This window comes from Azoarcus sp. L1K30 (assembly GCF_018122735.1).
Lineage (GTDB): Bacteria > Pseudomonadota > Gammaproteobacteria > Burkholderiales > Rhodocyclaceae > Parazoarcus.
On the sequence record NZ_JAGRRD010000001.1, the window covers coordinates 3,934,281 to 3,991,951 of the forward strand.

At 61.8% G+C, this 57,671-nt stretch carries 50 protein-coding genes, 4 tRNA genes, 1 pseudogene and 1 riboswitch (1 of these 56 only partly in view); of the genes and pseudogenes, 25 read left to right on the plus strand and 30 right to left on the minus strand.

The window, feature by feature from the left end:
• The coding region (locus J5J83_RS17955) for a surface-adhesin E family protein (protein ID WP_349251919.1) at positions 1-571 on the minus strand (571 nt) is incomplete at its 3' end.
• Positions 572-840: 269 nt separating this feature from the next.
• Here J5J83_RS17955 and J5J83_RS17960 point away from each other — a divergent pair.
• From J5J83_RS17960 to J5J83_RS17985, 6 genes are all read left to right on the plus strand, one after another.
• Positions 841-1,335, plus strand: coding sequence for a DUF2919 family protein (locus J5J83_RS17960; protein WP_212351316.1), 495 nt, complete (start codon positions 841-843; stop codon positions 1,333-1,335).
• Between the two features lie 5 nt (positions 1,336-1,340).
• On the plus strand, positions 1,341-2,009 hold the full coding sequence (locus J5J83_RS17965; protein WP_212351317.1) for a hypothetical protein: 669 nt from the start codon (positions 1,341-1,343) through the stop codon (positions 2,007-2,009).
• Positions 2,010-2,078: 69 nt separating this feature from the next.
• The gene (locus J5J83_RS17970; protein WP_212351318.1) at positions 2,079-3,773 is read left to right on the plus strand and encodes a methyltransferase domain-containing protein; all 1,695 of its coding nucleotides are present in this window, start codon (positions 2,079-2,081) and stop codon (positions 3,771-3,773) included.
• An 11-nt stretch (positions 3,774-3,784) separates the two neighbouring features.
• Positions 3,785-5,473, plus strand: coding sequence for a glycosyltransferase 61 family protein (locus J5J83_RS17975; protein WP_212351319.1), 1,689 nt, complete (start codon positions 3,785-3,787; stop codon positions 5,471-5,473).
• Positions 5,467-6,408 (plus strand): UDP-glucuronic acid decarboxylase family protein, encoded by a 942-nt coding sequence (locus J5J83_RS17980; RefSeq protein WP_212351320.1) that lies wholly within the window; start codon positions 5,467-5,469, stop codon positions 6,406-6,408. The genes J5J83_RS17975 and J5J83_RS17980 overlap by 7 nt, the downstream gene beginning before the upstream one ends.
• A 224-nt stretch (positions 6,409-6,632) precedes the next feature.
• Positions 6,633-7,613, plus strand: a complete 981-nt coding sequence (locus tag J5J83_RS17985; protein ID WP_212351321.1) for a class I SAM-dependent methyltransferase — start codon at positions 6,633-6,635, stop codon at positions 7,611-7,613.
• Positions 7,614-8,033: 420 nt separating this feature from the next.
• Here the strand turns inward: J5J83_RS17985 and J5J83_RS17990 are convergent, their stop codons facing one another.
• From J5J83_RS17990 to J5J83_RS18065, 16 genes are all read right to left on the minus strand, one after another.
• Positions 8,034-8,435 carry a pilin gene (locus J5J83_RS17990; RefSeq protein WP_212351322.1) on the minus strand — a complete coding sequence of 134 codons (402 nt, stop codon included), beginning with the start codon at positions 8,433-8,435 and terminating at the stop codon, positions 8,034-8,036.
• Positions 8,436-8,495: 60 nt separating this feature from the next.
• Positions 8,496-10,739, minus strand: a complete 2,244-nt coding sequence (locus J5J83_RS17995) for a tetratricopeptide repeat protein (protein ID WP_212351323.1) — start codon at positions 10,737-10,739, stop codon at positions 8,496-8,498.
• A gap of 175 nt (positions 10,740-10,914) precedes the next feature.
• Positions 10,915-11,784, minus strand: a complete 870-nt coding sequence (locus J5J83_RS18000) for a radical SAM/SPASM domain-containing protein (RefSeq protein ID WP_212351324.1) — start codon at positions 11,782-11,784, stop codon at positions 10,915-10,917.
• 254 nt (positions 11,785-12,038) lie between these two features.
• Positions 12,039-12,761 (minus strand): PEP-CTERM sorting domain-containing protein, encoded by a 723-nt coding sequence (locus tag J5J83_RS18005; RefSeq protein ID WP_212351325.1) that lies wholly within the window; start codon positions 12,759-12,761, stop codon positions 12,039-12,041.
• A 227-nt stretch (positions 12,762-12,988) separates the two neighbouring features.
• Entirely contained in the window at positions 12,989-14,284 is a 1,296-nt protein-coding gene (locus J5J83_RS18010) for an acetyl-CoA hydrolase/transferase family protein (protein ID WP_212351326.1), read from the minus strand.
• Positions 14,285-14,372: 88 nt separating this feature from the next.
• Positions 14,373-14,753, minus strand: coding sequence for a ferredoxin (locus tag J5J83_RS18015; RefSeq protein ID WP_212351327.1), 381 nt, complete (start codon positions 14,751-14,753; stop codon positions 14,373-14,375).
• Entirely contained in the window at positions 14,750-15,727 is a 978-nt protein-coding gene (gene cobJ / locus J5J83_RS18020) for a precorrin-3B C(17)-methyltransferase (protein WP_212351328.1), read from the minus strand. Before cobJ ends, J5J83_RS18015 begins: the two co-directional genes overlap by 4 nt.
• A complete protein-coding gene (locus tag J5J83_RS18025) occupies positions 15,724-16,119 on the minus strand; it encodes a cobalamin biosynthesis protein (RefSeq protein WP_212351329.1) in 396 nt (131 codons plus the stop codon). Before J5J83_RS18025 ends, cobJ begins: the two co-directional genes overlap by 4 nt.
• Positions 16,116-16,892: a cobalamin biosynthesis central domain-containing protein gene (locus J5J83_RS18030; RefSeq protein WP_212351330.1), complete on the minus strand. Its 777-nt coding sequence runs from the start codon at positions 16,890-16,892 to the stop codon at positions 16,116-16,118. Before J5J83_RS18030 ends, J5J83_RS18025 begins: the two co-directional genes overlap by 4 nt.
• A 308-nt stretch (positions 16,893-17,200) precedes the next feature.
• Positions 17,201-18,040, minus strand: coding sequence for a precorrin-2 C(20)-methyltransferase (gene cobI / locus J5J83_RS18035; protein WP_212351331.1), 840 nt, complete (start codon positions 18,038-18,040; stop codon positions 17,201-17,203).
• Positions 18,033-19,442, minus strand: a complete 1,410-nt coding sequence (cbiE, locus tag J5J83_RS18040; RefSeq protein ID WP_212351332.1) for a precorrin-6y C5,15-methyltransferase (decarboxylating) subunit CbiE — start codon at positions 19,440-19,442, stop codon at positions 18,033-18,035. Before cbiE ends, cobI begins: the two co-directional genes overlap by 8 nt.
• Positions 19,435-20,613: a cobalt-precorrin-5B (C(1))-methyltransferase gene (locus J5J83_RS18045; RefSeq protein WP_212351333.1), complete on the minus strand. Its 1,179-nt coding sequence runs from the start codon at positions 20,611-20,613 to the stop codon at positions 19,435-19,437. The genes cbiE and J5J83_RS18045 overlap by 8 nt, the downstream gene beginning before the upstream one ends.
• A 7-nt stretch (positions 20,614-20,620) precedes the next feature.
• Complete coding sequence (locus tag J5J83_RS18050; RefSeq protein WP_212351334.1) at positions 20,621-21,301, minus strand: precorrin-8X methylmutase; 681 nt, start codon at positions 21,299-21,301, stop codon at positions 20,621-20,623.
• 22 nt (positions 21,302-21,323) lie between these two features.
• Positions 21,324-22,223 (minus strand): sirohydrochlorin chelatase, encoded by a 900-nt coding sequence (locus J5J83_RS18055; protein ID WP_212351335.1) that lies wholly within the window; start codon positions 22,221-22,223, stop codon positions 21,324-21,326.
• Positions 22,220-23,041, minus strand: coding sequence for a precorrin-4 C(11)-methyltransferase (cobM, locus tag J5J83_RS18060; protein WP_212351336.1), 822 nt, complete (start codon positions 23,039-23,041; stop codon positions 22,220-22,222). Before cobM ends, J5J83_RS18055 begins: the two co-directional genes overlap by 4 nt.
• A gap of 4 nt (positions 23,042-23,045) precedes the next feature.
• On the minus strand, positions 23,046-23,672 hold the full coding sequence (locus tag J5J83_RS18065) for an energy-coupling factor ABC transporter permease (RefSeq protein WP_212351337.1): 627 nt from the start codon (positions 23,670-23,672) through the stop codon (positions 23,046-23,048).
• A 189-nt stretch (positions 23,673-23,861) separates the two neighbouring features.
• Positions 23,862-24,088, minus strand: a riboswitch (cobalamin riboswitch).
• Positions 24,089-24,204: 116 nt separating this feature from the next.
• On the opposite strand from J5J83_RS18065, the gene bluB reads away from it, so the two are divergent.
• Positions 24,205-24,870, plus strand: a complete 666-nt coding sequence (gene bluB / locus J5J83_RS18070; protein WP_212351338.1) for a 5,6-dimethylbenzimidazole synthase — start codon at positions 24,205-24,207, stop codon at positions 24,868-24,870.
• Between the two features lie 74 nt (positions 24,871-24,944).
• On the opposite strand, the gene J5J83_RS18075 is transcribed toward bluB, so the two are convergent.
• Positions 24,945-26,504: a DEAD/DEAH box helicase gene (locus J5J83_RS18075; RefSeq protein WP_212351339.1), complete on the minus strand. Its 1,560-nt coding sequence runs from the start codon at positions 26,502-26,504 to the stop codon at positions 24,945-24,947.
• Between the two features lie 310 nt (positions 26,505-26,814).
• Between J5J83_RS18075 and J5J83_RS18080 the strand changes: the two genes are divergently transcribed.
• Positions 26,815-27,939, plus strand: coding sequence for a M48 family metallopeptidase (locus J5J83_RS18080; protein WP_212351340.1), 1,125 nt, complete (start codon positions 26,815-26,817; stop codon positions 27,937-27,939).
• Between the two features lie 143 nt (positions 27,940-28,082).
• A complete protein-coding gene (locus J5J83_RS18085) occupies positions 28,083-29,378 on the plus strand; it encodes a hypothetical protein (RefSeq protein ID WP_212351341.1) in 1,296 nt (431 codons plus the stop codon).
• Here the strand turns inward: J5J83_RS18085 and J5J83_RS18090 are convergent.
• The 8 genes from J5J83_RS18090 to J5J83_RS18125 all read right to left on the minus strand — a co-directional run bounded on the left by J5J83_RS18090 (position 29,371) and on the right by J5J83_RS18125 (position 37,960).
• A complete protein-coding gene (locus tag J5J83_RS18090; protein WP_212351342.1) occupies positions 29,371-30,276 on the minus strand; it encodes a cobalamin-binding protein in 906 nt (301 codons plus the stop codon). The two genes, J5J83_RS18085 and J5J83_RS18090, sit on opposite strands and share 8 nt — an antisense overlap.
• Positions 30,273-31,271 (minus strand): threonine-phosphate decarboxylase CobD, encoded by a 999-nt coding sequence (gene cobD / locus J5J83_RS18095; protein ID WP_212351343.1) that lies wholly within the window; start codon positions 31,269-31,271, stop codon positions 30,273-30,275. The genes J5J83_RS18090 and cobD overlap by 4 nt, the downstream gene beginning before the upstream one ends.
• Positions 31,264-32,196 (minus strand): adenosylcobinamide-phosphate synthase CbiB, encoded by a 933-nt coding sequence (gene cbiB / locus J5J83_RS18100; protein ID WP_212351344.1) that lies wholly within the window; start codon positions 32,194-32,196, stop codon positions 31,264-31,266. The genes cobD and cbiB overlap by 8 nt, the downstream gene beginning before the upstream one ends.
• 196 nt (positions 32,197-32,392) lie before the next feature.
• Entirely contained in the window at positions 32,393-33,673 is a 1,281-nt protein-coding gene (gene cysN / locus J5J83_RS18105; RefSeq protein ID WP_212351345.1) for a sulfate adenylyltransferase subunit CysN, read from the minus strand.
• A 271-nt stretch (positions 33,674-33,944) separates the two neighbouring features.
• A complete protein-coding gene (cysD, locus tag J5J83_RS18110; protein ID WP_212351346.1) occupies positions 33,945-34,859 on the minus strand; it encodes a sulfate adenylyltransferase subunit CysD in 915 nt (304 codons plus the stop codon).
• A gap of 116 nt (positions 34,860-34,975) precedes the next feature.
• Complete coding sequence (locus tag J5J83_RS18115) at positions 34,976-35,752, minus strand: phosphoadenylyl-sulfate reductase (RefSeq protein ID WP_212351347.1); 777 nt, start codon at positions 35,750-35,752, stop codon at positions 34,976-34,978.
• Entirely contained in the window at positions 35,749-36,288 is a 540-nt protein-coding gene (locus tag J5J83_RS18120; RefSeq protein ID WP_212351348.1) for a DUF934 domain-containing protein, read from the minus strand. Before J5J83_RS18120 ends, J5J83_RS18115 begins: the two co-directional genes overlap by 4 nt.
• Positions 36,281-37,960 carry a nitrite/sulfite reductase gene (locus tag J5J83_RS18125; RefSeq protein WP_212351349.1) on the minus strand — a complete coding sequence of 560 codons (1,680 nt, stop codon included), beginning with the start codon at positions 37,958-37,960 and terminating at the stop codon, positions 36,281-36,283. The genes J5J83_RS18120 and J5J83_RS18125 overlap by 8 nt, the downstream gene beginning before the upstream one ends.
• A 184-nt stretch (positions 37,961-38,144) precedes the next feature.
• On the opposite strand from J5J83_RS18125, the gene cysB reads away from it, so the two are divergent.
• Complete coding sequence (gene cysB, locus J5J83_RS18130; protein WP_212351350.1) at positions 38,145-39,086, plus strand: HTH-type transcriptional regulator CysB; 942 nt, start codon at positions 38,145-38,147, stop codon at positions 39,084-39,086.
• On the opposite strand, the gene J5J83_RS18135 is transcribed toward cysB, so the two are convergent.
• The 3 genes from J5J83_RS18135 to J5J83_RS18145 form a co-directional block, all read right to left on the minus strand.
• A complete protein-coding gene (locus J5J83_RS18135) occupies positions 39,077-40,057 on the minus strand; it encodes an asparaginase (RefSeq protein WP_212351351.1) in 981 nt (326 codons plus the stop codon). The two genes, cysB and J5J83_RS18135, sit on opposite strands and share 10 nt — an antisense overlap.
• Positions 40,054-40,944: a transporter substrate-binding domain-containing protein gene (locus J5J83_RS18140; protein ID WP_212351352.1), complete on the minus strand. Its 891-nt coding sequence runs from the start codon at positions 40,942-40,944 to the stop codon at positions 40,054-40,056. The genes J5J83_RS18135 and J5J83_RS18140 overlap by 4 nt, the downstream gene beginning before the upstream one ends.
• A 118-nt stretch (positions 40,945-41,062) precedes the next feature.
• Entirely contained in the window at positions 41,063-42,802 is a 1,740-nt protein-coding gene (locus J5J83_RS18145; protein WP_212351353.1) for a cation:proton antiporter, read from the minus strand.
• Between the two features lie 73 nt (positions 42,803-42,875).
• On the opposite strand from J5J83_RS18145, the gene J5J83_RS18150 reads away from it, so the two are divergent.
• From J5J83_RS18150 to xdp1, 3 genes are all read left to right on the plus strand, one after another.
• On the plus strand, positions 42,876-44,366 hold the full coding sequence (locus tag J5J83_RS18150; RefSeq protein WP_212351354.1) for a diguanylate cyclase: 1,491 nt from the start codon (positions 42,876-42,878) through the stop codon (positions 44,364-44,366).
• Between the two features lie 69 nt (positions 44,367-44,435).
• Positions 44,436-47,240, plus strand: a complete 2,805-nt coding sequence (gene prsT / locus J5J83_RS18155; protein WP_212351355.1) for an XrtA/PEP-CTERM system TPR-repeat protein PrsT — start codon at positions 44,436-44,438, stop codon at positions 47,238-47,240.
• Positions 47,241-47,352: 112 nt separating this feature from the next.
• Positions 47,353-48,141, plus strand: a complete 789-nt coding sequence (gene xdp1, locus J5J83_RS18160) for an exosortase-dependent surface protein XDP1 (protein ID WP_249115776.1) — start codon at positions 47,353-47,355, stop codon at positions 48,139-48,141.
• Between the two features lie 63 nt (positions 48,142-48,204).
• Here xdp1 and J5J83_RS18165 read toward each other — a convergent pair whose 3' ends face one another.
• Positions 48,205-50,019, minus strand: coding sequence for an ABC transporter ATP-binding protein/permease (locus tag J5J83_RS18165; protein WP_212351356.1), 1,815 nt, complete (start codon positions 50,017-50,019; stop codon positions 48,205-48,207).
• Between the two features lie 270 nt (positions 50,020-50,289).
• Here J5J83_RS18165 and J5J83_RS18170 point away from each other — a divergent pair.
• From J5J83_RS18170 to rpoB, 12 genes and pseudogenes are all read left to right on the plus strand, one after another.
• Positions 50,290-50,374: transfer RNA gene (locus J5J83_RS18170), tRNA-Tyr, on the plus strand.
• A 74-nt stretch (positions 50,375-50,448) separates the two neighbouring features.
• Positions 50,449-50,522: transfer RNA gene (locus tag J5J83_RS18175), tRNA-Gly, on the plus strand.
• Between the two features lie 22 nt (positions 50,523-50,544).
• A tRNA-Thr gene (locus J5J83_RS18180) sits at positions 50,545-50,619 on the plus strand.
• A 78-nt stretch (positions 50,620-50,697) separates the two neighbouring features.
• Positions 50,698-50,892, plus strand: a pseudogene (locus tag J5J83_RS18185) (GTP-binding protein); the annotation flags it as partial.
• Positions 50,893-51,005: 113 nt separating this feature from the next.
• Positions 51,006-51,081: transfer RNA gene (locus J5J83_RS18190), tRNA-Trp, on the plus strand.
• Between the two features lie 26 nt (positions 51,082-51,107).
• A complete protein-coding gene (gene secE / locus J5J83_RS18195; RefSeq protein WP_212351357.1) occupies positions 51,108-51,455 on the plus strand; it encodes a preprotein translocase subunit SecE in 348 nt (115 codons plus the stop codon).
• 2 nt (positions 51,456-51,457) lie between these two features.
• Positions 51,458-51,991, plus strand: coding sequence for a transcription termination/antitermination protein NusG (gene nusG / locus J5J83_RS18200; RefSeq protein ID WP_108949546.1), 534 nt, complete (start codon positions 51,458-51,460; stop codon positions 51,989-51,991).
• 109 nt (positions 51,992-52,100) lie between these two features.
• Complete coding sequence (gene rplK / locus J5J83_RS18205) at positions 52,101-52,532, plus strand: 50S ribosomal protein L11 (protein WP_212351358.1); 432 nt, start codon at positions 52,101-52,103, stop codon at positions 52,530-52,532.
• A 2-nt stretch (positions 52,533-52,534) separates the two neighbouring features.
• Entirely contained in the window at positions 52,535-53,230 is a 696-nt protein-coding gene (gene rplA, locus J5J83_RS18210; protein WP_212351359.1) for a 50S ribosomal protein L1, read from the plus strand.
• Positions 53,231-53,465: 235 nt separating this feature from the next.
• Entirely contained in the window at positions 53,466-53,966 is a 501-nt protein-coding gene (gene rplJ / locus J5J83_RS18215; protein ID WP_212351360.1) for a 50S ribosomal protein L10, read from the plus strand.
• Between the two features lie 43 nt (positions 53,967-54,009).
• Positions 54,010-54,378 carry a 50S ribosomal protein L7/L12 gene (gene rplL / locus J5J83_RS18220; protein ID WP_349251953.1) on the plus strand — a complete coding sequence of 123 codons (369 nt, stop codon included), beginning with the start codon at positions 54,010-54,012 and terminating at the stop codon, positions 54,376-54,378.
• Positions 54,379-54,558: 180 nt separating this feature from the next.
• Positions 54,559-57,671, plus strand: partial view of a DNA-directed RNA polymerase subunit beta gene (rpoB, locus tag J5J83_RS18225; RefSeq protein WP_212351362.1) — the 5' portion only. The gene runs 1,021 nt beyond the window's last position; the window shows 3,113 of its 4,134 coding nt (coding positions 1-3,113); its start codon is at positions 54,559-54,561; its stop codon lies beyond the right edge, outside the window.

Consider the following 57,671-nt stretch of genomic DNA (forward strand, 5'->3'; position numbering starts at 1 on the left):
CGGCAGCGTACGAGGTGTATAAGAGACAGGCCTTGGTGAGCGGCGCCGGTGTTCTGGCCGGCTGGGCCATGGGGGCGGGCATTGTCGGCGCCGGCTTGGCTTTCGCCACCGCGGCGGCAGCCAACTCGCTGGCGCTGTCCGCGATCTTCGCCAGATCGGCAGGTCCGGGTGGTTTGCAGACTTCGCGCCACATGCGCTCATCGACCGAATTCCTGGCCACCACCACCGGCGTCTGGTCTGCCACTGACTCTTCCCGCAACACGCGTTCGGCGGCATCCAGGTACACGCGCTTGATGGTAAAGAAGCTGCTGTTGCGGCAGTCGTAACGGTTGAGTGCCTTCACCGTGCGGTAGCCCGCCTTGCCTGCCTCCGCGTCGCCCAGTACCACACGCCCCCACGACACCTTGGTGCCGCGGTCCGAGTCGAAAATGCTCGCGCGGTCGATCTCGATCTTGCGCCCGGCATCGCTCAGCACGACCTGCCAGTCGGCGGCGAAGACGGGCGTGCCAAGACAGGCCGCGAGCGCGGCGCATAGATAGCGCAGGAATGGGCGAGACCAAGCGGGCTTCATTGCTGTGGGTCCGTGAGGGGTATGGAGTATTTCGGCAGGTGAAGGGGAATCTTTAGGTTAGGGACAGTATGAATTCAGTTGCTTGTGCGTTCTTCCGCGTCAACGCCGGTTTCCCGTCTTGTCGGTTCAGGTAAACGTCTTGTTGCAGGTATGACTTTTGCTCGGGAACTTGGAGAGTCCGAGAGTAGAGACGCGGTGTAAGATGGCGGCCGCGGCGCGTTGCTGCACTCAGATATTCGTCATGGTTTAGAAGATGGCTGGCAGCGAATATGCGCGATATTTTATCGGTGTTGAATAGATATGGAGTGCTCAAGGTGCCATGGTCCCTCTGGGCGATTGTTGCACTTCAAGCGCGTCACTGGATCCTGCTGGTATTGGTCGTCTTGTCCGCAAGACGCTCACCCGATACCGTGAGATTGCTTGGGGACGACTTTTCGTGGTTTCAGCTAGGGTTGGAAACACCGATCCTGTTTCTCGTGCTGGCGATCATGCAGCGCCACCCCGAGGCCGGGCGTTTCATTCGAGCACTTTGGCGCCGTGGTCGAGAAATCGTGTCCATCGCTGCGCTATTGAATCTGGGCTGGGTCGTATGGTTCCTCGCATCGTCCTACTACTGGCGCCCGTGGCCGGAACGGGTGGTATTGCTCCTCGGACTGGTTGATTTGCTTATCCTCGTATCGGTATGGCGATCAGAGCATTATCGTCAACTCTTCTCCGAGTTTCCCGAGTCTTCATCATCGTCAAAACAAGAGGCACTAAAGTGATACGTGTGTTCATCGGATTTGATCCGAGAGAGACTGTTGCGTGGCATGTTCTGGTGCACAGCATTCTCAGTCGTTCCTCGGCACCAGTAAGTTTTGTGCCCCTCGCCCTGAATAATCTGGAGGGGCTCATGTGGCGCGAGCGAAACAATCTCCAGTCGACCGATTTCTCATTCTCCAGATTTCTGACGCCCTACCTGTCGGGGTATGAGGGGTGGTCCATTTTCATGGACTGCGACATGCTGGTTCTGGACGATATAGCCAAGCTCTGGAACATGCGGGATGAGAAATATTCAGTGATGTGCGTGAAGCACGATCACAAACCCCGCGAGAGTATCAAGTTCCTGAATGCACCGCAGACTGCTTACGGAAAGAAGAACTGGTCGAGCGTGATGCTGTTCAATAATGCACGCTGCAAGTCCCTGACTCCCGAGTATGTCAATGCTGCAACGGGACTTGAATTGCATCAATTCAAGTGGTTGGAGGGCGATGATCAAATTGGCGAATTACCGCCTGAATGGAATCATCTCGTTGGATATGACGAGCCGGCAAAGTCGGTTTCGAACGTTCATTACACCATCGGGGGCCCGTATTTCAGGGAATATGTCGATTGCGAGTATGCCGCGGAGTGGTTGAGCGATCGTGACCGCATGTTGAGAGTGGACCAGCGCGACTGAGGTTGATCTCTCGATGTACGGAGAATCAATGAGTTTCGGAACCAGTACCGCACGTTCGGTGAGAGCCTGATGCGTATTCAGTGGATAGTTGATGGAATTGAATTTCAGCATGGTGAATACGTATCCGCGTTAGCCACGAACAGGTACAGGGTGCTGATTCCGGCTGATGAACTCAGGCGCTTAGGGCATGACGTCACGCTCACGAATGTGACCGACTCGCCTGCCAACTTGAAGCGCGAATCCGGTGTGGCAGACGTCCTGATTCTGGGGAAGCTCCTTGCCGGGGCGGATGGAGTGCGTTTCAGGCAACTGAGCGAAAAAATGATCGATGTGGCCCGTTGGGCAAGGACGCAAGGTGCAGTCGTCGTCGCCGATATCAATGATGACCACTTCGCCCATCCCTTGCTCGGCCCGCATTGGAAGGCTGTATGTGAGGTCGCCGATCTGGTGACTGCCGGTTCCCGAACGATGGCCGATCGCATCAGGGAGATTGCCGGGACTGCAGTAACAGTCATTGGGGATCCAGTGGCATCGCCCAAAGGCGGCGCACGTGTATTTCGGATGCCTTCAGCTTCTGTTCGATTCTTGCAGGGGTTTTCGCGGATACTGGGGTTCGTGGCGCCGTCACGGGTTCGATTGGCGTGGTTCGGAAGCCCCACGAACTGGGCCGAGATGGCAAGGTTTTCCGAGAAGATTCCCGTTGCCTTGTCCGGCAAGCGCGGGCTGGTTTCGGTCGTGAGTTCGCCGAATTGCGGGCTGGAGGAGTTTGCCGATCGATTCAATGCTCGATATGCGCCATCCGTACTGATGGAGTTCGTGCCATGGAGCGAACAAGCGACCTGGGATGTCCTTGAGCAATCCCACATCGTGCTGATTCCGGCTGATGTCGGTGACGCGAAGAAGACGGTCAAGTCGGCAAATCGACTGGTGGATGCCATCAATACAGGGCGGTTCGTCGTTGCCTCTCCTGTGCCCGCCTATGCGCCATTCAGTGAAGGCGCATGGATCGGTGAGTCACTTGAGGAAGGCGTGCGTTGGGCGCTCTCGAATCCTGACGCCGCACTTGAGCGCATCAGAAATGGGCAGCGCCTCGTCGAGGAAGCCAGTGACAGGCGTCTCGTCGGCAAGCAGTGGGAATTCGTCCTAGATCAATACAGGCAGATCTCCCGGCGGGAATTACCGCCAAGGGGCGACGAGAACGCTCAGATCACCCATGATCAGGTACCGAGTCCGGCACCTCTCCGCCTCAATCTTGGCTGTGGCGACAAGGTGCTCGATGGTTATGTGAATGTTGACGTGGTCGAGAGCAGGAGCGGCAAGCGCCCGGATGTCCTGTGTGACCTCCATCGTCTGGAGCCCTTTCAGGACAATTCAGTCGATGAGATCCTTTCCGTTCACGTGATCGAGCATTTCTGGCGTTGGGAGGTCGTGGATATCCTGCGGGAATGGATTCGGGTATTGAAGCCGGGCGGACGCATGATTCTCGAGTGTCCGAATCTGATCTCCGCCTGTGAAGAATTCCTGAGCGATCCTGAGCGGCAGGCGGGTGGTGGGCCGGAGGGGCAGCGCAGCATGTGGGTATTCTACGGCGACCCCCGCTGGAAGGATCCGTACATGGTGCACCGATGGGGGTATACGCCGAAGAGCCTGGCAGCGGTGATGAGCAAGGCCGGGCTGGTCGATGCGCGTCAGGAGCCCGCGCAGTACAAACTTAGGGAGCCGCGCGACATGCGGATTGTGGCCTTCAAACCTTCGAACAGTTGAGTTGGTGACAGATGGATCGACTTGAAGCTTTGCGGATTGCGCGCGAGCAAGGTAATACCGATGAAGCATTGTCGGCCTTGCGCGCGGTGATACGAGAGGATCCTGATGATGAAGAGTGCGTGCTGACAGCTGCATTCATGATCATGCAGATGGGGCGCTACGCGGAGGCGTCTGAACTTCTCGCACTTGTCTCGGTTTCCGCGATTGATCCCGCAACGCCTACACTTCTGGGCCAGGCATTGATGGCCCAGGGTCGCATGGACGAGGCGATGAAGGTGCTCACCGACGGGATTGCGCGATTCTCGACCTATCCCAAGATTTATGAGGTCAGAGGGGACATCAACTTCTACAAGCACCGATTCAAGGAGGCTCTGGAAGATCGGCGCAAGGCTGTTTATCTGCAGAAGTCTCCTCAGATCCGGCTATATACGGCGCTGGTGAACTCGATACTTTCCGCGAGCAGTGGATACGGTTACTCGCCAAGTGAGATTGAGTACGCCTGCAAAATGGTCAAAGCCGAGGCAGATGGTGCTCGCGAGGGCGAACTCTTTGAGTTTGCGGAGAGTATTTTCCAGATCAAGGACAGAATGGATCTGGCCGCTGAGCTTGTCGAACGGGTGATGCCCTGCCCGGATGGATTCAAAGACGAGACATTTAGATGGCGTACGGTGGAGGACTATTGCGCGGCATCATCCAGTGTTGTCCTGCCTGTCAATGCAGGGGAGCAGTTGCCAGGTCTCCCGACCTATCTGCTTGAACTGAGCCACGCGTCGGTTGCGCCAAGTTTGCAGTGGATTCCCATCCTGCGCGATTCGGGCGCGATTCTTTCCGGTTTTGCTTCTCTGCGTTTGCGGACAGCGCGTGAAAATGGCACATCGCCATTGCTCCTGAACAACAGTTTCGCAGCACGTTTGAGACTGCCGAGCACCGCTTCTGCTTACTATGAACAGGCAATCGTCCTGGGGGGAATGCCGCAGTATTACCACAACACGATCGACTATTTTTCTCGCCTCGCGCTAGTGGCAGGAAGGCCCGAATACGAGGCATTTCCCATCCTGGTCAATAGCGATCTCGCAGAGTTTCAGCGCGCATTCTTTGCCGCAGCGGGCGTATCCGCAGACCGACTAGTCCTAGTGGCGCCTGATGAGGTTGTCGAGGTTCGCAGGGCGATCGTGCCGGCAATGCTGGCGCGGGGAGGCAGGCAAGTGCATCCGTACTTGCCTGCCTGGTATCGGTCCGTGTTCGTAAAGGATTCGGCGCGTCCAGATGAGCGAAAGCTCAAGCTCTATGTCTCTCGTGGGGAGGGGCTCAAGCGACGCTTAAGCAACGAGCGCGAACTGGTGAAGTCACTTCAGGAAAGAGGATTCGAAATGATCGATCCCGCGCAACTGACCGTACCCGAGCAGGTTGACCTGTTTTCGCGTGCAGAGGTCGTTGTAGCGCCGACGGGCGCGTCCTTGTCAAATATGGTCTTCATGCCGTCAGGTGGATTGATCGTTTCCCTGATCGGGGGGTATCTGAGCCATAGTCCAGGTTCGCGCTGGTTTGACGTACTGGCGCTTGCATGTGGTCATCGTTACACGGAGGTCAGTGGGGTTTCCAACGAGTTTGTTGGCGGAAGGCTCATCGATGCCGATTTCGAGGTCGACGTCTCCAAGGTTCTGTCGGCAATTGACGAAATGGAGTCGCGGGCATGTTGAACACGGGAACGGTGCTCGTGTCCGGAGGTGCCGGCTTCATCGGTTCCCATCTGTGCGAAAGGCTGCTCGGAGACGGCTACGATGTGTTGTGCCTGGACAATTTCTATACGGGCACGAAGAAGAACATCCGGCACCTGATCGGAGATCCCCGGTTTGAGCTCGTTCGGCACAATATCTGGATGCCGATCTTTGTCGAAGTCGACCGGATATTCAATCTGGCCTGTCCTGCGAGCCCTGTTCACTATCAGAATGATCCCGTCGCCACGGTGAAGACGTCGGTGCTCGGCTCAATCAACATGCTCGGCCTTGCCAAGAGGCGGAGTGCCAGAATCCTGCAGGCCTCGACCTCCGAAGTGTATGGGGATCCGCAAAGACATCCCCAGAGCGAGGAGTATTGGGGACATGTCAATCCGATAGGGTTCAGGGCATGCTATGACGAGGGGAAGCGCTGCGCTGAAACCTTGTTTTTCGACTATCACCGTCAGCATGCGGTAGATATCCGCTTGGTGCGGATATTCAATACCTACGGGCCGAGGATGCACCCGAATGATGGCAGGGTGGTTTCGAATTTCGTCGTGAGTGCCTTAACCGGAAAGCCGCTGACACTTTACGGCGACGGCAGCCAGACTCGCTCGTTCTGCTATGTGGATGACATGGTCGAGGGCTTGGTGAGGATGATGGACCAGAGCTCGAGTATCGGCCCGGTGAATCTGGGCAATCCGGAAGAGATAAGCATCAGGGAGCTGGCGGAGCGAGTTGTAAGGATGACCAACTCCGCCAGTCCCATTGTGTTCAAACCTTTGCCAAATGACGATCCTCACCGCCGCCAGCCCGATATCAGCAGGGCAACGGAGTTGCTCGACTGGCGACCGAGAGTATGCCTTGAGGACGGCTTGAAGGAGACAATTGCGTACTTCAGGAGCGTGTTCAAGTGAGTCCGCAGCCAGTACCTTGCCATTGTCCGGTTTGTGGCGGGGCAGTCGGTTTTTCCGTGCTTCCACCGGTGGCGCATCCCCTTGCGATACTGGCATGGCCGGATACCGAGCGGGACGCCCGTTCGCTGCCTCGACTACCGCTGTCTTTCGTGCAATGCACGCGATGTTCGCATGTGTTCAACCATGAGTTTGTTTACCCGGGGGAGGAGTACGCGGACAACTCGATGCGGATGTACAACAGCGGAGTCTCCTGGCGAGGTCATCTGTCGGATCTCCGTGAGCAATTGCTGGCTCACCTTCCTTCGAATCCAACGGTTGTGGAGATCGGCTGTGGTTCGGGTGAGTTTCTGCAAGGGTTGTGCGAGCATCGGCCAGGTCGATATATCGGGTTTGATCCGCAGGCTCGCGAAGAGGGGGCCATCGGAACCGTCGAGATTCGGCAATGCCTCTTCTCCCCGCTCGAGCATATTTCTGAGCTGAAACCGAATCTCATTGTCATAAGGCATGTGCTCGAACATCTTCTTGACCCGTTCGTGTTGCTCGAACGCATGGCGTGGGCTGCATCGCTAGAAGGGCTTGATTGCAAGCTTTTTGCCGAAGTGCCGTGCATCGACGTCGCGTTGCGTCATGGCCGTCTCGCCGACTTCTATTACGAGCATTACTCCCAGTTCACTACGCGCTCTTTCGAGTACCTCATTCGCCGTGCCGGCAAGTTGATGTCCGTTGCGCATGGTTACGGCGATGAGGTTGTGTTCGGCCTCGCAACGCTTGGAGTTCCCGCAGAACAGTTAGAATCGGCAGTCTGGACCGATGTGTCGTTGGCTCGCGTGTCCGGCTTCCGCATCAAGGTCGCCGCGCAACTCGATGCGATGGTGGATGCTCGAAAGCGTGTCGTGATCTGGGGCGGGGTTGGAAAAGCCGCATCGTTCATGAACTACTACGGGCTGGATGCGGAGCGATTTCCGCTGGTCGTCGACTCGGACATGCGCAAGGTTGGCAGCCACGTGCCGGGGACGGGGCAGCTGATTCAGAGCATCGGTGCGCTCAAGGATGAGTGTTTCGATGTGCTGCTGATACCGGCAAACTGGAGGGTAAGGGATGTGATGCAGGAAGCGGAGCGTCTTGGTGTCCGCTTTGCCGTCGCCCTGATCGAACACGAGGGGGAGCTTGTCGATCCCCTGAACGTCAGGACGCCGTACCTGTAGGTTTGCGAGTGCCGAGGGTGAAGCGCGGGGCGTGTTTATTGGCGAGGCTTGCGACTCATGCTTACTACGAGAGCCTCGACGGCCAAGGCGACAAACTCCTTCGTGTAACCGAGGTCCGTCAGTTCCCATCGAAAGGCATTGCTCAGACGTGCTTTACCGATGATGCCTAGGCTGTTCTCTGACTTGAAGGTGACGGCCTGTTCGCACGCTTCCTCCAATATGCGGGTCAGGCGGTTAACCGACGGGCGCTTACCGGGTTGTTGATCGAGAGCAGGCGGGTATCTTTTTGCAATGTCCTTAGCCAGTTTTCGCGAAAATGTTGTTGTATCAACAGGCTTAAATAGGCTTAGAAGACCCATGGGAAGTGACTGTATGTAGTGTTGGGGGGCTTATCAATGGGCGAAAAGCCCCCCGATAAAATTAGCTGCGGCAGGAGGCCGGCGCGTACTTGGCCATGTTGCTGGTGCAAGTCCAGTTGACGGTCTGGCCAGTCCAGGACGGAGCAAGCGTAGCAATGAATCCGCTCGTACCGACTTCGGACTTCGCATTTACGACAATCACCCCGGCTGAAGAGACGGTGCCGTTTTGAACGAACTGGGAGCTTGCAATGGTGATCCCGGTAACGTTGGTACAACCATTGTTTACCTGACACGACTCGGTGACGCCGGTGCGAGCTGAAGAAGCTGCGAGAAGGACCTCCGATACTCGGGCGCGAACGGTGTAATCTTGATAAGCGGGCAGTGCAACAGCTGCCAGGATACCGATAATCGCAACCACGATCATCAGTTCGATCAGGGTAAAGCCCTTTTGCAACGATTTCATTTGAATTACCTCCTTGATTGTTTGCGCGTTGCGCAGTTTCTAGTAAGCAATAGTCGTGCCTTATGCTTTGCTCCATGTCAGCAGTGCTCGTCGAACATCTTCAAGCAAGGTGTTCCAGTCGCCTGAGTGTTGCTGTCTGAAGATCCGGGAACTCGGGTACCAAGGCATGGAGGACGACTTCAGCCCGTAACGCCATTCCGGGATTTTGGGCGCGAGGACCCACACCGGTGTCCCAAGGGCCCCCGCGTAGTGAACCGTCGTATTGCACACGGAGATCACCAGGTCCAGCGACGAGATCAATGCTGAGAATTCGTCGAGGTCCGAGATTGACTCTGGCCAATAATGCAAATCGAGCCCGGTCTCTCCACATCGTTGGACGTCGGTCTCGACTTTTCCGTACTGCAGACACACCCACTCGGCATCACAGGCTTTTGATAGTGGGGCAAATGCCGTCGCATCAAGTGATCGGACTGCAGTGCGGGTGTGCTCTGTGCCTCCACGCCAGGAAATCCCGATGCGTGGTCGTCCTGTGCGACCAGCGATCTGCGCACGCCAATGCTCGGTTCGAAGTTCGTCGGCTCTCAGGTAGCCGGCGTGTTTGGGAAAGCTCTGGAGGTCCCGTCTGAAGTGGCGAGGAAGATCTCCTGCAGGGACGTAGTAATCCATGGGGCCAAGTGCCTTGACCCATTCAAGGCCGCGATCTTGTTGGCTGCCAATGACTTCGCACTCGGGAAAGGACCGGGCCAAGGTTGGAGCGATACGTGATATTGCTTCGACGACGACACGCGACGGGCCTTGAGCAAGGAGATCAGGCAGGCAGGAGGCGAACATCACCTGATCGCCAAGCCCTTGTTCAGCAAGGACAACGATGCGCTTGCCGGTGAGTGTTTCACCATTCCAGTGTGGGAAAGGGAGGGTGCGGAAGTGCTTGGAGTCGCTAAGGTTTCTATATGCATAACCATCCCACCCGTCGGCGAATCTTTCATGCAGGAGCAGTATGGAAGATTGCAGGAATCTCAGATGCGGGTTGTTGGGTTCGTGCTTGAGGTATTCTTCGAGCAATGGCTGCGCTTCATCGAATCGGCCGGAGAAAATGAGCGCATTGGCATAGCTGCCAACTACTGCGGGCAATAGTTGCGGTGCTTCTGTCAACAGCCGCTGGTAAAGGTCGATTGCTTCGTCGTACCGACAAGTAGCCATCATGTTGTTTGCAATCAGTGCCCGCGTGGTCGGAGAGTCGTCCTGCAGCAAGGCACGCTCGAGAAACGGGGTGCTTTCGACGAACCGTTCCTGCTTTCCTAGGAGTTCCGACATGTCCAGCAGCGCAGATAGCGGGGCCTTCTCCCCGGCAACCGCTTCGCGAAGATAGCGATCCGCGAGCGCCAGGTTGCCCATGGCCATCTGCAGAGAGCCCATGGTTCCGGAGATTTCCGGTGTTGAGGCATTGTGAGCAAGGAAAATGTTCAGCGTGTCCACTCCCCCTTGCGCATCTCCGGCTGCTAGATGGAGGCGCGCAAGTTGGGTTGCGAGCGAACTATCCCGTGGTGATTCAGTGAAAAGCCGCTCAGCCAAGGATATTGCTTGATCTAGCTCGTTCGCGGCCGTTAGTTGCTCCAGTCGGTCAAGGTCCGTAGTCGGCCCGAGCGGAGGCTCCTCGCCTTGGTCCAAACTGTTATCTTTTGAGGGTACCCCTGCCTCTTCCGCATCGGCGTCGAGTTGTTCCCGATTCCGTATGGCATGTTCGAACGCTGGGTCCAGTGAAAGGGCCCGATCAAAGGCATAGGCCGCGTCGCGCCGCTTGCCTGCTGCCCGACGAGCGATACCGAGATTGTTCCAGGATGCCTTGTCCATGGGGTCAAGGCGGACTGCCTCTTTGAGGATCCGTTCAGCAATAGCATGATTGCCGAGTTGAAGCTGGCACAATCCAAGCTGTGCCCGAAATCGCGCGTTGTCAGGTGCCGCGCCGATGGCGAACTGTGCGTGGCGCAGGGCTGCAGTGAAGTCGGCCCGCTCGCCCAAGATCAACGATAGGCCATGATGTGCTTCAGGCTGACTGGGGTCTTGATCAAGCGCTGCCTTGAAGGCTCTTTCGGCATCCGTGTCGCGGCGCTCGAAGTACGCGAGCTCTCCTTCCAGGCATTCGACGGTTGCCGGTGGGACGTGATTCTTCCGCGACAATGCGTTGATTGAACGTCTGGCATCCGAAAACGCTCTCTGACGAATTTGAGCCCGGATCTCTTCCGGTGTTGTCGCCCCTTTTCGAATGAGCGACGATTTCGCAAGGCTGATGAGTTGGGCGAACATGGAAACCTGACGGTGCATCCAAAGGACTCAATGTACCAAGAATCACGCAATTCATCTGCTCTTGCCAGGATCGTGAAGGCGTCAGGCATGACAATTCGGGGGCGTCTTTCGTGTCAAAAATCGACAAGATGTCAAATGTTGACGGTCATGATGGGTGCCTATCCCGCCTGGCCGCTCAGTACGCAATGCACGATTCGCATACGGTGCCGCGGACGTCACGCTTGAGATGTGCTTCACGAAGCCGGACGAATTCCGGGGCGTTCCAGGCGTCCATGAACGATGTTACGTTCAGATCGCCCATGGTCCAGTTTGCAGTGGCGTCAAAGCAGCAGGCGGAAAGCTTGCCCTCTGCGGTAACGTGCCCTTCGGTAAAGGCGGACCAGCACGGTAGCGGTTCCCTGAGTGCCTCGAGTCGCCCCTGGTTGCCGGCGGTTGGACGATATCCCAGTTCCTCTTCCCTTTGTACCGCGAATGCCCCCATCGAGTAGAGCGGGAGCCAATAGTGCTCGTCCACATATGGGCGAACCTTTTCGTCCAGCAGCTGCTCCATCTTCTGTTGCTGTTCGCCGTCATACCGAATCGACGACGCGTACAGGCCCGTCTTGTAGCCACCGCTGTTCCGAACCTCCCAGCCCGCTTGAATATTCTCCAGCGCGGTATGGAAAAGCTTCTTCGAGACGCCCATGACTGATTCGAACTGTGTTTCGTCGGCAGCATTGACCGACCATTTGAGCGAGTCGAGTCCTGCTTTCATGCACGCTTCGATCGCCTCCGGAAACGCCATTGAGGCATTCGAGGTCAAGAACACATAGGGCATTGTTATCTCGTGCTTGAGGTAGTCGATACAGTCGACCAGGAGACGAGGGTTCATGAATGACTCGCCAAGGTAGAACACGCCGATCTCCTCTACGCCGGCGTCGCGCATCTCACGCGTGATGCGTTTGAAGAGTTGGAAGTCCATGTCCCACTTCGGTTGAACTGCCCGGGACCTCAGCGCGCAAAAGCCGCAGCGATAATTGCAGCGTGGCGAGATCTCGATCTTCACGCTCTTTGGCGCGGGGAGCGTGGCGTGCCTGTAGGCTTCCGGAATGCGGGTGATTGCGTCAATGCGCGTGGTGATCATGATGCTTGGCCTCACTCATTGGATACATGCGGAGTAGAGGCCGATTCGAGCAGGATGGCGTTGACCTGAATCAACGGAGAGGGTCTGGGGCGGCCTGAGCGGGGAAGTGCGTCGTGATTAAGCCCGCCAATGCCGTCGAGCAGTCAAGGTAGAAGCCCCCAGACCTGCATCCCGCTTCAATCGTGCATGCGTCGACGTCCCGCAAACCCAGCCGCCATCCCGATCACCAGCAGCGCAAGCACGCCTGGTTCCGGCACGCTCTGCGCGCGTCGCGTTACCGTAAGCTGGTCCTGGGAGTTGCCGGCGCTCAACGCGACGAAGTCGTACAGCGAGGATGTGTAGGCCTGGTTTCCGAGTTGGGTGTTCCAGATCGCGAGATCATTGATCCACGTAGTGGCCAGTGCGGTGGCCGTGCCGAATGCCGAGGTTGTGAGGAACTTTCCGCTGCTCAGACTGAGGTTGGCGCCGTCAGTCACGATCTCCCATAAGGCAAGTTGGAAGGCGGATGCGGCGTCGGTCAGGGTGGTGACGGCCTCGTAGTGAAGATCGTACAGGCGGGCGATCAGGTTTTGCTGGGGCTGATCGAAGCGGCCTGCCAGCGCGCCGCTACTGAACAGCGTGTCGCCGCTGAGAAGGGCCGTCTTGGGTTCGATGCAGAAGGAACCGAGCAGCCCGCTTGCGTAACTCGTTTCACCTGGTGCCTTCTGTTTGAAGGTCAGCATGCCGGCACTGACACCAGAGTTCTTGTAGGTGCCGTTGTTGAACACGCTGATGGTGCCGGTTTTTGCCCCGGAGACTAGGCCCTGGAAGTTGAGGATCAGGTCGGCGTGGGCGAGGTTGGCGCTCAGCGCAGCTGCAGTACCGATGGCCAGTGCGGCGAAGAAGGAGCGTAGGCGCATGCTGCGGGTTCCTGTTCATTTTCGATTGGCGGGGCGACCCCTTGGATGAGTGAATTATCCATATGATGCAAAAATGGCGAAAACGATAAAACCGTATGCATGTGCGATGAATCACGGTCGCCATGTCATTGTGCTCGTCGTGCGCACAACGATGCCCCTGCCCGATTGACTGAATCAATCGGGCAGGGGATTTTATCCGCGAGGCGCTGCCTCTCCCTCCAGTCCAATCAGGCCAGATTCATCTTGCGCGCAGCTTCGCGCAACTCCGCACGGAAGTTCGGGTGTGCAATGCCGATGAGCGCTTCCGCCCGTTGCTTGGCCGTCTTGCCGCGCAGTTGCGCAACACCGTACTCGGTCACCACGTAGTTGATGTCGTTCTTGCTGGTGGTGACATGGGTGCCCGGGCACAGCACGGGCGCAATGCGCGAGATGGTGTCGTTCTTGGCAGTCGATGGCAGTACGATGAAGGCCTTGCCGTTCTTCGAGCGATTGGCTGCACGGACGAAGTCCACCTGTCCGCCGGTACCCGAGTAGGGCGTATGGCCGAGGCTCTCCGAGCCGCACTGGCCGAGCAGGTCGATCTGCAGCGTGGCGTTGATGCAGCACAGATTGTCGTTGCGGGCGGCAATGTAGGGATCGTTGGTGAAATCGACCGGGTGCATTTCCAGCATCGGGTTGCGGTGCAGGAAGCGATACAGCTTGCGCGAGCCCAGCGCGAAGGTGGCGACCATCTTGCCGGGCATGAAAGTCTTGCGCTGGTTGGTGACGGCGCCGCTCTCGATCAGGGATAGGATGCCGTCGCCGATCATCTCGGTATGGATGCCGAGGTCGCGCTTGTGCTGCAGCTGCATCACGACCGCGTCGGGAATTCCGCCGTAGCCGATCTGCAGTGTGGCGCCATCGTCGATGAGTTCGGCCACGTGCTTGCCGATCGCTTCCTGGATGGGGCCGATGGTCGGCAGTCCGACTTCGAACAGTTCGTCATTGGTCTCCACCAGGCCTGCGACCTGCGAAATGTGGATGTGGCAGTCTCCGTTTGCGAAGGGGACGTTCGGATTGACTTCGAGCAGGACGACGCGTGCCTTGCGTACCGCTGCCATGGTGTAGTCGGGCGCGAGCGAGAGCGAGAAATAGCCGTGCTCGTCCATTGGCGAGGCCATGGTCATCACGACGTCTGCCGGTGACAGGCCACGATCGATCAGCATCGGCAGTTCGGAAAAATAGGCGGGAACGAAATCGACCCAGCCCGATTGCCCGCCGGCGCGGGTTGCGCCGCCGAAGAAATACGCATCATGGCGGATGTTGGCGCGAGTCTCGGGATCGAGGTAGGCAAACTTGCGCAACGGCAGGATCTGACTGACTGCCACGTCGCTGAGGGTATGGCGGCGCTCGGACAGTGCCTGCAGCAAGGCAGGCGGCTCTCCTACGCCAGTCGGCACGACGATGGTATTGCCATTGTTGACCATGCCGACTGCGTCGGCCGGACTCATCCTTTTCTGCTCGTAAAGCGTTTGCATGTTCATACTCTCTCTCCTATCAACTGCTTTTATATACGTCTCTATCAGGGATTATACGTATATTCCATACCTACGCGTATGGATGAGAGGATGATCAGTTCGCGCTGGACGGGCCTTGATGAAAGACAAGATCGGCAACGGGCTCACCGCCGCACAGATGTTGATCGATGATGCGTTGCATGTTCGTCGGCGTGACGTTGTAGTACCACACGCCGTCCGGTTGCACGCACAGGATCGGGCCGCCCTTGCATGCGGCAAAGCAGGACGCCCGGGTGCGCTTCACGCGTAAAGTGCCGGCGTCCAGTCCGGCGTGCCGGAAGCGCTCGCCGAGACTGTCGAACAAGGCCTGGGCGTCACTGTTGGCGTTGCATCGTGGGCCGGTACACACCAGCAAATGGCGGTGATAGTTGCCGAGTTTGGGTTTTTCCACAACGCCTTCGGCCACGGCGGTTTGCGTTGCGTCGTGGCGGTTCATGCGCCTGCCTCCACGTCGGCGATTTCTGCGCTGCGCAGGTCGGCAAGCGTGGCGACGATGTAGTCGAGTGGCAGTACGTACCGCGCGGCAAGTTGCGCAGGTGTTTCGTGGCTGCCGCGCAGGGTCTCGAGCCACCCGCTGAGCCCTGTACTCAGCGAGCGTCCGGCCTGTTCGCCACTGCGGGTGGCACGCTCGCCATCTGCGACCTCGTATTTGTTGCCGTAGCCGCGCGGCGTCACCATCAGGCCGTCACGCACGAAGGTGTGCGAATTGCCGATGAGCACGGTCGTAAGCATGCCAATGTCGCACTCGCTCATCTTGTCCAGCGTGGTGAACTCGATACGCTGCTTTGGTCGATAGGCCGACTTGACGATCGCCACCGGGGTGTCGGGCCGGCGGTGACGCAGGAACAGGCGCTGGGCCTCGACGATCTGGCGCGTGCGGCGACCGCTCTTGGGGTTATAGAGGGCGACCACGAAATCGGCGTAGGCGACCGCATCGAGGCGACGAGCGATGGTCGGCCAGGGGGTGAGCAGATCGGACAGCGAGATGGCGCAGAAGTCGTGCGTCAGCGGGGCGCCGACCAGCGCGGCGCAGGTGTTGAGTGCCGAGGCGCCGGGAATGATCTCGACCTCGATGTCCGACTCGGGCGTCCATCCGGCCTGAAACAGGACTTCGAAGGTAGGCCCGGCCATGCCATACACGCCGGCATCGCCGGACGAGATCAGCGCCACCTTTTTGCCTTGCCGGGCGCGGTCGAGCGATTCGATGGCGCGGTCGAGCTCTTCGGTCATCGACTTCCTGATCACTTCCTTGCCGTCGAGCAGGTCGGCGACCAGCTTGATATAGGTGACATAGCCGATGATGGTGTCAGCCTCGGCGATGGCCGCGCGTGCGCGCGCGGTGAGGTGGTCGTGACTGCCGGGGCCGAGGCCCACCAGCATGATCTTGCCCTTGGCGGTTGTCGTGTTCATTCGGTGATCCTTGCAATGGAGATGGTGGCGTTCTTGCCGTCAGGTCCGCGCACCTTGTGCTTTTCGACCAGCAGTGCGCCCTGCTCCGCATTGGCCGCGATCAGCGCGGCGGCTTCCGAGACCGAGGGCGTGCCGGTGTAGCGACGCACGGTGTCGGACGGGTTGGGTACCGCGATCGCGGCGAGGCGTGCGGCAGGGTGAAATGCGATGCGCCAGCCGTGAACGGCCGCGAGCACTGCCAGGCCGGGTTCGTCTTCCTTGAGGTCGATGCTGGCGACGGCGCCGACTGCGTCAAGGCCGACGCCGGCGGCCGCCAGCGCTTCATTGACTGCACGGGCGAGGGTTTCGAACGGGGTGCCGCGGTCGCAGCCGAGTCCAAGTGCGACTCTCATTGCACGCTCGCAGCAGTGGGGCGGTAGATGACCTTCTTGCCACTCAAACGCTCGGCAAGCGTGTCAGGCAGGCTTCGATTGCTGACCCACAGCACGGCGCCGAATGCATCCGGGTCGATGTCTTCGATGCGGTCGAAGCGGTGCAGATTGGCGGGCAAGGCGCCGCTGCGACCGTTGGCGTGACGCAGCCACCAGTCGGTGCTGCCGGCTTCCTGAACCAGCGCCACCGGTTCGTCATTCACGACGGCAGCGCTGGCCCGCACGATTTCGTCATGGCTGGCTTCGAAGGTCCAGCCCAGTTCGCGGCCCAGCAGGTCGACGGCAAGGGTTTCGCGAGCATCGGAGGCGGTGGTGAGCACCTGCTGCGCGCCAAGCGTGTGCGCGAGCATGCCCGCCAGCGCGTTGGCGCCGCCGAGGTGACCGGAGAGCACCGGGATGGCGTAACGTCCGGCTTCGTCGAGTACCACGATGCCGGGATCGCTTTCCTTGTTCTTCAAATGCGGAGCGATGAGTCGGACGACTGCGCCGAGTGAGACGATGCAGATGATGCCTTCGAAAGCCGCGAACAGTGCGGGAATCTGGTCACCGGTCTTGCCGGTGAAGCAGGCAAAGGCACCCGGTGCGGCCGCCTCGGCTTCGCTGTGGAACTTCTCCGGAGCGAACAGGGTGGCGCCGGGCAGGACGGCCACCACCTTGCCGGCGAGCGCAATGCCGTGACGGGTGATCGAGACGACCGCGACTTTGTGATTGGGGAAGGGGAGGTGTTGGGTCATGTGCAAACGTCTTCTATAGGGTGGTCTTTCAGGTGGTGGCGATTGAACACGGCAGGGGGCTCGCGTGGAGCGCGCCGGGGTGTTCGGCCAGCGGGCTGTCGTGAGCGCCGGTTCGGCGGGCGGCGGCGGGGAAACAAGGCGATGTATGTCTGAGGGAGCGCAGCGAACGAGTTTGCATCGCCGCCCCGACGACGCTTGACGAGCCGGGAAGCCGAAGGCCGCGAGCGTCTGCCCGATGGCCGAATGCCTCGGGTAGGCGCTTCACGCGAGTCCCCGGTAGAGCGTGGCACGGATCAGTGAGCTTCGCTTCACGTGGCGGCCTCTGCTGCTGCAGTGAAATCCGGGGCTCCTGATCGCTTGCGACAGCCACGGCGCAGTTCTCCGCGTACGCGCTTCGGGTTCTGCACCAGCAGCAGCGACAGGTAATTCACCTTCTCTCCGCGCAGACTGGAGACGTCGCGTACGACGCGCTCCTCGGGTGAGCCCACTTTCTCGATGAAGCAGGTGCTGGCGATCAGCCCGCGGCGTTCGAGCAGATCCAGTACCTCGTCCAGCAACGGCTTGACCTTCATCAGCACCAGGGTGTCGAACTCGTCGAGCAGATGGTCGATTACCGGTACGCCGTAGGCGGCGGGGATGATGGCCAGGGTCTCGTCTTCTTCGGCCAGCGCCACATCCGTTCGGGCGGCGGCCGCGGCAAATGAACTGACGCCGGGGATGGTTTCCACCGTGACCTCGGGCGCCAGCTCGCGCACTGCGCGTGCAAGGTGGCGGAAGGTGGAGTAAGTGGAGGCATCGCCTTCGACCAGAAAGGCGACATCACGCCCGCTTGCCAGCCACTCGACCGTGCGGCTGGCGGCGCGCGCCCACGCCTTGGCCAGTGCGGTCGCATCGCGCGTCATTGGAAAGACCAGTTCGGCGGCGTCGGCCGGAATCTCGAGTCCACCCCGGCGGGCGATGCCGAGTGCATAAGAGCTTTCCTCCGCGCGTTTGACCGGGTAGGCCCAGCGTGCGCCGGATTGCAGTGCTGCCCAGCCGCGGCGGGTGATGAGGTCGGGGTCACCGGGGCCGAGCGAGACGCCGATCAGGCGGCCGAAGCCGCAAGAAGGGGGCGATGCTTGAAGGGCGGTGGTGCGCACGTCATTCATGGGTGTTGCCTCCTGCGAGGTCTGATGGACGGCCTGCAGCCTGCGCGCTGACGATCCACACCGGGTTCTGGGCAGCGAGGCGGTGCATGTCGAGAATCGGCTGACTGCGCGCGGCCGAGAGCATGGTGACGTCCCAAGTGGCGCCAAGCTGCTGAAGAGTCCGGGTGGCGAGGGCAAGGTTTTCCAGGGTGACGAAGTTCATTACCAGGCGCCCGCGGGGCTTGAGCCTGCCAAGGACCAGTGCGATAAGTTCCCCCAGTTCGCCGCCCGAGCCGCCGATGAAAACCGCGTCGGGTGCGGGCCATGTATCGAGCCCGGCAGGCGCCTTGGCTTCGAACAGGCTGTAATTGCTCGCGTGCATGCGTCGCGCGTTGACGCGGGCGTTGGCTGCATCTCCACTGTTCTTCTCGATTGCCCACACGTGGCCGAGGTAAGCGATGCGGCTGGCTTCAAGGCCGACCGAGCCGGAGCCCGCGCCGATATCCCACACGATGCTGTCGGCGCGCAGGCCAAGGCGGGCGAGCGAAACCGCACGCGCTTCGAGCTTGGTGATCAGCCCCTTCTCGGGCGTGCGTTGCACGAAATCGAGATCGTCGAAGCCGAATACCGGTGCGGTATGCGGAATGCTCGAGACGAGGTCGGGCGGGTAGCGTGTCGGTGCGCATTCGTCACCTGCCCGGGCGATGCGTTCGATGATTACGACGTTGGGGTCGGGAAAGCGGCGGCGCGCTGCGTCGGTCAGGCTCAGGTTGGCAAAGACGGCTTCGTCCGCATGACACAGACAGGCGACGACGGATAGCCTGACGCTTTCGTGCGCGTCATCGCCGTAGCCGGCGGCGAGCAGTGCGCGGGCGATGCGGTCCGGGCTGTTGTGCGGGCTGGTGAAAGTGGCGACCAGCGGATGGCTGGCGACCGCGCGCACCAGTTTGTACAGGCCGTGTGCCGGTGTCGGGCCGGGAGCCGCGTCGTCACCGGGCCACTCGCCTGCATCGGGGCCATGGCAGGAGCTGATACGCGCGTCATGCCACGGCTTCTTGAGGCGGGCGAAGGCGAGCTGAATGGTCGATGGTGCGGGCATGATCTCGACTGCGCCGGCGCCGAGCTTGCCGATCAGAAAGCGGGCAATGCCGTGACACAGCGGATCACCCGTGGCGAGTACTGCAACCGGTCTGCCCCCTTCGAGCGCGCTGACGATCCATGCTGGCGTTTGCGACAGCGCACCGTCCATGTCGAGACACTCGGTGCCTTCGGGCAGAAAGGGCGCGACGAGATCAAGCGTGCGCCGGGCACCGATCAAAAGGCTGGCGCCGCGCAGTCTCGCCTGGGCGGCTGCGGGCAGGCTGGCCCAGCCCTCATCGATGATGCCGATCACGCTGCACAGCGGGTGTTGGTTGTCAGGCATGTGCGGGTTCCATCAGTTCTTCTTCGTTCAGGGTCACGATCGGCACGCCCTCGAAATTGCAGGCCAGCACGGTGAGGCGGTGGGGACCGGGGTAGCGCTCGCGCAGGCTGCGGATGGCGCGGGCGGCGAGCGAGCGGTGAAAGGCCACCGCGAGTCCGAGTTCAGCCAGGCGTTCGGCGGCAAAGCGGGCGGTTTCGGCGGCGCGGATCTCCTCGATCAGATCGGCGGGTGCGCCGACTTCGGCTGCCGCGCCGGCGATCAGGTCGCGGTCGACCTCCTCGCGCCAGGCGTGGGTGACCGACAGGCCCTGGGCGATCTTGGTCAGCTTGCCCACCATGGCACCGATGATGATGTGCTGCATGTCGTGCTTGAGCGCGGTGGCGAACGCGGCCTTGACGAAGTCGCCCATCTGCACGAAACAGGCTTCGTCGAGTTGCGGGAACTCGCGCATCGCGCACTTTTCGGTCCGGCCGCCCGTCGTGAACACCACCGAGGTCTGGCCCTGGTTCGCCGCCACATCCACGGCCTGGATCACGCTCGCGCGAAAGGCTGCAGTCGAATAGGGGCGGACGATGCCGGTGGTGCCGAGGATGCTGATGCCGCCCAGAATGCCGAGCCGGGCATTCAGTGTTTTCTTCGCCATCTCTTCGCCACCGGGCACCGAGATGGTGACTTCAAGGCTGTCGCCGGCGGAAAGAATGGCTGCGCCTGCGCTGGCGACGTTTTCGGTGATGCTGCGTCGTGGCGCAGGGTTGATCGCGGGGCCACCGACATCGAGTCCGAGGCCGGGCTTGGTGACGATGCCGACGCCGGGGCCTCCCTTGAGGATGATGGCACCGCCCCCGCCGATGATGCGGCGCACGTCGGCGGTGAGGTGGGCACCATGCGTGGCGTCGGGGTCGTCGCCTGCGTCCTTGATCGAGACCGCATGCGCGTGGCCACCTCCCGGGTGCCGTATCACCGTGCCGTCGCTGATGTTGAAGCGCACGCGCTGGGTGTTCGGCAGCACGCATTCGACCGCCTCGGGCACCACACCCTGCACCAGTCCGAGCGTGGCCGCAGTGGCTGCAGCCGCCGCGTTGGCGCCGGTCGAGAAGCCGGTGCGATTGCCGCGGTCGCGCTTGGGATCACCCTTGCGAACCTTCTCGGGAGGCGTGTGACCGGCTGCCATGGGGTGTTCAGGCCTGGGCGGGCTGCAGTTGGCATGCCTCGGCCAGTCCGAGCAGTGCATGCAGTGCCGCGACCACCAGCGTCGATCCCCCCTTGCGCCCACGGATCACGATCCATGGCACCTCGGTGAGCCCTGCCATCAGGTCCTTGGACTCGGCGGCAGAGACGAAGCCCACCGGCATGCCAATGACCAGCGCCGGGCGTGCTCCTTCTTCGCGGATCAGGCGGACAATTTCGATCAACGCGGTGGGCGCGTTGCCGATACCGACCAGTGCGCCATCGAGCAAGCCTTGCCGGTGCGCCTTGCGCATGGCCTGCACCGCACGCGTCGTGTTCTCCGTCGTGGCCTGTTCGATGACGTCGGGGTCGGAGATGAACTGGTGGGTGTGGATGCCGAAGTGCGCCAGGCGCGAGGCCGACAGGCCGACGCAGATCATCTCGACATCGGCGACGATCGCCGCCCCGCCGCTCAGGATGGCCGCCAGTCCGGCATCGACCGCCGCGGGATGAAAGTCGGTTAGACCGTTGAAGTCGAAGTCGGCATTGGCGTGAATCATGCGGCGCACGATGGGCCATTGCTCGGGGAGATAGTCGTGCCGGGCGACCTCGGCGTCGATGACGGCAAAGGAGTCATGCTCGATAGCACGGCCCGCGGCGGTGAGCTGCTCGGTAACGGTGTTGGTGGTCATGGTCGAGTTCTGGGCACTGAGCTCAGGCGGGTGCATGGTTGCAGTGGTGTTCGTGCGCGTGACCAACCGAATGCGCAGCATGCACGTGGGTGTGGCTGTGGTCGTGCAGATGCTCGGCTTCGGCGGCGAGGCGATACTTGCAGCCGTCGCATTCGAGCAGACTGCCTTCCGCTGTGCCCGATTCCGCGACGCGACGGTCGAGCAGGTCGAAGATCCCCTCGTCGAAGCCGAAATGGGTGCCGAGGGCGAATGCAATGTGAGGAAACTGGGCTTGCAGGCGTCCGGTCTGGGCCTTGATGCGGTCCATCAGCACGCCGCTGAAGAGATACACAGGGACAATGCAGATCTGCATCATGCCCAGGCGGACCTGGCGCTGAACCACGGTTTCGAGCCGGGGGAAGGTGATGCTGGTGAAGGCGAGATCGACCAGATCATGGTCGTGGTCTTCGAACACCCAGCGGGTCATGCGGGCGAGCTCGCCATTTGCGCCGGCATCGGACGAGCCGCGGCCGAGCAGGATGACGCCGGTGGTGCGCGGGTCGGGGCTGGCGAGCTGGTGCAGCAGGCGGTCGAGCTGGCCCTTGAGCACGGCAAGCATCTCGCGGCCCATACCCAAATGGCGAGTGCACACGAAGTCCGTTAATGGATGACGGACGCGGGCACGTGAAACCGCCGCCGGCAGCTCCATCTTCACATGGCCCGCTGCGTTGAGAATGAAGGGCACGACGGTGACCCGGCGTGCGTTCCGGGCGGCGCGGTCCAGGCCCTCGTCGAGCAGGACTTCCGCATGTTCGATGAAGCAGGCCTCGATGCGCCACCCCGGGTGACGCTCCTGCCACTGGGTAGCGAACTGCAGGATCTCGAGGTTGCCTTCGCGGTTGCGCGAACCATGGCCGACGAGGAGGATGGTGTGATCGTTCATGACGGAATCTCGGTGATTGCGCTTTCCGTGCCGACGTCCTGCATCAGGGAGGCCTTGCGGAAACGGTGTGAAAAACCGGGGTCGTAGAGTTTGGAGCGGGCGATATCGGCCCAGTCGCGCGCGCCCAGCGCGGGGCTGGCGATGATCATGGCCTGCGAGGCGATCTTCTCGTCCTGGCAGCGACGCTTGATGTCGGCGAGCGTGCCGCGCACGATCTTCTCGGCGCCGGGCCAGCTGGCCTTCTGCACCACGACGATGGGCGAGTGCTCGGACCATCCGGCGCCGCGCAACGCACGCTGGACTTCATGCAGCAACGTGATCGACAGAAAGATGCACAAGGTGCTGCGATGCGCTGCCAGCGCTTCGAGTTCTTCGCCTGCCGGCATCGGCGTGCGCCCGGCGACCCGAGTGAGAATCACGGTTTGCGTGACTTCAGGCAGGGTCAGGGTTTCGCCTGCCGCAGCGGCCGCGGCCATGGCCGAAGACACGCCCGGCACGACCTTCCACTGCACGCCGGCGGCGTCGAGCGGGCGGGTCATCTCCACCAGCGCGCCGTACAGGCCGGGGTCGCCGGTCTGCAGGCGTACAACGGTGGCATGACGGGCGCAGGCGTCGAGCAGCCATGCGCTCATCTCCTCCAGCGTCATGTCCTTGGAGTCGCGAATCTCGCAACCCGCCGGAGCGAAGCGCGTGGCGGCCTGGTCGACCAGCGACCCGGCAAAAAGGATCGCGCCAGCCTCTTCAAGCAGCCTGCGACCCTTGACCGTGATCAGATCGGGGTCGCCGGGGCCGGCGCCGACGAACCAGATGACACCCATGTGCTCAACCTGCCCGCAGGGTGGTGCACAGCTTCATCGGCGGGCTGGCGGCATAAGGTTGCAGCAGGCGGATCAGACTGAAGGTGATCAGCGGTTCGAGCACCACCAGCGGAGCATAGGCCATCGCGAAGGCGGCCCAGTCGGCAAGCGGCGTGGCCACTTCGCCAATCGCGAGCCAGAAGCCGACCATCGAGGTCACGCCGGCGTAGAACACGGCGTCGAGCTTCATGATGTTGCGCAGCCTGAGACTGTCGAAGCGCTTGCCGACGGTGTGGTGTACCAGCATCAGCGGGAGTGCGAGCGATAGCGTGTTCACCCCGAGGTGGACGAGGTCGCCCGGTTCGAACAGCAGGCCCTGAAGTGCCAGACCGACGCCGAAGCCGAGCAACGTGGGGACGAAGCCAAGGATCAGGTACATCGGCATGGCGCCGACGAAATGGAGTTCTGACGGGCCGACTGCGAGGTGAAAGCTCTGCATGAAGACCGAGAAGAACAGCGCTGCGAGCACGGTGCGCAGGATCAGTTGCGGTTGTCGCAACAGCGGCAGGATGTGGCTGGCGAGCAGCCCGGTGGCGGCGACGTTGGCGGCGGCGATTTTGGCGGTGGAAACGTAACCCGGTTCGATATGCATGAAGACTCCCCTCGTGTGCTTGGCTGGTGACCTGAAGCCGGGGAGGCAGACGCAGGCACGCATGGACAGGCCATGGACGTGCGACCGACTGCACAAAACGAATTTCGAATGCGGCTGGCATGGCGACGTACGAAAACGGATACGGCCCGCATGAACCAGTCGGATCGAACCCTCACCCCGGGATTCACATCTCTTTCAAGTCGATCGGGCCGGTCTTCTGGCTCGCCATCTTCCTCATCCGCCGACCTTCCCGGAAAGAAACCCAGTGGTCATCAGTGTTGCAGCGGATTCGTCAGGCTTACAGCAGCGGGGGCTGCGCCGGAGTGGCTGCTCGCATATGCAAGCAGCGTCACCGGACTTCCCGTTTCACCCGTCATGAGACTTCATGACAAGGCACCCGGATCGAATGTGGAGCGGAGCTTAGTCGAGATCGGTGGCGATTTGCAAGCTGCCCTTACGGCAAGCAGGGGAAGGGCAATGCATGGCAAGCGGTGCGCTACACTGCAGCCCTGCCCGTCGGAGACCTGATTGCATGCCTTCCAAATCCGCTTCGCTTGCCTTCTCCAGCGCGGAGATCGCTGCCATTTACCGCGTGATCGCCGAGCGTCGCGACATGCGCCACTTCTTGCCCGACGCCATTGACCCCGCCGTGCTGCGGCGATTGCTGTGGGCCGCACACCATGCACCCAGCGTGGGCTACATGCAGCCCTGGCGCTTCATCCGCATCACCGACCGGGGCTTGCGTGAGCGTATGCATGCACTGGTGGAGGACGAGCGGATTGCGACCGCGCAAGCGCTGGGCGAACGTGCGGAAGACTTCATGAAGCTGAAGGTCGAAGGTGTGCTCGATGCCGGCGAGGTGCTGGTCGTGGCCCTTGCAGAAGGGCGCGAGAAGCATGTTTTCGGGCGTCGAACGCTGCCCGAAATGGATCTGGCCTCGGTCGCGTGCGCCATCCAGAACATGTGGCTGGCTGCACGTGCGGAGGGGCTGGGTATGGGGTGGGTGTCGATTTTCGACCCGGAGAAGCTTGCCGGCCTGCTGGCCATGCCCGAAGGGGCATGTCCGGTCGCGGTGCTGTGCATCGGCCACGTCGAGGCCTTCTATCCGAAGCCGATGCTGGAAATCGAGAAATGGGCCGAACGTATGCCGATCGAGGCGGTATTGTCAGAGAATGTGTGGCCATCTTCGGCTGATTGAGATCGCTTCCGCCAGAAAAAAGAAGGCCACCTTGCGGTGGCCTTCTTCACATGTGGAGCGGTGCGCTTCAGCGATCAGCGGTTGCCGTTCCCCGTTCTGGCGGAGAACAGTGCTGCGCGCGGTGCGGTGTTGCGGCGGTCGGACGACTGCGGCGCGCGATTGCCATTGATTTCGCTGCGGCCGCGGTTGCCGGCATGGTTGCCGTTGGGTTCAGGGCGGCTGGGGGCGGCGCGATTGCCATCCACTTCTCCAGCCTGGCGCGGCGCGGGACGAGCCCGGTTGCCGTCCGTCTCGGTGCGGGCGCGCTGAGGGCCGCGGCTGGCAGGCTGCCCACCGTTTGCGGGGCCACGGCCGCCGGGACGGTCGCTGCGGCCGGCGGTTGCACCGCTCCTGCGTTGTTCGCTGTTGTTGCGACCGCCGCCGCCACCGCGACGTGGCATCGGTTCGCGGCGCTGGTCTTCGTCATGCGACTGTTCTGCCGTCGCACTGGGCACGAAGCCTTCGGCCGTGGCGCGGTCGACCTTGCGGTGCATCAGGCGTTCGATTGCGCTCAGCAGCTTGAGCTCTTCGCGGTCGACCAGCGAAATCGCATGTCCGGCCGCGCCGGCACGGCCGGTGCGACCGATGCGGTGCACGTAGTCTTCGGGTACGTTCGGCAGTTCGAAGTTCACCACCTGCGGCAGTTGATCGATATCGAGACCGCGCGCGGCGATGTCGGTGGCCACCAGAACAGGCAGCGAGCCGTCCTTGAACTGGGCCAGGGCGCGTGTGCGGGCCGCTTGGCTCTTGTTACCGTGGATGGCTGCAGATTCGATGCCGTGTTTGGTCAGATATTCGGCCAGCTTGTTGGCGCCGTGTTTGGTGCGGGTGAACACCAGTGCCTGAAACCACTGGCGTTCCTTTATCAGCCAAGCCAGCAGTTCGCGCTTCTGCTTCTGGCCGATCATGTAGGCGGCCTGTTCGACGCGCTCGGCGGTGGTATTGCGCGCAGCAACCTCTACGCAGCCCGGATTGTGCAGCAGGCCGTTGGCTAGTTCACGAATCTCGTCGGAGAAGGTGGCCGAGAACAGCAGATTCTGGCGTTTCTTCGGCAGCAGTGCGAGCACCTTTCGGATGTCGCGGATGAAGCCCATGTCGAGCATGCGGTCGGCTTCGTCGAGAATCAGGATCTCTACGCCAGACAGGTCCAGCGTGCGCTGGCCGACGTGGTCGAGCAGACGGCCGGGTGTCGCCACCAGAATGTCGACGCGCTTCTTCAGCGCCGAAATCTGCGGATTGATGTTGACGCCGCCGAACATCACCATCGAGGTCAATGGCAGGTGCTTGCCATAGGTTTTCACCGATTCTTCGACTTGGGCCGCGAGTTCGCGGGTCGGCGTGAGGATGAGGCAGCGCGGGCGACCGTTCGGGTGCGGATGCACATGCGTCTGCGACAGCAGGTGCAGCACCGGAAGCGTGAAGCCGGCCGTCTTGCCGGTGCCGGTCTGTGCGGCAGCGAGCAGGTCACCTCCGGCGAGTACTTGCGGAATGGCCTGGGCCTGGATCGGCGTCGGTGTTGTATAGCCGGCTTCCGAAATGGCGCGCAGCAAGGGTTCAGCCAGTCCGAGACCGGCGAAATTTGATTCTGTGTTCATGCGAGAAAATGCTCCAGCGACGGCCTGTCGTGCGCAGGGCGTACGACACCAATCGAGGCGGGCGGGATTCGTGACCTGAAATGGTCGTTGGAAAGGTTGCGGCCGATTGGTCGGGCACGCAACAGCCTTGCACTATAGAGTGTTCGGGCGCGGAAAGCGAGAACTGGCTGAAATCAGGTGACTTTTTCCGATATGTACAGCGATTCCTATGCCTTTCGTGCAGTATTCGATTTCGCTGGCAGCGCGTATATTTCGTCTGGCTTTGCCGTCCGTGCCGGAGTGCGTGACCATGTATGTATCTCGTTTCCGAATGTTCGACCTACGTCCGCGCCTCGCACGTGCGCTGGCAGCCATCGCACTTGCAGGCCTGCTGGCAGTGAGCCTGCTGCTGCTGTTGTCGTTCTGCGGCGTGTTGCTGTCATTGCAACACAGCTGGAGTGCTTTGATCAGCGGCGATCCCGTGTCGACCGCGGTCTCCAGTGTGAGCGCCGTGGTGTGCGCCTACCTGTGCGCCCGTATTGCCTCCATGCTGTGCGTGTCGCCGCCCGAACCAGCCGGCGTCCGTTTGCCGCGCGATGCCGCGCCCGAGTTCTATACGCTGATCGACGATATCGGCCGTCAATTGAGCGCGGACGGAATCGACCATGTGTGGATTACCCGCGATCCGAATGCTTCGGTCTTGCAGCGGGCGCGCTTGGGCTGCCTGGGGAGGATCGAAACCCATCTGCTGGTAGGACTGCCGTTGGTGCATAGTGTGTCGCGTGCGCAACTCGCAGCCGTGATGGCGCACGAGTTTGCGCATCTTGCGTTGCAGCGAAAGGGCACAGGAAAACTTGGCGCACACCTCAGGGCGTGGTGGCTGAGGGTGCTCGATGCAATGTGCGAGGACATGCCGCTGATGGCGCCGGCTGTCGACCGTTTTTTGCGCCGCTTCTACCGCGATTTGCTGCGACTGTCGCGCATCGAGGAGTTCGAGGCCGATGCCCATGCCGCAAGGTTGGTGGGGGCCGGACTGCTCGGCGAGACCCTAGTCGAAGTCTCGCTCAAGGAACGCTTCCTGCGCCAGGATTACTGGCCCAAGGTGATGGCGCAAAGCGAGACACGTGTGCGCCCGACCATTCGGCCCTATCGCGAAATGGGGTTGGGGGTCGAAACCGGGTTTCTGCGTCCGGAGTCGGTGCGTGCCGCGACCGAAGCATTGATGGCCGATGGTGACGAGGTGCCCTTGCCCTTTCATCCCGCGTTGCATCAGCGACTGCGCGCCTTGAGGGTGCCGCTGCGTGCCGCATCGGTCGACCGGCCGTCGGCTGCGCGGCATTATTTTGCCCCCATCCTGCCGGCGCTTTCATGGGTGTTCGACCGCGCCTGGTGGCAGGATGCGCGTCCGGGCTGGCGCCGGCATTATCGCGGCGCCCGGCGACGCAGCCAGGACTGATCGCTGCGCGACCGGCCCGGGAGCTCGAGGGGTGATGCTTGTTTGCGCTTGATCATCTTCCCCGGGGTACTTGAGCGCTATCATGCGGGTCCGAATTGATGCCCGCTCCCGCCCGTGTCCGATGGCGTGGCAGCGCAAAAACTATGATCATGCCCTGGCGCAAGTTCGGCTCACGCCTGCTTGAACGATGTTCGTCACTGCTACCCGGCAGACTCCGTTTCGCCGTCTATGGGAAGCTGATCCGTTGTGACGCAGTCTTGTCGGAAAAGCTGGTGTTCAAGCTCGCCGAAACACGTGAGGAGCTCGAAGCCTGTTTTCACCTCCTGCACGACGCCTATGTCGATGCCGGCTTCATGCAGCCCGACCCGTCCGCGATGCGGGTCACGGTCTACCACGCCCTGCCGACGACCTCGACGCTGTTGTGCCGGTACGGCGAGAGGGTGGTCGGCACCTTGTCGCTGATTCGCGAGAGCGCCATGGGTTTCCCGATGCAGCGCATCTTCGACCTCGACGCCGTCCGGCGCCAGGGAGGGAATATTGCGGAGGTCTCCGCGCTGGCTATCGATCCGCGCTTTCGATCGGCGAGCGGAAAGATCCTGCTGCCGCTGATGAAGTTCATGTACGAATACGCCACCCGGCAATTCGATACCCGCCATCTCGTCATTGCAGTCAATCCGCGACATGTGGGCTTTTACGAAGCGGTGTTGTGTTTCCGGCGTCTGGCGCAGCGGCCGGTGGCGCATTACGATTTCGTCAATGGTGCGCCTGCGGTCGGGGCGCATCTTGATTTGTCCACGGCGCCGGCCGTGTATCGACGTCGCTACGACAAGCTGCCACCCGCGAAGAACCTGTTCCGGTATTTCACCGCGACCGTGGTGCCCAACATCCGGTTCCCCGAGAAGCGTTTCTACACCACGACCGATCCGGTCATGACGCCGGCACTCATCGACCATTTCTTCAATATTCGTACCCGGGTGTTCGCCGGACTACGCAGTCGCGAATTGATGCTGCTGCATTCGATTTACGATCTGCCCGAATTCAAGGGGTGTCTGCCGCCCGTGCCCGATGGCGTACCGCGCTCGGAAATGCGACGACGCACGCACCGACGGTTTCCGGTGATGTGTCCGGGTGAGTTCCGCACCAATTCTCTCGGGCTGCGCAAACGCTACGGTCTGAACGTCTTCGAATGCTCGGCGTCGGGGTTCCGTGTCCGTGCCGAACGTGCACTGCCGGTCGGCGTCAGCGGCGAAGTGTCCATCGACCTCGGGGCATCGGATCGCAGCGAGATGAAAGTGACGGTGCTTCGGCGCGGGTCCCACGATGACAAAATTGCGCTGATCCGAATCGATGATGCCGATCTGGCCTGGCGCAAGTTCGTGAGCGCCTTGAGTCAGGCGCGCACCCACGAAGAGCTCGACGAGGCGACGCGGTTCATTTGAGCTGTACTGCCGCGCGCTGGCGTGCGTTATCGAGTTGTTCGCACAGCCGCGCTGCGCCGTCGAGAATCCGGGGCGTGTGCCGCTGGATCAGCGTCGGTGGAATGAAGAACAGGTTGTTCCGCGCAACGGCGGCAAGACTTGGCCAGCGCCGCCATTGGTCCAGCCATTCCGGGCGCTCGTCGCCCATGCCGCTGGCGACGATGGCCTCGGGGTTGGCAGCGAGCACGGCCTCGACACTGACCGTGGGCGCGAGCTGGGGCAGCGCCGCGAACACGTTTTCGCCGCCGCACAGCCGCATCACATCGCCGATGAGGTGTTCGCCATTGATCGTCATCAGCGGGCGGTCCCACACCTGGTAGAAGGTGCGAACGGGTGACAGGCCCGAATAGCGTGTGCGCAGGTCCTGCAGGCGAGTTCGGTACTGTTCGGCTGCAGCCCGTGCGATGGTGTCGGTGCCGGCGAGGGTGCCGAGACTCTCGAGCGCGCGCGCAACGTCATCGAGGTTGCGTGGTTCGTTGATGTATACGGGGACGCCCAGTGCCGCCAGACGGTCCAGGTGCGCATCGCGATTGCCGCTTTTCCACGCCACCACGAGGTCGGGCTTGAGTGCGATCAGCGCCTCGAGATCCACGTTGTTGTAGCTGCCAACATGCGGCAGCGACTTGGCAGCCTCAGGGAAGTCGCTGTACGACACGACCCCCACCACCTTGCTGCCCGCGCCGGCCGCAAACAGCAGTTCGGTCAGGTGAGGCGCGAGGCTGACAATGCGGCGCGCCGGTTGGGCCAGAGTGAGATCCGTGCCGCTATCGTCACGAATGCTCACCGTCGAGGCGGCAGCAGGCGCGCCGTTCAGGCTGCAAATAAGCGCGAATGCGGCGGCGAAGTATCTGGCGTTCATCGACGAAGCTCCTTGATTGCCGTGGATTGAAGCGTATCGGCCAGGCGTTGCCAGCCGTGCTCGTCGGGTGGCAGGCCGAAGCGCAGACTGGCGGGGGCGTCGAAATGGCGAACCAGAATGCCATGGCCGGCGAGCTGGTGGGCGATGGCCCGTGCTGCCGGATGTTCGAACCACTTGAAGAGGGCAGGGCCGCGCACGTCATCGAAGCCGGCGTGGTGCAGCAGTGAGGCGAGACGCTCGCCATCGGCCTGCAGTCTGCGTCGGGTGCTGTCGTGCCAGGCGCGGTCGCGCAGCGCAGCCTGCACGACGGCGCGGGCGGGGCCGCTCACTGTCCACGGGCCCAGCCGGGCGCCGAGGGCGGCGCGCAATGCCTCAGGCGCGAGCACGAAGCCGACGCGGGCACCGGCGAGGCCGAAGAACTTGCCGGCCGAGCGCAGGATTACCAGGCCCGGATTTCCCGCACAGGCAGCCAGGCTCTCCGACGGATCGGGGTCGATGAAAGCCTCGTCGATCACCAGCCATCCGCCGCGCGCGGCGAGGCGCCGATGCCAGTCCAGGAGCCGGGTGCGAGGGTAGTGCGTTCCCGAGGGATTGTTGGGATTGACCAGCACCAGTACGTCCGTGCTGTCGATACAGGCATCGATGCAGTCGGGGTCGGCTGCAACGCGCCTCAGTATGCGCCCGCGCCAGGCGTGCGGATGCTCCGCGTACGTAGGCGCGGGAATGGTGACAACCCGCCCGGGAATCAGTTCGGGCAGGCTCTGTATCGCCGCCTGCGAACCGGCGACGGCGAGCACCTGTCCGGTGCAGTAGTAGGCCATGGCCGCGTCCTCGAGACCGTCGTTGTCTTCCGGCAGGCGGTGCCAGGCATCGGGTGCAAGTGCGGGAACCGGCCAGGGTCGTGGATTGATCGCGGTCGACAGGTCGAGCCAGTCCTCGAGCGCAATGCCATACTTGGCGGCGGCAATCCGCAGCCGGCCTCCATGCTCAAGCATTCCATTGCTCCAGTGCGAAAGCGAGCAGGGCTGAGATGGCCAGCCATAGCAGCATGCCGCGATGTACAAGCTCGACGGCGGCGCGAATCGAACCCGCATCGGGCGCGGTGCTGGTGCCTAGCGGCGGGCGCGCTTCCGCCTTGCCGTGATAGATGGCAACGCCCCCGAGGGCGACGTCGAGCGCCCCTGCCCCTGCTGCCATGACCGGGCCGGCGTTGGGGCTGTCCCAGGCCGGTGCCTGTTCGCGCCAGCAATGCAGCGACTGACGGGTGCGACCGAGGACGGCGTAGGTGAGCGCGGTCAGGCGTGCCGGCACCGCATTGAGCACATCGTCGATGCGGGCGGCCGCCCAGCCGAAGCGCAGGTAGCGGGGCGTACGGTAACCCCACATCGCGTCCAGGGTGTTGGCCAGGCGAAACAGCAGTGCGCCGGGCCCGCCGAATATCAGGAACCAGAACAGGGCGCCGAAGACGGCGTCGTTGCCGTTCTCGAGCACGGACTCGGTGCCCGCACGGGCGATGCCTTCGGCGTCGAGCCTTGCCGTATCGCGGCTGACGATCCAGGCGGTGCGTGTGCGCGCTTGTGCCAGGTCCCCGGATTCAAGGGGGGCCGCGATGGCTTCGGCATGCTCTGTCAGGCTGCGCGCACCGAGGGCGAAGTACAGCAGGCCGATATCGACCACCCAGTGCGCCTGCGGATGTAGCTCGCGCAGCAGCAGCGCGAGCCCGAGCCACGGGCCGGTCGCCGCGACCCACGCCACGATGCCGGCCAGACGCGAGGCGGAATGACCGCGCACTCGGCTTTCGATCGCGCTTGCCCAGCGGCCGAATCCAACCAGCGGGTGGTAGCGACGGAATTCACCGAAGCGGCGGTCGAGCAGCAGGCCGGCGGCCAGCTTGAATACGGCGAGGGCGAATGCGGACATGATGATGGTGCGCCGGAGCCTCGGGGCACATGCGATGACAGGGGCTGGAGGTTACGACAAGCGGTGACCGTATGGCAAAGGCTTGTCGCCAGCAACAATTGTGCTCGCGGACGATGCCGACATCCGCAAGGACGGATTTCCGGAATGATGCCAATCATCGGTCAGGTCCGCACCGGTCTGACCGACGTGCGTCCTGTCAGCCGATCATGCCGGCGCCGACGGTGTTGTTGGTGCTTTCGTCGATGATGATGAAAGCGCCGGTGGCACGGTTGGCGCGGTAGGGGTCGGCGACAATGGGTTGGGCGAGCTTGAGCGTGATGCGGGCGATGTCGTTCATTGCCAGGCTGGTCACCGGCTGCTGCTCCAGCGTATTGACGTCGAGCCGATAGTCGATCTTGGCGATCTTGGCCTTGGCTTCGCGGGTGGTGTGGCGGACCAGATAGGTCCGCGCCGGTGACATCGGGGTTTCCGACAGCCAGCATACGGTGGCGTCGATCTGCTTGATGGCGCTCGGCGCTTCGACCGTCTTGACAATCATGTCGCCGCGCGAGATGTCGATTTCGTCTTCCAGCAGCAAGGTGACCGATTGCTCATGGATCGCGCGTTCGAGCTGGTCGCTGCCGAGGCTGATGGCCTTGACCTTGCTGGACGCGCCGGACGGCAATACGGTGACCGCATCGCCGATGGCGATTTCGCCCGATTCGACCCTGCCCATGAAGCCGCGGTAGTCGTGCAGTTCGGGGTTCGCTGAGTCGTGTGGGCGGCACACGAACTGCACTGGAAAACGGAAGTCCTCGGCCTGTTCGGTGTGGGCGGCCGGTGCGGCTTCGAGAATCTCGAGCAGGGTGGGGCCGGCGTACCAGGGCAGGCGTTCGCCACGGTCCACGATCATGTCGCCGGCCAACGCGGAAATGGGGATGAAGCGCACGTCCTTGATGCCGAGCTGGCCAGCGAAGGCGAGGTAATCCGCCTTGATGCGTTCGAAGGTGGCTTCGTCGTAGTCGACGAGATCCATCTTGTTCACCGCGACCAGCAGGTGAGGGATGCCGACCAGGCTGGCGAGGTAGGAATGGCGTCGGGTCTGGGTGAGCACGCCCTTGCGCGCATCGATGAGGATGATGGCAAGGTTGGCGGTGGAGGCCGCGGTGACCATGTTGCGGGTGTACTGCTCGTGCCCCGGGGCGTCGGCGATGATGTACTTGCGACGGCCGGTGGTGAAGTAGCGGTAGGCGACATCGATGGTGATGCCTTGCTCGCGCTCGGCTTGCAAGCCGTCGGTGAGCAGCGAGAGGTCGACCGCGGTCATGCCGCGCTTGGCCGAGGTCTTCTCGATCGCATTCATGGTGTCGGCGAGGATGGTCTTGGTGTCGAACAGCAGGCGGCCGATCAGGGTGCTCTTGCCGTCATCGACGCTGCCGCAGGTCAGGAAGCGCAGCAGGCCGTTGTCGATCTCGGGCAGTTGTTCAGGTGCGGACATGGTCATTTTTCCAGTGATGCTTTGAACTCGGTTCAGTACGTGCGGGGTGTTCTCCCTCCCCTTCAAGGGGAGGGCTGGGGTGGGGATGGGTTGTTACTGGGCGTTGTGCGGAAACCCATCCCCCTCCCGGCCTCCCCCTTGAAGGGGGAGGAGTGCTTGTTCGATCGGCCTCCGCTTTCAAGGAGAGGCGTGCTTGTTCGATCTACCTCCGCTTTCAAGGAGAGGCGTGCTTGCTCGATTGGCCTCTGACTTGACAGGGGGCCTTGGTCGATCAGAAATACCCTTCCTTCTTGCGCTGCTCCATCGAGGCCTCGGAGGTCTGATCGTCCATTCGCGTCGCGCCGCGCTCGGTAATCGTCGTGGTTGCGGTCTCGGCGAGAATCTTCTCCACCGTGTCCGCGTCGGACTCAACCGGCGCCGTGCAGGTAATGTCACCGACGGTGCGGAAACGCACCAGCACGTCTTCGACCTTGTCGCCAGGCTTGGCCGGCGTCACGTCGGTGACTGGCTGCATCAACCCGTTCTTGCGCACCACCGGACGGACATGGGCGAAATAGATCGACGGCAGCTCCAGCTGCTCGCGGGCGATGTACTGCCACACGTCGAGCTCGGTCCAGTTGCTGATCGGAAATGCGCGGATGTTCTCGCCCTTGTGCGAGCGTGCGTTGTACAGGTTCCACAGCTCGGGGCGCTGGTTCTTCGGGTCCCACTGACCGAACTCGTCGCGAAAGCTCATGATCCGTTCCTTCGCGCGTGCCTTTTCCTCGTCGCGACGGGCGCCGCCGATACACGCATCGAAACCGAATTCCTCGATCGCCTCGAGCAGCGTCACCGACTGATGCTTGTTGCGCGACTCATCGGCCGACTTCAGCACCACCGTACCGCGCGCCATCGAATCTTCGACCGAGCGCACGATCAGGCGCTCGCCCAGCTCGGCAGCCCGTTTATCGCGGAAGTCGGTCACTTCCTTGTAGTTGTGGCCGGTGTCGATATGCATCAGCGGGAAGGGGAAGCGACCGGGGCGGAAGGCCTTTTCGGCCAGGCGCAGCATGCAGATAGAATCTTTGCCGCCGGAAAACAGCAGTACCGGGTTCGCGCACTGGCCGGCCACCTCGCGCATGATGTGGATGGCTTCGGCCTCGAGCCAGTCAAGGTGGGAGAGCGTCTGTTTGGTCAGAGTCGACATAGTCTGGTGTTACCGCTTCGAAAGTTGTCTGTCGTCGCTGCGCAATGCCCGCAAGGCGGCGCGCAGGCCGGCGCGGAGGGCGAGGATACGTTGCATCAGGATGGTCGTGTACATGGTCAGCTCTTCTTGACGTGAAGCCCGCATTCCTTGGACTCGGGGTCTTCCCACCACCAGCGCCCGGCGCGCACATCCTCACCGAGGGCGATGCCGCGCGTACAGGGCGCGCAGCCAATGCTCGGGTAGAACTGATCGTGCAGCGCGTTGTAGGGCACACCGTGCAGGCGCAGGTAGGCCCACACTTCGGCCTCGGTCCAGTCGGAGAGCGGATTGATCTTCTCCAGGCCATTGCCGGCATCGAACTCGCGTACCGGCAGCCCGGTACGGGTCGTCGATTGGGCGGCGCGCAGGCCGGTGATCCATGCCTTCTTGCCGGCAAGCGCACGGCGCAGCGGCTCGACCTTGCGTATCTGGCAGCAGGCCTTGCGCAGGTCCACCGAGTCGTAGAAGGCATTGATGCCTTCGGTACGAACGTATTGCTCGACCGCCGTGGCGTCGGGGAAGTACACCTTGATGCGGGTGTCGTAGCGCTGCTCCACCTCGCCCATCAGCGTGTAGGTCTCGGCCGGCAGGCGCCCGGTGTCGAGCGAAAAAATCTCGATTGGCAGCTTGCGGTCGAGAATGAGGTCGGTCAGCACCATGTCTTCGGCGCCGAAACTGTTGGCGAAGGTCAGCTCGCCCGACCCGCCGAGTTCGGCTACGAGCCGCTGCAGAAGACTGACCGCGGTAGCCGCTTTGCGCGCAACGCTGTCGCGCAATTCGGGGGTGATGTCCGGATTGGTGGCCGGATTTCGAGGCGTGTTTCCAGGCCGGATCATGGATACGGTGGTGCTCATGCCGCCACCTTTCGCGTGACTCGGCGGAACAGCGGTTCGGCGCGGTCCACCGCACCCTGGTACGGGTCGGAAAAATCCTTCAGGCTTGCCAGTGCCGCCTCCAGCTGAGGACGGGTGTAACGCCCTGTTGCGGGCTGGAGGCTGTCGAAGCCACAGCGCGTCAGGTAAGAGAACTGGTCGCGCAGCACTTCACCGATTGCGCGCAGTTCGCCGCCGTAGCCGTGACGGGCACGCAAAAGGGTGGCGATGGAGTAGCCGCGACCGTCCGCGAACTTGGGAAAGTCGACCGCGATCAATTGCAGGCGCAGCAGGTCGTCGGCAAGGGTTGCGGGGTCTTCGGTGCCAGCCAGCCAGACGCCGAGTACGCCGGCTTCTGCCTGTGCGCCCAGCGTGTCGCGGCGTGCAAGCCAGACCGCCAGCGGCACGATCACGCGGCCGGCGGGCAGTTCGACACTGGTGGCGTCCTCGCCTTCACCGAGTCGGAGCACAGTCCAGTCGTCTTCATGAATGACGCCGTGCTTGATGATTTCAGACATGGGCTTGCTTCCTTGCTTCGCGGTCGGCATAGACGCGCGTCTTGAACGGATCTGCGCCAACGCGGCGCACGGTGTCGATGAAACGCTCGTCGTCGTGACGATTGGCGGTATAGGTTTCGATCAGCGAGCTGATGACGTCGGGCATCTCGTCGGCGGCGAAGGACGGGCCGATGACCTTGCCCAGTGCGGTGTCGTTGCCCTGGTCGCCACCGATGCTGACCTGATACCACTCCTGGCCGTTCTTATCCACGCCGAGCACACCGATGTGGCCGACGTGGTGATGACCGCAAGCGTTCATGCAGCCGGAGATGTTGATTTCGATCTCGCCGATGTCGTGCAGGTAGTCGAGATCGTCGAAGCGGGCCTGGATGGCATTTGCAATCGGGATCGACTTGGCGTTGGCCAGTGCGCAGAAATCTCCCCCGGGACAGGCGATGATGTCGGTGAGCAGGCCGATGTTCGGCGTTGCGAGGCCGGCGTCGCGGGCCGCCTCCCACACGGCGAAGAGGTCGGACTGTTTGACGTCGGCCAGCACCAGGTTCTGCTCGTGGGTGACGCGGACCTCGCCGAAGCCGAAAGCATCGGCGAGCACGGCGACGCTGTCGAACTGATCGGCGGTAATGTCGCCCGGGGCAATGCCGGTCTTTTTCAGCGACAGCACCACGCTGGCGTAGCCGGGTTGCTTGTGAGCGCGTACATTGCGCCGGGCCCAGGCGGCGAAAGCCTTGTTTGCAGCCAGCTGGTCGGTGTAGCCCGCGTCAGATGCCGGCAGTGTCTCGTAGGACGGATCGACGAAGTGGTCGGCGACACGATGTACTTCATCGACGGTCAGCGTGGCCGGGCCGCCCTTGAGGTGGGCGAACTCCGCTTCGACCTGACTGCGGAAGGCGTCGATACCGAGCGCCTTCACCAGGATCTTGATACGCGCCTTGTAGGCGTTGTCGCGGCGACCGTTGAGGTTATACACGCGCAGAATGGCCTCGCAGTAGCTGAGGATGTCCTGCCAGGGTACGAAGGGGGAGATTTCTTCGCCGATGATCGGCGTGCGCCCGAGGCCGCCGCCGACGAGCACACGAAAGCCGATCCTGCCCTCGGCGTCACGCTTGAGGTCGAGACCGATGTCGTGCACCTGGATGACTGCACGGTCTTCCTTCGCGCCATTGACGGCAATCTTGAACTTGCGCGGCAGATAGGCGAATTCGGGGTGGAAGGTGCTCCACTGGCGCACGATCTCACACCATGGACGCGGATCGATGTCCTCGTCGGCCGCTACGCCGGCAAAGGGGTCGGAGGTGACATTGCGGATGCAGTTGCCCGAGGTCTGGATGGCATGCATCTGAACAGTGGCCAGCTTGGCGAGGATCTCCGGCACGTCCTCGAGCCTGGGCCAGTTGAACTGCAGGTTCTGGCGTGTGGTGAAGTGGCCGTAACCGCGATCGTAGGTGCGCGCGATGTGGCCGAGCATGCGCATCTGGTCGGCGCGCAGATTGCCGTAGGGCACCGCGATACGCAGCATCGGCGCATAGCGCTGAATGTAGAGACCGTTCTGCAGGCGCAGGGGGCGGAATTCATCTTCGCCGAGTTCGCCGGCCAGATAGCGCTGCGTCTGGTCGCGGAACTGGGCAACCCGCTCGTCCACGATGCGCTGGTCGTATTCGTCGTATTGGTACATTGCTTCTCTCAGGTGGCGGTCAGTGCGGTATGTCCGGGCACTGGTCTTGCAACGGGTTTACGGGTACGCCTGAAGAATCCGACAGGACGGCTCGCATGTTGCGTTGCATCGTAGACAGTTTGTTTAGGTTCATAAAGTGGGTTTGCGTTAGACTTTAAGAAGAATTGGTTATTAAGGTGTTGCCATGAACCTGCAGCAGCTGCGTTACATTCATGAGGTGGCCCGACGCGGACTCAATGTCTCGGACGCTGCCGATGCGTTGTTTACTTCTCAGCCGGGCGTGTCGAAGCAGATTCGCTTGCTTGAAGCGGAACTCGGCATCGAGATTTTCTCGCGCCACGGTAAACGTCTGGTTGCGGTGACCGAGCCCGGACGTGCCGTGCTCGAGATCGCGGAGCGCATGCTGTGCGAGATGAACAATCTGCAGCAGGTGGGCGAGGAATTTGCCAACGAGCACGCCGGCAGCCTGTCGATTGCAACGACCCACACTCAGGCGCGCTATGCCTTGCCGCGGGTCATTCGCGATTTCATGCGCCGTTACCCTCAAGTCAAGCTGTCGCTGCATCAGGGCAACCCGCGGCAGGTGTGCGAAATGGTACTCGACGGTAGCGCAGATATCGCACTGGCCACCGAGGCGATCTCCGAATACGAGGAGCTGGTGATGCTGCCCTGCCACCAGTGGAACCGCTGTGTGGTGGCGGCTCCGCGCCATCCGATCCTGAAGGAGCAGCCGCTCACGCTGGAGGCCATTGCCCGCTACCCGCTCATCACCTATGACGATGCATTTACCGGCCGCGGCCAGATCAACAAGGCCTTTCTCGGGCGCGGCCTCAAACCCAATGTGGTGCTGACCGCGATCGATTCGGACGTGATCAAGACCTATGTGGCGATGGATCTGGGCATCGGCATTCTTGCACGCATGGCCTACGATCCGGCCGTCGATCGCGATCTCGGCATGATCGATGCGGCCCATCTCTTCGAGTCAAGCACGACCCGGATCGGTCTGCGCCGACGCGCCTGGCTGCGCGGTTACGTGTATTCCTTCATTGAGGGATTTGCGCCGCATCTTACGCGGCGGATGGTGGAAACCGCGCTCAGTGGCAGTGCCGACAATTATCAGCTGTAATCGGCGATCTGCCGGAAGAGATCGGGCGTGCCGCAGTTGAGCGCGAGCATGAGCGCGACCCGGGCCTTGGTCGGTGAGAGCGATCCGGCGTACGCCACACCTGCCGGAAGGTGACCGCCGCCCACGCGCCCTTGCGCGACGCGGCTGCCGCAGACGACGGCGCAGCCGGCAGCGATGGCACGCTCGACCGCAGGCAGCCAGCTTTGAGGCAGGCTGCCGTTTCCGGCGCAGGCGAGCACTACGCCGTGGGCGCCAGCGTCGATGCAGGCATCGAGCAACGCGGGTGAGGCGCCCGCGCTCAGATAGAGCACTTCCACCGTCGGCGGCCAGTGCGAGGTGTCGAGGCTGGCCAGCGGTGTCAGCGCGCGGTCTGCAGCAATGCCGGGGCGGCTCAGTCGCGGCGGGTTGGCCCAGCCGAGGGCGCCACTGTCCGGACTGCCGATGCCTTCCACCGCTCGTGTATGCCACTTGCACACCTCGCGTGCCGCGTGGATGCGGTCGTTCATCACCACCAGCGTGCCGAGCGCGCCGAATTGTTGTGATCCGGCAACGCGGGCAGCCGTGAATAGGTTCATCGGTCCATCGGGGGACAGGGCGGTTGCCGGACGCATGGCCGCAGTCAATACCACCGGTTTGGCGGTGGCGAGCGTCAGGTGGAGGAAGAATGCGGTTTCCTCGACGGTGTCGGTGCCGTGGGTGATCAGGACGCCGTCGATGTCGTCTGCGTCGGCAAGGGCCTTCACACGTTGTGCAAGCGCGAGCCAGTGTGTCGGGGTCATGTCCTTGCTGTCGAGTCTGAACAGCGTCTCGGCGCGAATGTCGGCGATGTCCTCGAGGCCAGGTACGGCGGAGAGCAGCGCCGATACGTCAACGGTGCCAGCTACATAGGCCGCTGTATCACTTGACGATGGTGCTGCGCCGGCGATGGTGCCGCCCGTGGCGATGAGGGCAATGACTGGTTTGCGGTTCATTCCAGTGGCTCGTCGTTGGGGCTGCGAAACAGGGCGCGCATCGCATCGGAGAGCGGAAATTCGAGGTTCAGCCCATTTGGCGGTATCGGCTGGGTGAACCACTTCAGGTAGAGCCGTTCAGCTTCGCCGCTGCGCATGAATTCGGTAATGGCCTGATCGGCGACACGCTTGAACGCGAGGTCCCCCTTCTTGATCGTGCACGCATAAGCTTCGAAGCTCTGTGGCTTTCCCGTGACCACCCAGTCAGTCGGTCTCGCGGCCTCCGCGCGCACACCGAAAAGAAGGGCATCGTCCATGACGAAGGCGACTGCGCGGCCGGCCTGCAGCGTGGCGAACGCGTCGGCATGGTCGTGCGCCGACAGGATCGTCATCGCCTCACCCGGGCGCTCATTGCGCTTGTAGAGCAATTGGTCGGACGTGGTACCCGCAGTCGTCACCACACGCTGTCCGGCGAGATCGCCGAAATCGTCGATTGGACCGCCGCTTCGCGTCAATATTCGCGTGCCGGTGATGAAAATGGTGTTGGAGAAGCTTGCCAGTTGCTCGCGCTCGCGATTGTGAGTCGTGGAGCCACATTCGATGTCGATGCGACCGCTGTCGACCATCAGGAAGCGGTTCTGGGGCGTGATCGGAACGAGCTTGACCTCGAGCTTGCTCAGCTCAAGATGATTTTGCACCGCTTGTACAATGCGGCGAGCGAGATCCTGCGAGTAACCGAGTACTGTGCCGTCAGCATCCAGATACGAGAATGGTATGGACGATGCGCGGTAGCCCAGATGAATGACGCCCAGGTTGCGGATACGATCGAGCGTGCCCGGTGCCGCCTGGGCTGCGGCGCTGCAGAGGACGGAAGCGGCAAGGATGAGGATCCGGACAGGACGGTGCATTCGATTGACCAGCGTTGACGGGGGGCAAGCGACAGCAGGCAGTAGTTTAGGGGTGATGACGGAAACAGGATAGCGGTGAGTCCGCGGGCCGGTGTCGAACATCCGTCGTAGCGAGCGGTTAATCGCGAAACGCGGTAATGCGGCGCTCGCGTTCCTGCTCCAGCAATCTGCCGGCAGCATCACTTGGCACCCCCAGTGTTTCGAGTACCGAGCCGGCAAGCTTGAGACTCGACTCAAGGGTTTCAGGCACCACGGAACTGGCGCCCGCCTCGCGCAGGGTCAGCGCATGTTTCTCATCGCGCGCACGCGCGATGATGCGGATGTGCGGCATGGTCTGGCGGATACCCTTGACCGCATGCACCGCCGCGGCGACGTGATCCATGGTCAGTACCACCGCGAGTGCGCGGTCGAGGCGCAGTCGTCGCAACAGCTCGGGGCGGCTGGCGTCGCCGTAGATGACCGGGATGCCCCCTTTGCGCTGACGCGCCACCAGGCCGGCATCGCTTTCTATTGCCACATGCGGCACCCCTTGCTCGGCCAGCAGTTGTCCGACGATCTGTCCGACCCGGCCATAGCCGGCAATGATCACATGGCCGCGCATTTCGGCGAATTCGCCGACATCGAAATTCTCGCGCGGGGCGCGCCGGCGCTCGTATCGTGCGCCCAGCGCACCGCCCAGGCGAGCTGTCAGCGGCGCAGCCAGCATGCTCAAACCGACGACAAGCAGCATGAACTGACCCGTGTCGCGTGGCAATACGTTGAATGACAGAGCCATACCGATGACGATGAACGCAAACTCGCTGCCTTGGCCCAGCAACAGGCCGCCTTCTACCGCCCGTCCCCAGGTCAGGCCGAAAGCGCGCAGCAAGAAGAGAATGATGACCCCCTTGATCAGGATCAGGCCGATGACCGACAGCGGTGTCCATAGCGGTTCGGCCGCCAGTGCCCGCAGATCGATGCCCATGCCCACCGACAGGAAGAACAGCCCCATCAGCAAGCCCTTGAAGGGCTCGATGGTGACTTCAACCTCGTGGCGGAACTCGGTTTCAGCGATGATCAATCCGGCCAGCAGCGCACCGAGCGCCATGGACAGTCCCGCTGCCCAGGTCAGTGCCGCCACGCCGAGAGTGGACAGCAGCGTCAGCGCCATGAAGGTGTCGGGCTGCCGGTTCGCCGCGATCTGGTGGAATACCGGACGTACCACGCGGCGGCCGACGAGATAGATCAGGCCGACGGTGACCAGGCCCTTGATTGCTGCGGCGCCGAGCAGCGTGCCGAAGCTGCCGCCACCCGCGTCCGCCCCGAGAATGCTGATCAGCACCAGCAGCGGGACAACGGCAAGATCCTGCAGCAACAGGATGGCGAAGGCCGACTGGCCCAGCGGGGTGCCCAGCTCGCGCCGCTGAATCAGCAGTTGCATGACGATGGCAGTCGATGAAAACGCCAGTGCAAGCCCCAGGACCACCGATGCTTCCGTGCCGTGGTCGAACATGAACGCAATCACGAAAATCGTCAGCGCAGTAAAGGCGACCTGCAGGCTGCCCAGGCCGAAAACCAGTTTGCGCATGGACCACAGACGGTCGATCGACATTTCGAGGCCGATCATGAACATGAGAAAGATGACGCCAAGCTCGGCCAGGGTTTCGACGTCTTCCTGGCGCGAGAACGTCATATAGTCCAGCCACGGGGCAGCGCCACTGAAGCTGGCCAGACCATAGGGGCCGAGCAGGGTGCCGACCGCAAGGAAACCCAGCACCGGGTTGATGCGCAGCCTCGCCAGTAGCGGAATGAGGATGCCCGACAGGGCCAGGAAAAGAATGGTCTCCTTCAGGAAAGGGAAGGTCGCGTGGGCTTCCATGGGGCAGTTTTGTCGTTTGTCTGCAACGGAGTGTAATCCACGGCACACAAAAGCCAGAAACGCGCAGTGGCAAGTGCCTGACGATGCATACAATGTCGTGCATTCGCAATTGGGGGCGAGGATGAGGCTGGAGCTGCGCCAGCGCTGGATGAGTGTCGGTCTGGGCCTGCTGGGGCTGATCGTGGCCGGGCTCATCATTGTCGTTGGCAGCCTGTTCGAAGCCCGCCTGCAGGAGCGCGGGCAGGCGCAGGCGCTCTCCGAACTCTCCGGCTTGCGTGCGCGGCTCGAGGGCGAGCTGAACGGAGCGACGAACCTGACCGCCGGGCTGGTGGCCGAAGTGGCGATCAGTGGCCGGATCGGCCCCGGCCGTTTCGCTCAGCTCGCACGCGAACTGATGCAGTCCCGCAGTCTGCTGCGCAACATTACCCTCGCGCCGGACAACGTGATTGCAATGGTGTATCCGCTCGCGGGCAATGAGGCGGCCGTCGGCCTCGACCTGTTGAATCACCCCATTCAGGGCGCCATGACCCGTCGCATGCTCGAAACGGGCCACCCGGTGCTGGCAGGACCGGTCGAGCTGGTGCAGGGCGGGTTGGCCCTGATCCATCGCGTCCCCATCTTCCTGACGCCTCCGGGCGGGGCCCCGCGCAGTGGTCGATATTGGGGCTTGATGAGCACGCCAATCAATTTCGATCGTCTGCTGGCCGATGCCGGGCTGCTGGATCCTGATCTGCATCTCGCGCTCGCGTTGCGCGGTGTCGATGGGGCCGGACGTGACGGTGCCGTGTTTTGGGGGCGCGCCGATCTTTTCGATCGCGCCGACGCAGTGCAGCTCGAGGTGCGGGTGCTGGACGGTTCGTGGGTGCTGGCGGCCGTGCCGCTCAATCCGCCCGCGGGGGCAACCGAGGTGCGCTGGTGGTCACGTGTAGTAGGCGTTCTGTGCGCGGTGTTTGCATTGCTGTTGTCATGGCACATGTACCGTACTGCGCGGCAGCTCGAAAGCACGGAACAGCAGGTGCGTCATCTTGCGCTGCACGACAGCCTGACTGGCCTGGCAAACCGGGTGCTGCTCGAAGGGCGTTTCCGTCAGGCCGTGGAGTCGGCACGGCGCGAAGGACACAAGCTGGCGCTGTTGTACCTGGATCTGGATGATTTCAAGCCGATCAACGACCAGTATGGGCACGAGGCCGGCGACCACGCCCTGCGCACGATCGCCGGGCGCATGGAGGGTCTCATGCGACAGAGCGATACTGTGGCACGTGTCGGCGGCGATGAGTTTGTCATTTTGCTTAACAAGGTGTCGTCCCTGGAAGACGCGTTCACGGTGGGCAATAAGCTTGCCGCTGCGCTGGCGGAGCCGCTGCAGGTGGACGGGCATGGTTTCGAGCTTGGCGCCAGCATCGGCGTCGCGGTGTTTCCTGATCATGCGGCAGCGCTCTACGACTTGATGCGCTTGGCCGATCAGGCAATGTACCGGGTGAAGGGGCGGGTTGGATGTCGCGTGGCGATTGCTTGTGACCCGGTGTCCGGAGATGCGGTTTCAGGCGAAGTCGGTAGGAATTAACAGCCTCTTGTCGGCGGGTTGGCTACAATCTGCGCATCGTTGCGCCACCGACCGGACTATTTGAACATCATGAGATTCCGCATTTCCCGCGCGCTTGGCTATGCGGCGCTGCTGCTTTCCACATTCGCAGCGCCGGTTCATGCCGATACGGTTGCGGCCAGCCGCTACTATGAAGATGGCTTGTCGCGCTTCGGCAAGCAGGACGTGCAGGGCGCCATCATCCAGCTCAAGAACGCCTTGCAGCAGGATCGCAGCATGCTCGCCGCGCATTTGCTGCTGGCCAAGGCTTATCTGGTCGACGGTGATGTAGGACCCGCTGAAGTAGAGTTTCGTGAGGCACTCAAGCTGGGGGTGAATCGGGCCGAAGTGGCCGTGCCGTTGGGGCGAATCTACCTGATGCAGGGCAGGTCTCAAGTCCTGCTCGATTCGGTCGCTGCCGAGGGCCTGCCGGCTGCGACGCGACTCGAGGTGCTCGTGCTGCGAGGCAAGGCCTACGCCGCGCTTGGCAAGCTCCCGGAGGCCTCCAGTAGTTTCGCCGAAGCGCGTGCGATCGATCCGGGGTCCGTGATTCCCCTGGTCGCCGAGGTGCCGGTGTTGCTGGCGAACGGCAAGGGCGAGGACGCGAGCAAGGTGGCAGCTCGGGCGGTTGAACTGGCGCCGGCCGACGCCGAAGCACTGAATGCCCGTGCGTCGGTTGCGCATGCAACCGGACTACTGGCCAACGCGCTGAAGGATTACGAGCGGGCGATCGAGTTGCAGCCGAAGTTCCTCGATGCGCGCGTGGCGCGCGCCGGCATCCTGATCGACATTGGACGCGATGCGGATGCCGCCAGGGATCTGGAAGAGGTGGTGCGATTTGCGCCGACCGAACCGCGGGTGGCCTACCTTCGGGCGCTTCTTGCCGGCAGACGGGGCGATGCGCAAGCGGCGGGCGTACTGCTCGAAGATGCGGCAAGGCTCGTCGATGCGCTGCCGGCCGAATGGGTTGCGGGCCAGGAGCAGTTATTGATGGTTGGCGCGCTTGCGCATCACGCGGGACGCCAATACGAAAAGGCACGCAAGTATCTCGATGTGCTGGTGACGAGGTATCCGCGCAATCCCGGCGCGCGCAAGCTGCTCGCCGCCGTGTATATCGATACGGCGGACTACCCTCGAGCCACGGACTTGCTGGAAAACGTCTTGCGCCTGCAGCCGGATGATCCGCAGGCACTATACCTGCTCGGACGCGCCTACCTCGGACTGAAGCGTTACGCGAAGGCCACGGCGCTGCTCGAGAAGGCGGTATCGCTCGGCGGGGCGGATCCCGGTCTGCGTGCGACGTTGGGATTCAGCCAGCTTGGTCAGAATGATACGGTTGCGGCGATCGGGAATCTCCAGGGGGCCTTCGACAAGACGCCTGACGATTTTTCGCTGGCGCTCGCTTTGGCAAATCTGCACATGCAACATGGCGAGACAAAGAAGGCGCTCGACGTCGCTCAACGTGCCAGCGAGGCAATGCCGTCGAATCCAGCGGTGCAGAACCTGCTGGGGGTCGTGAAGGGGGCCACCAAGGACCTTGCGGGCGCACGCAGGGCCTACCAGGCGGCGCTGAAGATCGACCCCGGATTCAATTCCGCCCGACTCAACCTGGCACGCGTCGATATTGCCGAAGGGCGCCTGGCCGAGGCGAGGAAAACCTACGCCGACATGCTGCGGACCAACAAGCGCGATGCGATTGCGATGTACGAATTTGCCATCCTGGAGCAGGGAGCAGGGCGCAAGGACGAGGCCCTGAGATGGATCGAGAAGGCTGCGGCCGAGCAGCCCAGTGACGTGAAAATCGGCTTGGCCTTGATCGAAATGCGTGCTGTTGCGGGTGACAAGCTTGCCGCCCGTGATGCCGCGCGCGCCCTGTCGTCCCGGCGGAGTGGAGATCTGACCGTACTGGAGGCTCTGGCGCGGGCGGAGCTGGATGTCGGGGCGATCAAACCGGCCCAGCAGGTGCTGAAGGATATGACGCGTCTAGCTGAATTCGATGCAGCCGCCTTGGTCCGGATCGGTTACCTGCAAATTGCCGCTTCGGACTTCAGCGCGGCTGCCTACAGCGCGCAAAAGGCCTTGCAGGGTCGTCCCGACGACGCCGACGCAATGGTCCTTGCTGTTGAGGTGGCGCTGGCTGCGAAGGACCTGAGTCAGGCCGACAAATGGTTGGGCCAGTTGCGGGCACGCCATCCGGCGAACGTGAAGGGGGCGAAACTGGCCGGCGACATCGCCATGGCGCGCAAAGACTTCAAGGCCGCCGCTGCTGCTTACCGCAGCGCATTCGCGCTGACGCCAACGAGCGAGCTCGTTCTGCGACAAGCCGCTGTGTTCGCGATCCAGGGCGAGCCGGCCGGTGCAGTGCCGCTGTTGAGTCAGTGGTTGAAGGCGCATCCGGAAGACGATGTCGCAAGGCGGGGTCTCGCCGATTTTCTTGCGCAGGCGCGTGACTGGGCAGCGGCTAAACGGGAATATACGAAACTGCTGGACAGGAAGGCCGGTGACGAGAGTCTGTACAACAACCTGGCAAACGTCCTGATCATGCTCGGTGATCCCGCCGCGGTGACGATGGCCGAGCGATCCGTCGCCAGTGCGCCAGGCGACGGCAATGCGAGGGATACACTGGGTTGGGCGCTGGCGCAGCAGGGCCGACTTGAAGAGGCCTTGCCCCACCTGCGCGAGGCGCGGCTGCGCATTCCCGGCAGTGTGGAAGTCAAATGGCATCTGGGCTATGTGCTGGCGCGGCTCGAGCGGCGAGCCGAAGCACGTCAGGAGCTTGAGGCGGCCTTGTCGCAAGGTCAGCGCTTCGAAGGCGATGTCGACGCGCGCGCGCTGCTGCGAAACGTCAGTCAATAGCCGTGTCGACGTTTTTTACACTACGAACCGGTTCAAGTGGGGTTTTGTAATTAAGTCAATGATTTTAAGGCTAAATTATTGTTTGGCGTAGTTTTTGCTAAGACTAGCCAAAATGCTGAGGATCTTCAAAATGAAAAAACAGACCGCAATTGCGCTTCTTGTGTCGGGGCTATCGGTTTTTAGCGGTTCGGCGTCGGCCGCATGGAACTGGGATTTGAGTTGTGGGACGTTCGCCTGCAGTCAGACGACATCCGCGTCGCAGACCAGTACGCCGACAGGCGGTCCCGCGGTGACTGTGACGGGCTGGAGTGGCGTCAATTCAGGCAGTTCCCTCGCTCAGGGTTACATCGAGAGTTGGAATGGCGTTGGTGTTCAATACAGCGGCGAGTCGTCGGCGAGCCCGAATCACGCCATGGACAACAATGGCCAGTTTGAGTCGATTCTGTTGAATTTCGGTGGTTCGAGTATCAATCTGAGTTCAGCAAGTCTTGGATGGGTCTATAACAATGACGCGCGGCGGTCGGACTTCTTTGTCCTGGCGTACACCGGCGCAGCGCCCTTCAACGGCAGTCTGGCAGGCAAGAGCTACGCGGATCTGCTGACCGTCGGTAGCGGGTGGACCTTGATCGGAAATTCCGGTGGAAGCGGTGCGGGCGCCTATGGGCTTGCTTCGGGGTCGATTTATTCGAGCTTCTGGCTGATTGGTGCGGGTGCGGTGTCCGGCACGTCGGTCGGTTATGGCAGCAATAATTACTACGACTACATGAAGGTTGCGAGCGTCGGTGGGAGCGTGAAGCCACCGTCGACGGACAACAAGGTGCCGGAGCCTGGTTCGCTGGCACTTGCCGGTCTTGGCCTGCTGGGCTTGATCGGTGCGAGCCGTCGCAAGGTTCGCGACTGACATCGCTGCGGCCCTGGAAAGAAAGGCTAATAAAATCGGCGCCGATCTGGCGCCGATTTCCGTTTACCCGAGGGCTGACTGCTCGTTCTCTTCTTGTTGCTGTAGCAACCACATCTGCGAGTACGCGCCCGCTCGTGCAAGCAGTTCGCCGTGTTTGCCTCGCTCCACGATCCGTCCCTGGTCCAGCACAATAATCTCGTCCGCGTTCATGACGGTCGAAAGCCGGTGTGCGATCACCAGTGCGGTGCGCCCCGTCGCGGCGAGTTCGATCTGGGCCTGGATAGCCTTCTCCGTCTTCGAGTCCAGTGCGGAGGTTGCTTCGTCAAAGATCAGGATGGCCGGGTTCTTCAGTAGTGCGCGCGCGATGGCAACACGTTGCTTCTCGCCGCCCGACAATTTCAGGCCGCGTTCGCCGACGCGGGTGTCGTAGCCGTCGGGCAGGCGTCGTATGAATTCGGTGAGCTGTGCGGCGCGGGCAGCGGCCTCGACCTCTTCCCGGCTTGCGCTAGGGCGGCCGTACTGGATGTTGTAGCGCAGGGTGTCGTTGAACAGCACTGTGTCCTGCGGCACGATGCCGATTGCTGCGCGGAGGCTGTCCTGGGTAAGTTGGCGGAGATCATGGCCGTTGACGCGGATGGCGCCCGTTTGGACGTCGTAAAAGCGGTACAGGAGTCTCGCCAGCGTGGATTTGCCTGACCCCGAGTGGCCGACTATGGCGACGGTGCGGCCGGCGGCGACCTCGAAATCGACGTCGAACAGGATGGGGCGCTTGGCGTCGTAGGCAAATCCGACCTGGTCGAATCGAAGGCTTGCGGGGCCTGGAAGAAGGGTGAGTGCGTCAGGCGCGTCGGCGATCTCGCGATTCTCGTGCATCAGTCCGAACATGCGCTCGATGTCGGTCAGTGCCTGCCGCAACTCGCGATAGATGACGCCGAGAAAATTGAGCGGGATGTAGAGCTGGATCATGAAGGCATTAACGAGCACGATGTCGCCAATCGTCATGGTGCCGTTGGCAACGCGGCTGGCGGCCTGCCACATCATCGCCGTTACGCCGACCGCAATGATGGCGGCCTGCCCGATGTTGAGTCCTGATAGCGAGTACTGGTTGCGGATCTGTGCGGCGGTCCATTTGCCCAATTCCTGATCGTAGCGCCGTGCCTCGTATTCCTCGTTATTGAAGTATTTCACCGTTTCGAAATTGATCAGGCTGTCTATGGCGCGTGCGTTTGCAGCCGAATCGAGTTCGTTTGCCTGTCGTCTGAGGGTGGTTCGCCAGTTGGTGACCCGGACCGTGAAGACGATGTAGACCGTCAGGGTAGCAAGTGTGATGAGGGCGAATACGGCATCGTATTGCACCAGCAGGATGCTCATGACCAGGCCGATTTCCACCAGTGTGGGCAGGATGGAATACAGTGTGTAGCTGATCAGCGAGCCGATTGAGCGCGTGCCGCGCTCGATGTCGCGCGTCAGTCCGCCGGTCTGGCGCTCGAGGTGGAAGCGCAGGCTCAGTGCATGCAGATGGCGGAACAGGCGTAATGTGATCTCCCTTACTGCCTGCTGCGTCACGCGCGCGAACAGGATTTCGCGCAGTTCGGTGAAGAGGGAGGTCGAAAAGCGCAGTACGCCATAGGCCAGCAGCACGGCGGCTGGCACGACGACGAACGCCTGTGGGGTCGTGAGAGAAAGCGCGTCGATCAGGTGCTTGAAAGTGATCGGTACGGTCACGTTGGCGCCCTTGGCCGCGAGCAGGCAGGAGAGCGCAAGGCTTACCCGGAGCTTGTACGCCCAGATGAATGGAATCAGGCTCCTGATTGTTTGCCAGTCGCGTCGTTCCCCGGTTTCAGGTGCGGGTAGGGCAGAGGCTGCAGGGCGTCTCATGTGGGGTCCTGTGTTTTCTTTGGGGTGGCTGCAGGTTCAGATGGCGGCCGGCGGTTTGTTGCCATTTTGGCCCAGAGCTCACCTCCCCGGTTGATTTGGCGCGCGGGTGCGTTCGTACGGAGGATGTTCGCGATCTGCATCAGGAGCCGGAGGTTTGGAAAGCTTGGTGTCGGCTTGCAGGTCATGGTCAAGCGCAAATATTTTTGAAGTTTTTTCACGAATCATTTGACAGACCCTGAATCCACCTCTATAGTGCGGGGCTTCGCGCTTGGAGGGGTTCCCGAGCGGTCAAAGGGATCAGACTGTAAATCTGACGGCACTGCCTTCGAAGGTTCGAATCCTTCCCCCTCCACCAAGCACATTTCGTTGTGCTGTTGTAGTTTGCGGCACGCGAAGCGGTTGTAGAGAGTCAGCTGGCGTTTGGCATGTGCGGGTGTAGCTCAATGGTAGAGCAGAAGCCTTCCAAGCTTATGACGAGGGTTCGATTCCCTTCACCCGCTCCAGTTTAGTAGTACAGGTTTCGGCGCCCTTGTAGCTCAGTGGTAGAGCACTCCCTTGGTAAGGGAGAGGCCACGTGTTCAATCCACGTCAAGGGCACCACTTCTATCTGCCTCGTCCGACGTGACGGTGTCGGAGTCATCGCTTCGAAAATTCTGATTCTGATTAAAGGGTGTCGATATGGCTAAGAGCAAGTTTGAGCGTACGAAGCCGCACGTAAACGTTGGCACGATTGGCCACGTTGACCACGGCAAGACGACGCTGACCGCGGCAATCACGACGATTCTGTCGAAGAAGTTCGGTGGTGAGGCGAAGGCCTACGACCAGATCGACGCTGCGCCGGAAGAGAAGGCACGTGGTATCACGATCAACACGGAGGCGGTCGTACGGTTGGCGCCGGTGTCGTCGCCAAGATCATCGAGTAATCGCTCAGGCGATTGATCGATCAGGAGCGCATCCGTAAGGGTGCGCTTTGTAGTCTCTGCTGCAGGGGTATAGCTCAACTGGCAGAGCGTCGGTCTCCAAAACCGAAGGTTGGGGGTTCGATTCCCTCTGCCCCTGCCACAATTTTTCCGGAAGTCATTACCTCGATGGCCGATAAGTTGAAGTTCGCGCTGGCTCTGGCACTGGTTGCGGCCGGCGTGGTCGGCTTTTACCTCCTTTCCGAGCAGGCGCTGGTGTTGCGTGTACTCAGCGTGCTGGCTGGTCTGGGTGCGGGTCTTGCTGTTGCCTGGTATTCCGAAGCGGGTCGCCGTTTCGTCGAGTTCGCGCGCGAAGCCGTTGTCGAGACCAAGAAGGTGGTATGGCCCAGCCGCAAAGAAACCGTCCAGACCACCGGTCTGGTTTTTGCGTTCGTTGTGGTAATGGCCCTTTTCCTCTGGCTGACCGACAAGAGTCTGGAATGGGTGCTGTATGACCTGATTCTGGGCTGGAAATGATCATGACAAAGCGCTGGTATGTAGTGCACGCCTATTCGGGCTTCGAAAAGTCCGTACAGCGTGCGCTCGTTGATCGCATCGCCCGTGCCGGGATGCAGGATGCTTTCGGGCAGATCCTGGTGCCGGTCGAGGAAGTGGTCGAGATGAAGGGCGGTCAGAAGAGCATTACTGAACGCAAGTTTTTCCCGGGTTATGTGCTCGTGGAAATGGAAATGAACGACGAGTCCTGGCACCTCGTCAAGTCGACACCCAAGGTTACCGGCTTTGTCGGTGGTACCGCGAACAAGCCTTCTCCGATTACCGAGAAGGAAGTCGACAAGATCATGCAGCAGATGCAGGAAGGTGTCGAGAAGCCGCGTCCGAAGGTGCTGTTCGAGACTGGCGAAGTGGTTCGGGTCAAGGAAGGTCCCTTCACCGATTTTCATGGTGCGGTCGAAGACGTCAACTACGAAAAGAGCAAGTTGCGGGTGGCGGTGACCATTTTTGGTCGCTCGACGCCGGTGGAACTGGATTTCGCCCAGGTCGAAAAGACCTGAGCGCAAGAAGGCGGGCGCGTTGCGCCCGCCATTGCCCGTTCACGCGGGCAATGCGAGGAGCGTCGGCATGTAGTCGGCGCGCTAGCACTCATCACAGGAGCAAGCCGCAATGGCAAAGAAGATTATTGGTTACATCAAGCTGCAGGTGCCGGCCGGCAAGGCCAACCCCAGCCCCCCGATCGGTCCGGCGCTCGGTCAGCGCGGTCTGAACATCATGGAATTCTGCAAGGCCTTCAATGCCAAGACTCAGGGCATGGAACCGGGCCTGCCGATTCCGGTGGTGATCACCGCCTTCGCCGACAAGAGCTTCACCTTCATCATGAAGACGCCGCCGGCCACGGTCCTGATCAAGAAGGCCGCCGGTATTCAGAAGGGTTCGCCGAAGCCGCATACCGACAAAGTGGGTTCGGTCACCCGTGCCCAGGTCGAAGAGATCGCCAAGACCAAGATGGCTGACCTCACGGCCGCCGACATGGACGCGGCTGTCCGCACCATCGCCGGTTCCGCACGCAGTATGGGCATCACCGTGGAGGGCCTCTGATCATGGCTAAGGTTTCCAAGCGAGTTCAGGCGCTCCGCGCCAAGGTCGATCGCAACAAGGTTTACCCGGTTGCCGAAGCGCTGGCACTGGTGAAGGAATGTGCGAGCGCCAAGTTCGACGAGTCCATCGACGTTGCGGTGAATCTCGGCGTCGATGCGCGCAAGTCGGACCAGGTCGTTCGTGGTTCGGTCGTGCTGCCTGCCGGGACCGGCAAGTCGGTCCGTGTTGCGGTGTTCGCCCAGGGCGAGAAGGCGGAAGCTGCGCGTGCAGCCGGCGCCGATGTCGTCGGCTTCGACGATCTTGCCGAGCAGGTCAAGGGCGGCAACATCGACTTCGATCTGTGTATCGCCACCCCCGATGCGATGCGTGTGGTCGGCCAGCTCGGTCAGATCCTCGGTCCCCGCGGTCTGATGCCGAACCCGAAGGTTGGCACCGTGACCATGGACGTGACCACTGCGGTCAAGAATGCCAAGGCTGGTCAGGTTCAATACCGCACCGACAAGGCTGGCCTGGTCCACGCCACCATTGGTCGGGCCTCCTTTGGTGTTGAAGCACTGCAGCAGAACCTGAATGCATTTGTCGATGCGCTGGTCAAGGCTCGTCCGGTTGCGGCCAAGGGCGTCTATCTGCGCCGTATGGCCCTGTCGAGCACGATGGGTGTCGGGCTGCGCGTCGAAACGAATACCTCCGCCAGCTAAGCTGGGGAGTACTTAACTTTGGGACGTCCTGGCGCCTTGGTGTCGGGACGGATCGTCAAAGACCGCAGGTGCGTATGCCTCGGCATTCGTCTAATCAGCCTCAGGGCGGCCTGCGCAGACGGTGAACCCAGAACAGGATATTGGCTGCGTTGTCAGCCGCACTCCTGATCCAGGTCGCCGTGGGTGCGAATCGCTTGTGCGGTTCGTGTGTTGACTTGAAAGGAGGAAAAGGCCCGTGGGTCTCAATCTCGATGACAAGAAAGCCGTAGTGGCAGAGGTGTCGGCACAAGTAGCCAACGCCCAGACTATCGCGGTGGCCGAGTATCGCGGCATAGAAGTGGGTGATCTCACCGTGCTGCGCGCAAAGGCCCGTGAATCTGGCGTCTATCTGCGTGTGTTGAAGAACACCCTGGTGCGTCGTGCGATCGCCGAAACCCAGTTTGCCGGGTTGTCGGACCAACTGGTTGGTCCGCTCATTTATGGCATTTCTGAAGATCCTGTCGCCGCAGCAAAGGTGCTTAACGACTTTGCCAAGGGCAACGACAAGCTGGTCCTGAAAGCAGGTTCCTATGCGGGCAAGACGCTCGACAAGGCTGCTGTGCAGGCGCTGGCCTCGATCCCGAGCCGCGAAGAGTTGCTCGCCAAGCTGTTGGGCGTCATGCAGGCACCGGTTACCGGTTTCGCATGCACGCTGGCCGCCCTCGCCAAGAAGCGCGAGGAAGAAGCGGCAGCCTGACCGTTTTCTTAAAAGTTTCGATTCTGGAGTAATTTAAATGGCAATCAGCAAAGAAGACATCCTCGAAGCCGTTGGCTCGATGACCGTGATGGACCTGAACGACCTGGTCAAGGCGTTCGAAGAGAAGTTTGGCGTGTCCGCTGCCTCGATGGCCGTGGCTGCCCCGGGTGCCGGCGCTGCCGCCGCTGCCGTTGAAGAGAAGACCGAGTTCGACGTCATCCTCCAGGCTGCCGGCGACAAGAAGGTTGAGGTCATCAAGGTTGTGCGTGCTGCGACCGGCCTGGGCCTGAAGGAAGCCAAGGACGTCGTGGATGGTGCACCGAAGGCCGTGAAGGAAGGCGTGTCGAAGGCTGACGCCGATGCGCTGAAGAAGCAACTGGAAGATGCTGGCGCAAAGGTCGAGATCAAGTAATTCTCGCTTTTGCTGCAGGGCTGGCGCTCGTCATGAGCACCAGCCCTTTCGTGCTTTGTACGAAGCACGAAGGCAGAACAAAGCGTCCCCGAATTTTCTGCGTATTGACGTGTCAATCCAATTCAGAACGTGGGCGTTGTGTTCTGTCTTCCCGACGTTCGACCTCTAGCCGGAGCATCCATGGCGTATTCCTACACTGAGAAAAAGCGTATCCGCAAGAGCTTCGCCAAGCGCGCGGCCGTGCTCGATGCGCCTTTCCTGCTCGCGACCCAGATTGAATCGTTTGCTGCGTTCCTACAGGCGGAAACCCCGCCCGAAGTGCGCCTGAACGATGGCCTGCAGGCAGCCTTCACCTCAATCTTCCCGATTTCGAGCCACAGTGGCAATGCCCGGCTTGAATTCGTCCAGTACATGCTGGGCGAACCCGCCTTCGATGTGAAGGAATGCCAGCAGCGCGGCCTGACCTTTGCGTCGCCGCTGCGTGCCCGCGTCCGGCTCGTGATCATGGACCGTGAGGCGCCGAAGGAAACCATCAAGGAAGTGAAAGAGCAGGAAGTCTATATGGGCGAGATTCCGCTCATGACCGACACCGGCTCGTTCGTCATCAATGGTACCGAGCGCGTGATCGTCTCGCAGCTGCACCGTTCGCCCGGTGTGTTCTTTGAGCATGACCGCGGCAAGACGCATTCTTCCGGCAAGCTGCTGTTCTCTGCACGCATCATTCCTTACCGTGGCTCCTGGCTCGATTTCGAGTTCGATCCCAAGGATTACCTGTATTTCCGCGTTGACCGTCGCCGCAAGATGCCGGTCACGATTCTGCTGCGCGCCATCGGCATGAGTCCCGAGGAAATTCTCGAAACCTTCCATGACTTCGACGCCTTTCACCTGTCGGCGGAAGGGGCTCAGTTCGACCTCGTGCCGGACCGCCTGCGCGGCGAAGTGGCCCGATTCGACATCGTCACGCCCGATGGCAAACTCATCGTGGCGCGCGACAAGCGCATCACCGCCAAGCACATCCGCGAGCTCGACCAGGCCGGGCTGAAGACGATCGCGGTGCCGGACGACTTCATCCTGGGTCGCGTCATCGCCAAGAACATCGTCGATGCCGAAACTGGCGAGCTGGTCGCCCGCGCCAACGACGAGATCACCGAAGAACTGCTCGAGAAGCTTCGTGACGCCGGTGTCAAGGAACTGGTCACGCTGTACGTGAATGATCTGGATCGTGGTGCCTACATCTCGTCCACGCTGCGTATCGACGAGACCGCCGATCAATGGGCAGCGAAGGTCGCCATCTACCGCATGATGCGCCCGGGCGAGCCGCCCACCGAAGACGCGGTCGAGGCCTTGTTCAACGGCCTGTTCTATGCGCCGGAACGCTATGACCTGTCGACCGTCGGTCGCATGAAGTTCAACCGTCGTGCCTATCCCGAGAAAATCGACGAGCGCACGCCCGCCTGGCTCAAGCGTTTCTATGAGCTTGTCGGCCCGCATGGTGAGGAAGGCAGTGGCGTGCTGGCCAACGACGATATCCTGGCGGTCATCGGTGTGCTGGTCGAACTGCGCAACGGCCGTGGCGAGATCGACGATATCGACCACCTCGGCAACCGCCGTGTGCGTTCGGTCGGCGAACTGGCGGAGAACCAGTTCCGTGCCGGTCTGGTACGTGTGGAACGCGCGGTCAAGGAGCGCCTGTCGCAGGCCGAGTCCGACAACCTGATGCCGCACGACCTGATCAATGCCAAGCCGATCTCGGCTGCGATCAAGGAGTTCTTCGGCTCCAGTCAGCTGTCGCAGTTCATGGATCAGACCAATCCGCTGTCTGAAATTACCCACAAGCGGCGCGTCTCCGCGCTCGGCCCGGGCGGTCTGACGCGTGAGCGCGCGGGTTTTGAGGTTCGCGACGTGCATCCGACGCACTACGGCCGGGTATGCCCGATCGAGACGCCGGAAGGTCCGAACATCGGTCTGATCAACTCGCTCGCGGTCTACGCCCGTACCAACCGTCACGGTTTCCTCGAGACCCCGTATCGCAAGGTCGAGAACAGCATCGTTACCGACCAGATCGACTATCTGTCGGCGATTGAGGAAGGCCAGTACGTCATTGCCCAGGCCAACGCGGAAATCAACGAAAGCGGACTGCTGGTCGGTGATCTGGTGTCCTGCCGCCACAAGGGCGAATTCGCCCTTGTGACCGCCGACCAGGTCCAGTACATGGACGTGGCGCCGGGCCAGATCGTGTCGGTGGCCGCATCGCTGATTCCCTTCCTCGAGCATGACGATGCGAACCGCGCGCTGATGGGTGCGAACATGCAGCGTCAGGCCGTGCCTTGCCTGCGTCCGGAAAAGCCGCTGGTCGGCACCGGTATCGAGCGCACCGTTGCGGTTGACTCGGGTACTGCAGTGCAGGCCAAGCGTGGCGGTCTGGTCGACTATGTCGACGCGCAGCGTATCGTCGTTCGGGTGAACGACGACGAAGCCATGGCTGGCGATGTCGGTGTCGACATCTACAACCTGATCAAATACACGCGCTCCAACCAGAACACCAACATCAACCAGCGCCCGGTGGTGAAGGTCGGTGATCGCATCGCCCGTGGCGACGTGATCGCGGATGGTGCATCGACCGACCTTGGCGAACTCGCGCTGGGCCAGAACATGCTGGTCGCGTTCATGCCCTGGAACGGCTACAACTTCGAAGACTCGATCCTGATCTCCGAGCGCGTGGTGGCGGACGACCGTTTCACTTCCATCCACGTCGAGGAGCTCACCGTCGTTGCACGTGACACCAAGCTCGGACCCGAGGAGATCACCCGCGATATCGCCTCGCTGGGTGAAGCGCAACTGGGTCGTCTCGACGAGTCCGGCATCGTCTATATCGGTGCCGAAGTCGAAGCGGGCGACGTGCTGGTTGGCAAGGTCACGCCCAAGGGTGAAACCCAGCTGACGCCGGAAGAGAAGCTGCTGCGGGCGATCTTCGGCGAGAAGGCGTCGGACGTTAAGGATACGTCGCTGCGCGTGCCCTCCGGCATGACCGGTACCGTGATCGACGTGCAGGTATTCACGCGCGAGGGTATCGAGCGCGACAAGCGTGCGCAGTCGATCATCGACGACCAGTTGCGCAGTTTCAAGATGGATCTCGCGGACCAGATGCGGATCGTCGAGCGCGACGCGTTTGCACGTATCCAGCGCATGATCACTGGACAGAAGGCAAACGGCGGGCCGAAGAAGCTGGCCAAGGGCAGCGAGATCACGGTGGAGTACCTCGAGACCCTCGAGCACTATCACTGGTTCGATAT

Coding starts and splice junctions, on each gene's coding strand:
- J5J83_RS17960 (WP_212351316.1), top strand. CDS start 841: ATGCGCGATATTTTATCGGTGTTGAATAGATATGGAGTGCTCAAGGTG.
- J5J83_RS17970 (WP_212351318.1), top strand. CDS start 2,079: ATGCGTATTCAGTGGATAGTTGATGGAATTGAATTTCAGCATGGTGAA.
- J5J83_RS17975 (WP_212351319.1), top strand. CDS start 3,785: ATGGATCGACTTGAAGCTTTGCGGATTGCGCGCGAGCAAGGTAATACC.
- J5J83_RS17980 (WP_212351320.1), top strand. CDS start 5,467: ATGTTGAACACGGGAACGGTGCTCGTGTCCGGAGGTGCCGGCTTCATC.
- J5J83_RS17985 (WP_212351321.1), top strand. CDS start 6,633: ATGCGGATGTACAACAGCGGAGTCTCCTGGCGAGGTCATCTGTCGGAT.
- J5J83_RS17990 (WP_212351322.1), bottom strand. CDS start 8,435: ATGAAATCGTTGCAAAAGGGCTTTACCCTGATCGAACTGATGATCGTG.
- J5J83_RS17995 (WP_212351323.1), bottom strand. CDS start 10,739: ATGTTCGCCCAACTCATCAGCCTTGCGAAATCGTCGCTCATTCGAAAA.
- J5J83_RS18005 (WP_212351325.1), bottom strand. CDS start 12,761: ATGCGCCTACGCTCCTTCTTCGCCGCACTGGCCATCGGTACTGCAGCT.
- J5J83_RS18010 (WP_212351326.1), bottom strand. CDS start 14,284: ATGAACATGCAAACGCTTTACGAGCAGAAAAGGATGAGTCCGGCCGAC.
- J5J83_RS18015 (WP_212351327.1), bottom strand. CDS start 14,753: ATGAACCGCCACGACGCAACGCAAACCGCCGTGGCCGAAGGCGTTGTG.
- cobJ (WP_212351328.1), bottom strand. CDS start 15,727: ATGAACACGACAACCGCCAAGGGCAAGATCATGCTGGTGGGCCTCGGC.
- J5J83_RS18025 (WP_212351329.1), bottom strand. CDS start 16,119: ATGAGAGTCGCACTTGGACTCGGCTGCGACCGCGGCACCCCGTTCGAA.
- J5J83_RS18030 (WP_212351330.1), bottom strand. CDS start 16,892: ATGACCCAACACCTCCCCTTCCCCAATCACAAAGTCGCGGTCGTCTCG.
- cobI (WP_212351331.1), bottom strand. CDS start 18,040: ATGAATGACGTGCGCACCACCGCCCTTCAAGCATCGCCCCCTTCTTGC.
- cbiE (WP_212351332.1), bottom strand. CDS start 19,442: ATGCCTGACAACCAACACCCGCTGTGCAGCGTGATCGGCATCATCGAT.
- J5J83_RS18045 (WP_212351333.1), bottom strand. CDS start 20,613: ATGGCAGCCGGTCACACGCCTCCCGAGAAGGTTCGCAAGGGTGATCCC.
- J5J83_RS18050 (WP_212351334.1), bottom strand. CDS start 21,301: ATGACCACCAACACCGTTACCGAGCAGCTCACCGCCGCGGGCCGTGCT.
- J5J83_RS18055 (WP_212351335.1), bottom strand. CDS start 22,223: ATGAACGATCACACCATCCTCCTCGTCGGCCATGGTTCGCGCAACCGC.
- cobM (WP_212351336.1), bottom strand. CDS start 23,041: ATGGGTGTCATCTGGTTCGTCGGCGCCGGCCCCGGCGACCCCGATCTG.
- J5J83_RS18065 (WP_212351337.1), bottom strand. CDS start 23,672: ATGCATATCGAACCGGGTTACGTTTCCACCGCCAAAATCGCCGCCGCC.
- bluB (WP_212351338.1), top strand. CDS start 24,205: ATGCCTTCCAAATCCGCTTCGCTTGCCTTCTCCAGCGCGGAGATCGCT.
- J5J83_RS18075 (WP_212351339.1), bottom strand. CDS start 26,504: ATGAACACAGAATCAAATTTCGCCGGTCTCGGACTGGCTGAACCCTTG.
- J5J83_RS18080 (WP_212351340.1), top strand. CDS start 26,815: ATGTTCGACCTACGTCCGCGCCTCGCACGTGCGCTGGCAGCCATCGCA.
- J5J83_RS18085 (WP_212351341.1), top strand. CDS start 28,083: ATGATCATGCCCTGGCGCAAGTTCGGCTCACGCCTGCTTGAACGATGT.
- J5J83_RS18090 (WP_212351342.1), bottom strand. CDS start 30,276: ATGAACGCCAGATACTTCGCCGCCGCATTCGCGCTTATTTGCAGCCTG.
- cobD (WP_212351343.1), bottom strand. CDS start 31,271: ATGCTTGAGCATGGAGGCCGGCTGCGGATTGCCGCCGCCAAGTATGGC.
- cbiB (WP_212351344.1), bottom strand. CDS start 32,196: ATGTCCGCATTCGCCCTCGCCGTATTCAAGCTGGCCGCCGGCCTGCTG.
- cysN (WP_212351345.1), bottom strand. CDS start 33,673: ATGTCCGCACCTGAACAACTGCCCGAGATCGACAACGGCCTGCTGCGC.
- cysD (WP_212351346.1), bottom strand. CDS start 34,859: ATGTCGACTCTGACCAAACAGACGCTCTCCCACCTTGACTGGCTCGAG.
- J5J83_RS18115 (WP_212351347.1), bottom strand. CDS start 35,752: ATGAGCACCACCGTATCCATGATCCGGCCTGGAAACACGCCTCGAAAT.
- J5J83_RS18120 (WP_212351348.1), bottom strand. CDS start 36,288: ATGTCTGAAATCATCAAGCACGGCGTCATTCATGAAGACGACTGGACT.
- J5J83_RS18125 (WP_212351349.1), bottom strand. CDS start 37,960: ATGTACCAATACGACGAATACGACCAGCGCATCGTGGACGAGCGGGTT.
- cysB (WP_212351350.1), top strand. CDS start 38,145: ATGAACCTGCAGCAGCTGCGTTACATTCATGAGGTGGCCCGACGCGGA.
- J5J83_RS18135 (WP_212351351.1), bottom strand. CDS start 40,057: ATGAACCGCAAACCAGTCATTGCCCTCATCGCCACGGGCGGCACCATC.
- J5J83_RS18140 (WP_212351352.1), bottom strand. CDS start 40,944: ATGCACCGTCCTGTCCGGATCCTCATCCTTGCCGCTTCCGTCCTCTGC.
- J5J83_RS18145 (WP_212351353.1), bottom strand. CDS start 42,802: ATGGAAGCCCACGCGACCTTCCCTTTCCTGAAGGAGACCATTCTTTTC.
- prsT (WP_212351355.1), top strand. CDS start 44,436: ATGAGATTCCGCATTTCCCGCGCGCTTGGCTATGCGGCGCTGCTGCTT.
- xdp1 (WP_249115776.1), top strand. CDS start 47,353: ATGCTGAGGATCTTCAAAATGAAAAAACAGACCGCAATTGCGCTTCTT.
- J5J83_RS18165 (WP_212351356.1), bottom strand. CDS start 50,019: ATGAGACGCCCTGCAGCCTCTGCCCTACCCGCACCTGAAACCGGGGAA.
- secE (WP_212351357.1), top strand. CDS start 51,108: ATGGCCGATAAGTTGAAGTTCGCGCTGGCTCTGGCACTGGTTGCGGCC.
- nusG (WP_108949546.1), top strand. CDS start 51,458: ATGACAAAGCGCTGGTATGTAGTGCACGCCTATTCGGGCTTCGAAAAG.
- rplK (WP_212351358.1), top strand. CDS start 52,101: ATGGCAAAGAAGATTATTGGTTACATCAAGCTGCAGGTGCCGGCCGGC.
- rplA (WP_212351359.1), top strand. CDS start 52,535: ATGGCTAAGGTTTCCAAGCGAGTTCAGGCGCTCCGCGCCAAGGTCGAT.